Origin of the sequence: Streptomyces mayonensis, from assembly GCF_018982965.1 — a bacterium.
GTDB classification, from domain to species: domain Bacteria; phylum Actinomycetota; class Actinomycetes; order Streptomycetales; family Streptomycetaceae; genus Streptomyces; species Streptomyces mayonensis.
On record NZ_JACBYP010000050.1, the window covers coordinates 1 to 53,910 of the forward strand.

46 protein-coding genes and 1 rRNA gene are annotated in these 53,910 nt (G+C 73.2%); 11 read left to right on the forward strand and 36 right to left on the reverse strand.

Annotation, left to right across the window (positions count from 1 at the left end):
• Positions 1-151 precede the first annotated feature (151 nt).
• The 4 genes from HZS56_RS19815 to HZS56_RS19830 all read right to left on the reverse strand — a co-directional run bounded on the left by HZS56_RS19815 (position 152) and on the right by HZS56_RS19830 (position 4,848).
• On the reverse strand, positions 152-1,246 hold the full coding sequence (locus tag HZS56_RS19815) for an LLM class flavin-dependent oxidoreductase (RefSeq protein ID WP_216722060.1): 1,095 nt from the start codon (positions 1,244-1,246) through the stop codon (positions 152-154).
• Between the two features lie 94 nt (positions 1,247-1,340).
• Positions 1,341-2,138, reverse strand: a complete 798-nt coding sequence (locus tag HZS56_RS19820) for an amino acid ABC transporter ATP-binding protein (protein WP_301543051.1) — start codon at positions 2,136-2,138, stop codon at positions 1,341-1,343.
• Positions 2,135-3,994 (reverse strand): FAD/NAD(P)-binding protein, encoded by a 1,860-nt coding sequence (locus HZS56_RS19825; RefSeq protein WP_216722061.1) that lies wholly within the window; start codon positions 3,992-3,994, stop codon positions 2,135-2,137. The genes HZS56_RS19820 and HZS56_RS19825 overlap by 4 nt, the downstream gene beginning before the upstream one ends.
• Entirely contained in the window at positions 3,991-4,848 is an 858-nt protein-coding gene (locus HZS56_RS19830; protein WP_216722062.1) for an amino acid ABC transporter permease, read from the reverse strand. Before HZS56_RS19830 ends, HZS56_RS19825 begins: the two co-directional genes overlap by 4 nt.
• Before the next feature lie 466 nt (positions 4,849-5,314).
• On the opposite strand from HZS56_RS19830, the gene HZS56_RS19835 reads away from it, so the two are divergent.
• Entirely contained in the window at positions 5,315-6,262 is a 948-nt protein-coding gene (locus HZS56_RS19835) for an ABC transporter substrate-binding protein (protein ID WP_216722063.1), read from the forward strand.
• 7 nt (positions 6,263-6,269) lie between these two features.
• Here the strand turns inward: HZS56_RS19835 and HZS56_RS19840 are convergent, their stop codons facing one another.
• Complete coding sequence (locus HZS56_RS19840) at positions 6,270-7,463, reverse strand: DUF5685 family protein (RefSeq protein ID WP_216722064.1); 1,194 nt, start codon at positions 7,461-7,463, stop codon at positions 6,270-6,272.
• Positions 7,464-7,750: 287 nt separating this feature from the next.
• Between HZS56_RS19840 and HZS56_RS19845 the strand changes: the two genes are divergently transcribed.
• Positions 7,751-8,188: a cell division protein SepF gene (locus tag HZS56_RS19845; RefSeq protein WP_216722065.1), complete on the forward strand. Its 438-nt coding sequence runs from the start codon at positions 7,751-7,753 to the stop codon at positions 8,186-8,188.
• Positions 8,189-8,232: 44 nt separating this feature from the next.
• On the opposite strand, the gene HZS56_RS19850 is transcribed toward HZS56_RS19845, so the two are convergent.
• Together HZS56_RS19850 and HZS56_RS19855 are read right to left on the reverse strand one after the other, a co-directional pair.
• Positions 8,233-9,426, reverse strand: a complete 1,194-nt coding sequence (locus HZS56_RS19850; protein WP_216722066.1) for an acyl-CoA dehydrogenase family protein — start codon at positions 9,424-9,426, stop codon at positions 8,233-8,235.
• 204 nt (positions 9,427-9,630) lie between these two features.
• Positions 9,631-11,250, reverse strand: a complete 1,620-nt coding sequence (locus tag HZS56_RS19855) for an MFS transporter (RefSeq protein WP_216722067.1) — start codon at positions 11,248-11,250, stop codon at positions 9,631-9,633.
• Positions 11,251-11,534: 284 nt separating this feature from the next.
• Here HZS56_RS19855 and HZS56_RS19860 point away from each other — a divergent pair, with 284 nt between their 5' ends.
• Both HZS56_RS19860 and HZS56_RS19865 read left to right on the forward strand, forming a co-directional pair.
• Entirely contained in the window at positions 11,535-12,722 is a 1,188-nt protein-coding gene (locus tag HZS56_RS19860; RefSeq protein WP_216722068.1) for a mannosyltransferase family protein, read from the forward strand.
• Positions 12,723-12,994: 272 nt separating this feature from the next.
• Positions 12,995-14,014 carry a phosphatase PAP2 family protein gene (locus HZS56_RS19865; RefSeq protein WP_216722069.1) on the forward strand — a complete coding sequence of 340 codons (1,020 nt, stop codon included), beginning with the start codon at positions 12,995-12,997 and terminating at the stop codon, positions 14,012-14,014.
• A gap of 10 nt (positions 14,015-14,024) precedes the next feature.
• On the opposite strand, the gene HZS56_RS19870 is transcribed toward HZS56_RS19865, so the two are convergent.
• Positions 14,025-14,240: an I78 family peptidase inhibitor gene (locus HZS56_RS19870; protein WP_216722070.1), complete on the reverse strand. Its 216-nt coding sequence runs from the start codon at positions 14,238-14,240 to the stop codon at positions 14,025-14,027.
• A 283-nt stretch (positions 14,241-14,523) separates the two neighbouring features.
• A complete protein-coding gene (locus HZS56_RS19875) occupies positions 14,524-15,351 on the reverse strand; it encodes a hypothetical protein (protein ID WP_216722071.1) in 828 nt (275 codons plus the stop codon).
• Positions 15,352-15,687: 336 nt separating this feature from the next.
• Here HZS56_RS19875 and HZS56_RS19880 point away from each other — a divergent pair, with 336 nt between their 5' ends.
• On the forward strand, positions 15,688-16,521 hold the full coding sequence (locus HZS56_RS19880) for a DUF8842 C-terminal domain-containing protein (RefSeq protein ID WP_216722072.1): 834 nt from the start codon (positions 15,688-15,690) through the stop codon (positions 16,519-16,521).
• 76 nt (positions 16,522-16,597) lie between these two features.
• Positions 16,598-16,897, forward strand: coding sequence for a hypothetical protein (locus HZS56_RS19885; RefSeq protein WP_216722073.1), 300 nt, complete (start codon positions 16,598-16,600; stop codon positions 16,895-16,897).
• Positions 16,898-17,041: 144 nt separating this feature from the next.
• Here HZS56_RS19885 and der read toward each other — a convergent pair whose 3' ends face one another.
• The 16 genes from der to pyrG all read right to left on the reverse strand — a co-directional run bounded on the left by der (position 17,042) and on the right by pyrG (position 35,220).
• Positions 17,042-18,523, reverse strand: a complete 1,482-nt coding sequence (der, locus tag HZS56_RS19890) for a ribosome biogenesis GTPase Der (RefSeq protein ID WP_216722074.1) — start codon at positions 18,521-18,523, stop codon at positions 17,042-17,044.
• A gap of 76 nt (positions 18,524-18,599) precedes the next feature.
• A complete protein-coding gene (locus tag HZS56_RS19895; RefSeq protein WP_216722075.1) occupies positions 18,600-19,247 on the reverse strand; it encodes a lysophospholipid acyltransferase family protein in 648 nt (215 codons plus the stop codon).
• Positions 19,244-19,939: a (d)CMP kinase gene (cmk, locus tag HZS56_RS19900; protein ID WP_216722076.1), complete on the reverse strand. Its 696-nt coding sequence runs from the start codon at positions 19,937-19,939 to the stop codon at positions 19,244-19,246. The genes HZS56_RS19895 and cmk overlap by 4 nt, the downstream gene beginning before the upstream one ends.
• Before the next feature lie 288 nt (positions 19,940-20,227).
• Positions 20,228-21,313, reverse strand: coding sequence for a prephenate dehydrogenase (locus tag HZS56_RS19905; RefSeq protein ID WP_216722077.1), 1,086 nt, complete (start codon positions 21,311-21,313; stop codon positions 20,228-20,230).
• A complete protein-coding gene (aroH, locus tag HZS56_RS19910; protein ID WP_216722078.1) occupies positions 21,310-21,672 on the reverse strand; it encodes a chorismate mutase in 363 nt (120 codons plus the stop codon). The genes HZS56_RS19905 and aroH overlap by 4 nt, the downstream gene beginning before the upstream one ends.
• Before the next feature lie 133 nt (positions 21,673-21,805).
• Positions 21,806-22,825: an ADP-ribosylglycohydrolase family protein gene (locus tag HZS56_RS19915; protein ID WP_216722079.1), complete on the reverse strand. Its 1,020-nt coding sequence runs from the start codon at positions 22,823-22,825 to the stop codon at positions 21,806-21,808.
• Positions 22,822-23,580: an NUDIX hydrolase gene (locus tag HZS56_RS38745; protein ID WP_216722080.1), complete on the reverse strand. Its 759-nt coding sequence runs from the start codon at positions 23,578-23,580 to the stop codon at positions 22,822-22,824. Before HZS56_RS38745 ends, HZS56_RS19915 begins: the two co-directional genes overlap by 4 nt.
• A gap of 71 nt (positions 23,581-23,651) precedes the next feature.
• A complete protein-coding gene (locus HZS56_RS19925) occupies positions 23,652-24,809 on the reverse strand; it encodes a pseudouridine synthase (RefSeq protein ID WP_216722081.1) in 1,158 nt (385 codons plus the stop codon).
• Positions 24,809-25,474, reverse strand: a complete 666-nt coding sequence (gene scpB / locus HZS56_RS19930) for an SMC-Scp complex subunit ScpB (RefSeq protein WP_216722082.1) — start codon at positions 25,472-25,474, stop codon at positions 24,809-24,811. The genes HZS56_RS19925 and scpB overlap by 1 nt, the downstream gene beginning before the upstream one ends.
• Positions 25,471-26,757: a segregation and condensation protein A gene (locus HZS56_RS19935; RefSeq protein ID WP_216722083.1), complete on the reverse strand. Its 1,287-nt coding sequence runs from the start codon at positions 26,755-26,757 to the stop codon at positions 25,471-25,473. The genes scpB and HZS56_RS19935 overlap by 4 nt, the downstream gene beginning before the upstream one ends.
• 18 nt (positions 26,758-26,775) lie before the next feature.
• Positions 26,776-27,288, reverse strand: a complete 513-nt coding sequence (locus HZS56_RS19940; RefSeq protein WP_253914536.1) for a hypothetical protein — start codon at positions 27,286-27,288, stop codon at positions 26,776-26,778.
• Positions 27,289-27,329: 41 nt separating this feature from the next.
• Positions 27,330-28,460 carry a ParA family protein gene (locus HZS56_RS19945; protein ID WP_216722085.1) on the reverse strand — a complete coding sequence of 377 codons (1,131 nt, stop codon included), beginning with the start codon at positions 28,458-28,460 and terminating at the stop codon, positions 27,330-27,332.
• 413 nt (positions 28,461-28,873) lie between these two features.
• On the reverse strand, positions 28,874-29,998 hold the full coding sequence (gene ald / locus HZS56_RS19950; protein ID WP_216722086.1) for an alanine dehydrogenase: 1,125 nt from the start codon (positions 29,996-29,998) through the stop codon (positions 28,874-28,876).
• 134 nt (positions 29,999-30,132) lie between these two features.
• Positions 30,133-32,193 carry a tetratricopeptide repeat protein gene (locus tag HZS56_RS19955; protein ID WP_216722087.1) on the reverse strand — a complete coding sequence of 687 codons (2,061 nt, stop codon included), beginning with the start codon at positions 32,191-32,193 and terminating at the stop codon, positions 30,133-30,135.
• 634 nt (positions 32,194-32,827) lie between these two features.
• Positions 32,828-33,463: an NUDIX domain-containing protein gene (locus tag HZS56_RS19960; RefSeq protein ID WP_216722088.1), complete on the reverse strand. Its 636-nt coding sequence runs from the start codon at positions 33,461-33,463 to the stop codon at positions 32,828-32,830.
• Between the two features lie 89 nt (positions 33,464-33,552).
• Complete coding sequence (gene pyrG, locus HZS56_RS19965; RefSeq protein ID WP_216722089.1) at positions 33,553-35,220, reverse strand: CTP synthase; 1,668 nt, start codon at positions 35,218-35,220, stop codon at positions 33,553-33,555.
• Between the two features lie 647 nt (positions 35,221-35,867).
• Between pyrG and HZS56_RS19970 the strand changes: the two genes are divergently transcribed.
• A complete protein-coding gene (locus HZS56_RS19970; RefSeq protein ID WP_216722103.1) occupies positions 35,868-37,670 on the forward strand; it encodes a glycoside hydrolase family 15 protein in 1,803 nt (600 codons plus the stop codon).
• Between the two features lie 286 nt (positions 37,671-37,956).
• The gene (locus tag HZS56_RS19975; RefSeq protein ID WP_216722090.1) at positions 37,957-39,603 is read left to right on the forward strand and encodes a PucR family transcriptional regulator; all 1,647 of its coding nucleotides are present in this window, start codon (positions 37,957-37,959) and stop codon (positions 39,601-39,603) included.
• Between the two features lie 352 nt (positions 39,604-39,955).
• On the opposite strand, the gene HZS56_RS19980 is transcribed toward HZS56_RS19975, so the two are convergent.
• From HZS56_RS19980 to HZS56_RS20000, 5 genes are all read right to left on the reverse strand, one after another.
• Complete coding sequence (locus HZS56_RS19980; protein WP_216722091.1) at positions 39,956-41,104, reverse strand: glycosyltransferase family 4 protein; 1,149 nt, start codon at positions 41,102-41,104, stop codon at positions 39,956-39,958.
• A gap of 682 nt (positions 41,105-41,786) precedes the next feature.
• Positions 41,787-43,529, reverse strand: a complete 1,743-nt coding sequence (recN, locus tag HZS56_RS19985; RefSeq protein WP_216722092.1) for a DNA repair protein RecN — start codon at positions 43,527-43,529, stop codon at positions 41,787-41,789.
• 161 nt (positions 43,530-43,690) lie between these two features.
• Complete coding sequence (locus HZS56_RS19990; protein WP_216722093.1) at positions 43,691-44,596, reverse strand: NAD kinase; 906 nt, start codon at positions 44,594-44,596, stop codon at positions 43,691-43,693.
• Positions 44,593-45,408 (reverse strand): hemolysin, encoded by an 816-nt coding sequence (locus HZS56_RS19995; protein ID WP_216722094.1) that lies wholly within the window; start codon positions 45,406-45,408, stop codon positions 44,593-44,595. The genes HZS56_RS19990 and HZS56_RS19995 overlap by 4 nt, the downstream gene beginning before the upstream one ends.
• A 7-nt stretch (positions 45,409-45,415) precedes the next feature.
• Positions 45,416-45,775, reverse strand: coding sequence for a hypothetical protein (locus HZS56_RS20000; protein WP_216722095.1), 360 nt, complete (start codon positions 45,773-45,775; stop codon positions 45,416-45,418).
• Positions 45,776-45,815: 40 nt separating this feature from the next.
• Between HZS56_RS20000 and HZS56_RS20005 the strand changes: the two genes are divergently transcribed.
• Positions 45,816-46,163, forward strand: a complete 348-nt coding sequence (locus tag HZS56_RS20005) for a sterol-binding protein (protein WP_216722096.1) — start codon at positions 45,816-45,818, stop codon at positions 46,161-46,163.
• A 71-nt stretch (positions 46,164-46,234) separates the two neighbouring features.
• Here the strand turns inward: HZS56_RS20005 and HZS56_RS20010 are convergent, their stop codons facing one another.
• The 4 genes from HZS56_RS20010 to HZS56_RS20025 form a co-directional block, all read right to left on the reverse strand.
• Positions 46,235-47,071: an ABC transporter ATP-binding protein gene (locus HZS56_RS20010; protein WP_308408106.1), complete on the reverse strand. Its 837-nt coding sequence runs from the start codon at positions 47,069-47,071 to the stop codon at positions 46,235-46,237.
• A 115-nt stretch (positions 47,072-47,186) separates the two neighbouring features.
• A complete protein-coding gene (locus tag HZS56_RS20015) occupies positions 47,187-48,245 on the reverse strand; it encodes a FecCD family ABC transporter permease (protein ID WP_216722098.1) in 1,059 nt (352 codons plus the stop codon).
• A gap of 14 nt (positions 48,246-48,259) precedes the next feature.
• Positions 48,260-49,306: a FecCD family ABC transporter permease gene (locus tag HZS56_RS20020; RefSeq protein WP_216722099.1), complete on the reverse strand. Its 1,047-nt coding sequence runs from the start codon at positions 49,304-49,306 to the stop codon at positions 48,260-48,262.
• Positions 49,307-49,437: 131 nt separating this feature from the next.
• Positions 49,438-50,469: an HAD hydrolase-like protein gene (locus HZS56_RS20025; protein ID WP_216722100.1), complete on the reverse strand. Its 1,032-nt coding sequence runs from the start codon at positions 50,467-50,469 to the stop codon at positions 49,438-49,440.
• Between the two features lie 72 nt (positions 50,470-50,541).
• On the opposite strand from HZS56_RS20025, the gene HZS56_RS20030 reads away from it, so the two are divergent.
• Positions 50,542-51,834 carry a DUF1015 domain-containing protein gene (locus HZS56_RS20030; protein WP_216722101.1) on the forward strand — a complete coding sequence of 431 codons (1,293 nt, stop codon included), beginning with the start codon at positions 50,542-50,544 and terminating at the stop codon, positions 51,832-51,834.
• Between the two features lie 107 nt (positions 51,835-51,941).
• On the opposite strand, the gene HZS56_RS20035 is transcribed toward HZS56_RS20030, so the two are convergent.
• Entirely contained in the window at positions 51,942-52,670 is a 729-nt protein-coding gene (locus HZS56_RS20035; RefSeq protein ID WP_308408107.1) for a tetratricopeptide repeat protein, read from the reverse strand.
• Between the two features lie 108 nt (positions 52,671-52,778).
• Between HZS56_RS20035 and HZS56_RS20040 the strand changes: the two genes are divergently transcribed.
• Positions 52,779-53,711 carry a hypothetical protein gene (locus HZS56_RS20040; RefSeq protein WP_216722105.1) on the forward strand — a complete coding sequence of 311 codons (933 nt, stop codon included), beginning with the start codon at positions 52,779-52,781 and terminating at the stop codon, positions 53,709-53,711.
• Between the two features lie 122 nt (positions 53,712-53,833).
• Here HZS56_RS20040 and rrf read toward each other — a convergent pair.
• Positions 53,834-53,910 (reverse strand): 5S ribosomal RNA (gene rrf, locus HZS56_RS20045); the annotation flags it as partial.

Here is a 53,910-nt window from a genome sequence, read left to right on the forward strand (position 1 = left end):
GCCCGGACCCCCTCCGCCTTCACCCGTCCCGCCCGCGGCCCCTCCGTCTTCCTCCCTTCCGCCTTCGACCGTCCCGCCTGCGTCCGGTGCGGCTTCGTCCGCATCGGCTTCGGCTGCACCGGCTTCGGCTGCATCGGTTCTTCCGGTCCGGTCATGACGCTCCCTGCGCGACGGCGTACTGGTTGGCGGGCCGGGCCAGGTCCAGGTGGTCCCGGAGCGTGCTGCCCGGGTAGAAGGTGCGGAACAGTCCCCGGTGCTGGAGCAGGGACACGGTGCCGTTGACGAGGCGTTCCAGGTCACGGCGCGGCTCGACCGGGGCGAGGTGGAAGCCGTCGACGGTGCCCTCGCGGTGCCAGGCGGTGATCAGTTCGGCCAGGTCGACGGGGCCGCCCCGGTACAACGGGCCGCGCGGTGTGGGGCGGGGGCCGCCTCCGCCGTGGCCGGGAGCGGCCGCGTACTCGCCGTCGCCGAGGTCGACGTCCAGGGCGGCGAGGACTCGCAGGCCGTCCGGGTCGCGGCCGTGCGCCGCCGCGGACGCCCGCAGGCCGGCCCGCACCTCGGCGGCCTGGGCGGGGTGCGCGGTGCGGACGAGGGCCACGTCGGCGTACCGGGCGGCGACCGCACGCGCCGGCCGCGCGGTGGCGTCGACGAGGCGTACGGGATGGCCCTGCGGGGGGCGCGGCACGGTCGAGGGGCCCCTGACCGAGAACGCCGAGCCGGTGAAGTCGACGTGGTGCAGCTTGTCCCGGTCGACGAGGCGGCCGGTGGCCACGTCCCGGATCCGGGCGCCGTCCTCCCGGCTGTCCCACAGGCGCGCCGCCACGTCGGCGGCCTCGCCGGCCTCCCGCCACAGCACGTCGGCGGGCGCGGCGTGCCGCCGGCCGAACAGGCGGGCCTCGCCCTCGGTGGTGGACACCTCGATCCGCCAGCCGGCCCGGCCCCGGCTGACCCAGTCGAGGGTGGCCACGGCGGCCTGGACGTGGAAGGGCTCGGTGTGGGTGGTGGTGACGGTGGGGACCAGGCCGACGCGCCGGGTCACCGGCGCCACCCGGGACAGGACGGAGAGCGCGTCGGGGCCGGGACGGGCGAAGGCGTCGTCCAGGGTCACGAAGTCGAGCGCACCCCGTTCGGCGAGCCGCGCGGCCTCCAGGTACTCGCCGGCGTCGTACACCGACCGCCGGTCGAGGGCGGCGGCCAGGTGCAGCCGCCGGCGGCCGGTGGAGGGAGCGGGGGTCGCAGGGGTCATGTGAGGGTCGTCCTCTTTCACGGGTCCTTCTCGGTCCTTCTCGGTCCTTCTCGGTCCTTCTCGTCGGGCGCTTCGGGGCCGCCTCGGGGCCGGCTCAGAGCACCTTGGAGAGGAACGCCCGGGTGCGTTCGTGCCGCGGGCGGTCCAGTACGTCACCGGGCGGGCCCTGTTCGACGATGCGTCCGTCGTCCATGAAGACCACCGTGTCGGCGACCTCGCGGGCGAAACCGATCTCGTGCGTGACGACGATCATGGTGGTGCCCCGGCGGGCCAGGTCCTTGATGACGTCGAGGACCTCGCCGACCAGTTCCGGGTCGAGTGCGGACGTCGGCTCGTCGAACAGCAGCAGCCTCGGCTCCAGGGCGAGCGCCCGCGCGATGGCCACCCGCTGCTGCTGTCCGCCGGACAGGTGCCGCGGGTAGGCGGTCTCCTTGTCGGCGAGGCCCACCCGCTCCAGCAGCCGGCGGGCCGCCTCGACGGCCTCGCGGCGCGGGCGTCCGAGCGCGGAGACCGGCGCCTCGGTGATGTTCTCCAGGACGGTCAGGTGCGGGAAGAGGTGGAAGTTCTGGAAGACGAAACCGATCCGCGTGCGCTGCTTGAGCACCTCGCGCTCGGGCAGTTCGCGCAGCCGGTCGCCGGTGCGCCGGTAGCCGATGAGGACGCCGTCCACGCTGATCACGCCCCGGTCCACCTTCTCCAGGTGGTTGACGGTGCGCAGCAGCGTCGACTTCCCGGATCCGGAGGGCCCGAGGACCACGGTCACCTCGCCGGTGCGTACGGTGAGGTCGATGCCCTTGAGCACGTGGAGCGGACCGAAGCTCTTGTGCACGGACCGGATGTCGACCATGACACCCGTGCCGCCGGGGACTTTCGTGCCGTTCGGGACGCTCATCGGGAGGACTCCTCGAGCTGGGGAGGGTGCGGTGCCGCGGATCCGCCGGGCGCCCGCAGGAAGGTCAGTACGGCCCGTGCGGTGGCGTCGTTCTGCCGGAAGGCGACTCCGCCGGTACGGGGCCGCGTGAAGGCGCCCGAGCCGCGCGCGTCGGTGTGCGGGCCGAGCGCGAACCGGCGCGGGTGCGGCCGGCCGTCCCGGTCGAGGACCCGTCCGTCGGTCCGGTCCACGGCCAGCAGCCCGTCCGGCGTCGCCGCGGCGCCGTCGGCGTGCAGCGCGCGCAGCAGCGGGTCGCGGGACCGCTCGACGGTGGGGTGCGGCAGCCGCGCCTCGACCAGGGTCCGCGCCTCCACGACGGTGCCCGGCACTCCGGCGCCGCTCGCCCGGAACACCCCGTCCTCGGTCCTGACCGACATCCCGGCGCCGAGGAAGCGCACCACACCGGCCCTGGACAGAGCGAGCAGTTGCCGCAGCCGGGGCCCGGGCGGACCGGAGGCGAGGTAGCTGAAGAAGCCGTGCCACCAGCCGCCGATGTCGCCGAGGCGGACCAGTTGCCCGTAGACGGAGAGCAGGGCGAGGAAGACGGCCAGGTCGGGGCTGTGTGCCGGGTCGTGGCGGCGCCGCAGGTCGGCCTCGACGTACCGGCGCAGTCCTTCCTGGAGTTCCCCGGGTGAGCCGTACCGGATCCCGTCGAGGGGGCGGTCGAGCGCGGCGAGGTCCAGCCGGTCGGCCGGGTCGGGCACGGCGGCGGCGACCAGGACGGCCCGCTCGGCAGGTCCCGCGGTGGCGTACCGCGCCTCGAAGGCCGCCCAGTCGCCGGTGACCCGCTCGGGGTGGGCGGTGAAAAGGCGGTGGTAGTGGGCGAAGCCCAGTTCCTTCTCGACCAGCGGCCACACGTCCCGGCGGAAGTCGAAGCCGTCCGGCCGGGCCAGGAGCGCGTCGGTCTCGGCGGGCCCGAAGAACCTCGGCAGCGGCGGCCGGTCGCCCGTCCAGTCGTAGCCGATCTTCGCGTGGTACGGCACTCCGCGCCGCGAACCGGCGTACAGCACCGGCTCCCGTCCGGAGGGCACGTACGTGTCGCCGTCGTAGCGGCCGCCCCTGCCCTCGGTCAGCAGCACCATCAGGTCGACGAAGGCCAGGCCGAGGCCGCGCACGAGGACCGGCTCCCCCGGCCGCAGCCCGGACAGGTCGCTGTCGGCGGTGAAGTCCGGCTGGAGGTGGAGCAGGTTGTGCTCGCGGGCGTACGCGGACAACTCCCGCTGCTCGTCGTCGGGTTCGGCGTCGAGGTGGCCGAGGGTGAGGACGACCAGGTCGGCGAGGAGAGGTCGTTCACGGCCCCGGAGCCAGACCCGCTGGCGTTCACCGGGCGAGCCGTCGACGCGCACCGCGTGGCGTGCGTGGTGGTGGACGGCGACGTCCGGGGGCAGCTGCGCGACGGCGCGCTCGTACACCCAGCGCAGGTAGCCGCCCTGGGTCCGGCGGTCGGCGAAGGTGCTGCCGTCCAGGCCCGCCCACTCGTGCAGGGTGGGCCCCGGCCGTACCGGGCCGGCCATCTCGACCGTGTCGTCGGTGAACATGGTGACGTCCTCGGCGTGCGAGTTCATCCACAGCAGCGGCGACTGCTCCGCGCGCCAGATGCGCCCGGCACCCGGCGGGTGCGGGTCCACGAGGTGGATGTCGAGACCGCAGCCCGCGTACAGCTCGGCGGCGTTGGCGGCTATGCGCTCCAGCAGTCCGGTACCGCGCGGCCCGGCGCCGACGACGACCAGCGCGGGGCGGGTGCCGGACGCCTCAGGGCTGCCGGACACGGGACGGGCTCCGGGCACGGGACGGGCTCCGGGCACGGGACGGCTCATCGCGTGCGCTCCGTGCCGCGGGCGTAGTGCTTCTCGACGTAGTACTGGCCGACGCCGAGCAGCGAGGTGACGACGGTGTACCAGACGGTGGCCACCATCAGCAGCGGGATGACCTGGTAGGTGCGGTGGTAGACGAGCTGCACCGAGTAGAGCAGGTCCTGCACGGCGATGACGCTGACGATGGAGGTGCCCTTGAGGGTGCCGATCAGCATGTTCCCGGCCGGCGGCACGATGGAGCGCATGGCCTGCGGGAGCACGATCCGCCGCCAGCGGCGCCACCGGCTCAGCCCGAGCGCCTGCGCGGCCTCGATCTGGCCGCGGTCCACGGCGAGGATGCCGCCGCGCACCACCTCGGCGGCGTACGCGGCCTCGTGCAGGGTGAGGCCGATGACCGCGACGGTGACCGGGCCGAGCAGGTCGACGGTCTTCACACCGAGGATCTGCGGGTAGAGGGCGCCGATGTTGAACCACAGCAGCAGTTGCACCAGGATCGGTATCGACCGGAACAGCCACACGTAGCCCCAGCTCACCGCGCGCAGCACGGGGTTGGCGGAGAGCCGGAACGCGGCGAGCAACGTGCCCAGCGCGAAGCCGAGGACCATGACGACGGCGGTCAGCCACAGGGTGAGCCACAGGCCACGCAGGACGGCGTCCGAAGTGAACCAGTCAGCGACGACGCCCCACTGGAACGCGTCGTTGCGCAGCACGGAGTTGACGGCGAGACCGAGGAGGACCAGGACGACGACGGCGGCCGTCCACTGGCCGAGACGGCGTTGCGGGACGATCCGCGGGAGGTCCGCACCGTCCGGTGTCTCCGGTACGGCGGCGGACTTGGTGAGGGTGTCGGAGGACATGCGAAGGCTCCGTGACATCGAGTCAGTCGGACACGGTGGGTGGTGCCTTCACACGGCCGAGCCCCTCAGCAAGGCCGTCCGCCGAGAGTACGGGGGCACTTCGCCCCGCTGTCAAGGCTGTCCACACTGTGAGCAGCCCGTCTCAGGTCGTTGACGCGGAACCGGATGCCTGTTCCACTTGGCCCATGCATCCGCAGCAGTGGCTGGTCACGCGCTCCCACATCGACTTCGGTCGAGTGTGGTCCTGTTCCTGTTGAGCCGACCCCGCTGCCTGCCCTGACCGCCTGACCCGCCGGGGACCTCCCGGGCTCTCGCCGTTCTCCGGCCACCCGTTTCCCAGGTCACCCGTACCTCCGGCCACCCGTGCCGTCGGCCGCCGGTTTCTCCCACGCTGTCCCGCACCGCCTTCACACGCGCCCTCCCCTCGCGCCGTTCCCCGCCTCCGGCCTCAGGAGACCCACTGACCATGCGTACGCCCACGCGTGCCCGAAAAGGGCTCTTCGCCCCCTCCGTCCTCCTCGTCTCGGCGGCCCTCCTGCTCTCCGCCTGCGGCTCCGGCGATCCCGCCGCGGACGCCGCGGGGGCGGCGGGCGGTCCCGACGCGATCCCGACCGCGGACGTCGTCTCCGGCATCGGCGAGAACGCGGACGCCGTGAAGCTGCTGCCGCCCGGCACCAGCGAACTCACCCTCGCGGTCAGTGTCAGCGGCAACCCGCCGGGCAACGCCTACCTGCCCGACGGCAAGACGCTGACCGGCCAGGACGTCGACTTCGCGCATGCCGTCGGCAACGCCCTCGGCATCTCGCTCAGGACCGAGCAGGCCTCCTTCGAGGCGATCCTGCCCGCCCTGGACAGCGGCAAGTTCGACATCGGCGCCAGCAACTTCGGGGTGACCGAGGAGCGGCGCAGGACCATCGACTTCGTCACCTACATCAACGACGGCCAGGGCTTCGCCGCCCGCGAGGACAGCGAGTTGTCCGAGGTCACCGACTTGAAGCAGCTGTGCGGCCGGAAGGTGGCGACCGGTGCGGGCACCACCTTCGAGGCGACCCTGGAGGAGAGCCGGCACCTGTGCACGGACGCGGGTGACGATGCCTACACCGTGCAGACCTACAGCGAGCCGGGCGCGCTGTGGTCCTCGCTCCAGCAGGGCCGCAGCGACATCGTGATGTCCACGATCAACGGCCTGCGCTACGCGGTGGCCCACCAGCAGGGGCTGAAGTTCCTGAACGAGTTCCACCGCCTGGACGTCGGTTTCGCCCTCAAGAAGGGGTCGAAACTGGCGCCCGCCCTGCAGACCGCGGTGAACGGACTGATCGCCGACGGGACGTACGCCCGGATCCTGAAGAAGTGGGACACGACGGAGTCGGCGATCGAGAAGTCCGAGATCTCACCCCCGGAGCTGACGGGGTGACGGGCGCTCAGCAGCTGCACCCGCAGTCGCAGCCGTCGCAGCAGCAGCTGTCGCCGCAGTTGCTGCAGCAGTCGCAGCACTCGCAGCAGTCCCCGCAGCTCCCGCAGTCGCAGTTGGAGCACAGGCCTTCCTTGCGCTGACCGCTCCACGGGTCGTGGTAGGTGCCGCAGCACATCTGGCAGGTGCAGGCCAGCCCGACCCACACGGCGCACCCCGCGAGCAGCCCGCGCCGGTTGCGACGGGGCGGCTCCGGGGGCGTCGGCCCGCCGGGGCCACCGGGCGCACCCGGGGTACCGGGCGCACCGGGAGGGGCGTACGGATGGTTGCCGTGGGCGCACGCCACGGTGCCGAACGCGCGGTTGACCGATTCGCGCAGCTCGTGCACGAGCAGCCGGTGCACCAGCCGCCCGTCGCCGAACTCCGCCTCGCGCAGCGCGAGCCGCACCCCGTGCACGGCGTCGTCCGCGAGTCTCCGGGCCTCGGTGAGCGGTGTCCCGGTGGCGGTGAGCGGGTTCCAGGCACCGGAGGCGGCGTCGGACTCCCGGTCCTCCACGGCGTCCAGGAGGTGCGCGAGCCGGCCGAAGAGGCGCCCGGCCTCGGCCAGCGGCCCGGCGTTCTCCGGGCGTCCGGCCAGATGCGCGGTGTGCGCGAAGGCGGCGGCGGTCGCGGTCTCGGTCGGCTCGGTGACGGTGAGCAGCGGTGTGCCGGGCCCCGCGAGCGCCTCGATGCCGCCCTGCCGGTCCACGGCGTCGACCAGTACGGCGGTGTCGAAGCCGACGGCACCTCCGCCACGCGCTCCGGCCGCGTCCCAGCCGGTGGCGATCCGGCGGGCGGCGAGCGCCACCGGCCTGCGGGCCAGCAGCCCGTCCCGGTCGGCGACGTGGTCGCGCACCTTGGCCGAGGCCAGCACCAGCGAGACGGCCGCCGCGAGCCGGGCGCCCTCGCCGTGGGCGACGGACGCGGTGCGCATCCCCCGCAGCGGGCAGGGCCCGGCGGTGCGCCGGCCGGCCCCCGCGCCGCCCGCCGCGGCCTGAGCCTCCGTCAAGACCGATATGAGCAGCCCGTCATAGTTCGTCACGATGCGCGCGAACTGTCCGTGATCCTTGCGGAGCGCGAGGCACAACCCGCACAAATGCGCCATCCACTGGCTCGTGAGGCTCTCCCCGAGCCGGTGCCTGCACGGCCTGACTATTCCGAACACCTTGTTCCCCCGTGGTGGATGCGACCCTGAGCTGCGGCATCGTACCGACCGCGGCGTTCACCCGTACGCACCCGCCCTCACCCGTACGCCGAGAAGAATCATATTTCACTCACAGTCAGCATCCGTTTGGGAAACGACCCTTGGGACACAAGGACTCTCGACGTATTGGCTGTGCACCAGTACCGTCACAAACCCCCCGCGCGGCGTCTATCCACTTGGCGCGACGTCCGCATCATGGATGACCATAGATGCGGAAGCACGAATGACCGCTGTGAGAGGAGGCGTCCATGGGATCGGTACGCAAGGCGAGTGCGTGGCTCGGCCTCGTCGACGACAACGATGACGAGCGTTACTACGACGACGACTACTCCGAGGGCAACGAGCCCGGCGACGCCTGGGTCACCGACCCGCGCGTCAAGGTGGCCTCGGACGTGGCCGAGGAGAGGGGCCGGCGCATCGCGACCGTCACCCCGGACAGCTTCCGGGACGCGCGGTCCATCGGCGAGCTGTTCCGGGAGGGGGTCCCGGTCATCGTGAACCTGACGGCCATGGAGGGGGCCGACGCCAAGCGCGTGGTCGACTTCGCCGCCGGGCTGATCTTCGGTCTGCGCGGTTCGATCGAGCGGGTCTCCACCCGGGTGTTCCTGCTGAGCCCGGCCGACACCCAGGTCATCAGCGGCGAGCCCGCCGCCCACCGTTCCGACGGCTTCTTCAACCAGAGCTGAGGCGGGGCCGCACACCACGGCCCCGCCCCACCCCCGCCGGGCTCCTACCGGAAGGCGTCGAGTCCGGTGAGCGCCTTGCCGAGCACCAGCTGGTGCATCTCGACGGTGCCCTCGTAGGTGAGCACCGATTCCAGGTTCGTCGCGTGCCGCATCACGGGGTACTCCAGGGAGATCCCGTTGGCGCCGAGAACCGTGCGGGCCGTACGGCAGATGTCGATGGCCTCGCGCACGTTGTTGAGCTTGCCGAAGCTGACCTGCTCGGGACGGAGCCGGCCGGCGTCCATGCGCCGCCCGAGGTGATGGGCGAGCAGCATCCCCTTGTGCAGTTCGACCGCCATGTCGGCGAGCTTGGCCTGGGTCAGCTGGAAGCCGCCGATGGCCCGCCCGAACTGCTCCCGCGACTTCGCGTACTCCAGGGCCGCCTCGAAGGAGCTGCGGGCCGCGCCCATCGAGCCCCAGACGATCCCGTACCGCGCGTGCGAGAGACAGCTCAGCGGCCCCCGCAGCCCCGTCACCTCCGGCAGTACGGCATCGGCGGGCAGCCGTACGCCGTCCATGACCAGCTCGCTGGTGACGCTGGCCCGCAGGGACCACTTGTGCCTGATCTCGGGGGCGGAGAAACCGGCGCTGTCGGTCGGGACGACGAAGCCCCGGACGCCCTCCTCGGTCTGCGCCCAGACGACCGCGACGCCGGCCACCGAGCCGTTGGTGATCCACATCTTGCGCCCGTTGAGCACCCAGTCGCCGCCCGCGTCCCGCTCGGCGCGGGTGCGCATGCCCGCGGGGTCTGAGCCGTGGTCGGGTTCGGTGAGGCCGAAGCAGCCGATGACCTCACCGGAGGCCATGCGCGGCAGCCACTGCTGCTTCTGCTCCTCGCTGCCGAAGCGGTGGACGGCGTACATGGCGAGGGAGCCCTGCACGGAGACGAGGGAGCGGATGCCGGAGTCGGCCGCCTCCAGCTCCAGACAGGCGAGGCCGTACTGCACGGCGCTCGCGCCGGCGCAGCCGTAGCCGGTCAGCGACATGCCGAGCGCGCCGATCGAGCCGAGTTCGCGCGCCAGCTCCCGGACGCCGGGCAGCTCGCCCTTCTCGTACCAGTCCGCCACGTGCGGCAGTACGCGGTCGGCGGCCCAGTCCCGCACGGTGTCCCGGATCGCCAGGTCCTCCGGTCCGAGGAGGTCGTCGAGACCGAGGGGATCGGCGGGATCGAACGCGGGCAACTTGGGGGACGCGGCCATGGGACACCCTCCGGGCTCCGGGACGAAGAAAACTAGCACTGCTAGTCACGGCTCTCGTGCCGACGTTACGATGCGCCGCTCCGCACGTCCACCATGAGCGTCCCACGTCCACCGTGTCCGTCGCCCCACATCACCGTGTCCGTCGCCCGCCCTGTGAACACGGTCACGCGGTCACCCTGTGAACACGGTCGCCCGGTCACGCGGTCACGCGGTCACGCGCGACTCCACCGCGTCCCGGGGCGCGTCCCGTGGCGCCGGTACCGCCACCGCCTCCTCGCCCTCGCACTGCATCGCCCGCGGCAACCGCAACGCCATCACCGCCCCCAGCAGCAACAGCGCCGCACTCACCACCAGCGTCACGTGCAGCCCGTGCACGAACGCGTCCCCCGCGGCCCGCCGCAGGGCGACCCCCGCGGGTCCCCCGAGCTGCCCGGCGATCTCGTAGGCCTCCCCCAGCGAATGCCCCGCCGCCGAGGACGCCGACGCCGGCACCCCGGGCACGCCGCCGGTCAGCCCGGGGGCGTACGCCGCGTTCATCACGCTGCCCAGCAGGGCGATCCCGATGCCCGCGCCCAGCTGGTACGAGGTCTCGCCGATCGCCGCCGCTCCCCCGGACTGCTCCTGCGGGGCCTCGCTCAGCATCGACTCGTACGCCCCGAACAGCGTCGTCTCCAGCCCGAAACCGAGCAGGACGAACCCGGACAGCAGCAGCGCGGAGTTGTCCTCCCGGCCCATCGCCGTCAGCAGTCCCACCGCGAACGCGGTCAGGCAGAACCCGGCGCACACCATCAGACGCGGCCCGAACCGCCGCAGCATCCGCGCCCCCGCCAGCCCCGCCGCCATCGCCGCGAACGTCAGCGGCAGCAGCCGCAGCCCCGTCTGCAGCGGGGACAGGCCGAGCACCAGCTGCAGGTACTGCGCCGCGATCAGCTCCAGACCCACCAGCGCCAGCATCGCCAGCACGATGCACCCCACCGACGTGCTGAACGCCGGGCGCCCGAACATGCGCAGGTCCACCAGCGGGTACGTACGACGCCGCTGCCGCCGTACGAAGCCGGCCAGCAGGGCCGCGCCCAGCAGCAGCGGGAGCAGCGTGAACGGGCTCGCGACCGGCTCGCCGCCGCCCAGCCGCTTCACGCCCAGGACGACGCCGAACAGTCCGGCCGCGGCCATCAGCGCGCCGACCACGTCCCAGGGCCCGCGGCCGTCGCCCTTCGACTCGGGCAGCAGCAGCCGCCCCACCGGCAGGCTGACCAGCATCAGCGGGATGTTGACGAGGAAGACCGAACCCCACCAGAAGTGTTCGAGGAGGAAACCGCCGAGCAGCGGCCCGACCGCCGCGCCGACCGCGGCCACGGCGCTCCAGATGCCGATGGCCAGCGCCCGCTCCCGCCGGTCGGGGAAGACCTGGCGCAGGATCGACAGGGTGGCCGGCATGATCATCGCGCCGCCGACGCCGAGCAGCGCACGGGCCGCGATCAGCACCTGGGGGCCGGTGGCGAGCGCGGCGAGCGCGGAGGCGACGCCGAAGAGGGCGTAACCGAGCAGCAGGACCCGCCTGCGGCCGACCCGGTCGCCCAGCGTGCCGAAGAGGATCAGCAGCGAGGCGCAGACGAGCGGGTAGACGTCGACGATCCAGAGCAGTTCGATCGCGCCGGGCCTGAGGTCCTCGGTGACCGCGGGGACCGCCACGTGCAGCACGGTGGCGTCGACGGCGACGAGCAGCAGGCTGACGCAGAGGACGACCAGGACGACCCAGCGGTTGGCACCGGCCCCGGCCGCCCGACGGCGCAGCGCTGCGGCGGCCGTGGTCGTCCCGGACATGTACGTACCTCCAAGATGTTCCCCCGCGTCCGGCAGGCTGCGCGGGGCGGGGACTCCCCTGCGGCTCGGCCGGAAGAGGAGCGGGGTCTCCGGGCCGTGCGACGGAACGCGAGTGACTCGTCAGGTTACGCGAGACCCGGCGCGGCACACGTGGCGGGTCTCACACATCACACGTCACCCCACGCGTCACCCGTGTGGCGTGCGCCACTGGAACCGCAGCGGTACGGGGGCCGCGGGCGCCCCGGCCGCCGTACCGCTGCGGGGCCCGGCAGATAATCGAGCCCGTGACCGATCTCGAGACGCGCACGGCGGGCCGCCCGGGTGCCCTGCACCGGGCGGCCCCGGCGCTCCTCGGCTACGCGGCCGTACGCGCCCTGGGCCTGCTCGCCCTGGCCATGTGGAGCGCCGCACGCGACAAGAGCGCGTACACGCTGCTGACGGCCCGCTGGGACTCCCTCTGGTACACCAGGGTCGCCGAGCTGGGTTACGGCTACGAGGTGCGGCTGCCGAACGGCGACGTGCACTCCAACCTGGCGTTCTTCCCGCTGCTGCCCTGGCTGGAGCGGCTGGGCGCGGCGGTGGGGCCGCTGTCGTACGCCGACGCCGGGTTCACGGTCTCGCTGCTCGCCTCGCTCGCCGCGGCCTGGGGGATCTTCGCCGTGGCGGAGCACGTGTACGACCGCCGTGTCGGCGTGTGCGCGGTACTGCTGTGGGCGGTGCTGCCGGTCGGGGTCGTGCAGTCGATGGCGTACAGCGAGTCGCTGTTCACGGCACTGGCCGCGTGGTCGCTGTACGCGGTGCTGACCGGGCGCTGGGTGACCGCCGGAATCCTGGCCGCGCTGGCCGGGCTGACCCGCCCGGTGGGACTGGCGGTGACGGCGGCGGTGTGGGCGGCGGGGGTCGTGGCCTTCCGGCGGGACAGGAGCGGCGCCGGCGCGGACGGCGCCCACGGCCGGCCGCACGCACCCGCCGAGGGCGCGCGGCGCGTACTCGGCGTGGTGCTCGCCCCGCTGGGCGCCGCCGGGTACGTGCTGTGGGTCGGTCACCGCACCGGCGGCGGCCCGCTCGGCTACCTCGACGTACAGGCCGGCTGGCGCAACGGCTTCGACGGGGGCGTGGCCTTCGCCCGTTTCGTCGCGGAGAAGCTCACCTCGTTTCCGGCCGCCCTGGCCGGCGTCGGGCTGATCGCCGGGGTCGCCCTCCTGGTCCGGCTGTACGTGGTGGGCGTACGGCAGCGCCAGCCGCTCGCGCTGCTGGTGTACACGGGGATCGTCGTCGTCCTCGCCCTGTGCGCGTCGAGCTACTTCGGCTCCAAGCCGCGGCTGCTGCTGCCGGCCTTCCCGCTGCTGCTGCCGCTCGCCGGGGCCCTGGCGCGGGCGCGGACCTCCAGGTCGGCGGCGGTGGTGTGCGGGGTCGCGGTGGCGTCGGCGGTCTACGGGGCGTTCTGGCTGAACGGCTCCGGCCCGCCCTGACCGACCGGCACCGCACCGGTGCGATGCCGGTGTCCGCCGGTGCGGCGCCGGTGTCCGCGGGGATAATTCCGCACCAGCATTCGGTGAACGAATTCATAAGCCCGATAAAACCGCCGACCGGGCCGATCAAAGTAATTGAAGTCCGCACCGCTCGGGGATTTCGCATTAGCGGGAGATAAAGCCGCCTCCTGAGAGCAATCCCACATCACATCGTCATCACAAAGCCGTTGATTCGGCCGGGATCACTCCTCACTCGCTGTAACGTCGATTGGGTGCGTACCGAACGGAAGGCCACCCGTCTGGACCGGGTGTTCGCGAGACTGGACCGGGAGCCGGAACGACCGGAGCTCCTGGACGTGCCGGAGATGTCCCGGCACAGGTTCGCGCTGTTCGCCGCGACCCTCGCGTTCTACGTCGCGATCGTGTGGGCCGTGCTGATCACCTCGTGGCTGGTCCGGCTGGACTGGCAGGTCATGTTCTTCCGGCCCTACCAGCAGTGGCCGGAGATCCACGCGTTCGTCGACTACTACGTGGTCCTCGGCCAGCGCGGGCCGACCGCCGTGATGGTCGCGGCCTGGCTCGGCTGGCGCTCCTGGCGGCAGCACACCCTGCGCCCGCTGCTCGCGCTCGGCGTCTCGCTGCTCCTGCTGAACGTCACCGTCGGTGCCGCCAAGTACGGCATGGGCCGCCTCGGACCGCACTACGCGACCACCATCGGCGCCAACGAGATGTGGCTCGGCGGCGATATATTTCCGAGCGGTCACACCGCGAACGCCGTCGTGACCTGGGGCATCCTCGCCTATCTGGCCTCGACCCACCGAACCCGGCGCTGGCTGTCCGCGGTCTCCGCGGTCACCTCGCTCGGGGTGGGCATGTCCACCGTCTACCTCGGTACGCACTGGCTCAGCGACGTGCTCCTCGGCTGGGCGGCCGGGCTGCTGATCCTGCTGGCGCTGCCCTGGTTCGAGCCGCTGATCACCCGCGCCGAGGCGTGGATCCTCGGCGTCCGCGACCGCTGGTACGCCCGCCGCGGCCGCGCGGCGGAGACCAGGCGGCCGGCCGGTACGCCCGCCGCCCCCGCGCCGCCCGCCTCCGGCCGTCCGCAGGCTCCGGCCCGGGAGCCGGTCGCCGCGCCCCGTACCGCCCGGGCCCCGGTGCACCTGGCCCAGGGCCCGCACACGGCCCGCTCGGACCGTACGCCGCTGACTCCGGCGGGCAGCCGCAGGCCGCCGCACGCCGACCGCCACGCGCGCAGCTCCGCCCCGGCCGCACGCCCCGTGTCGGGCGGCTGAGATCCGGGCGTCAGCCCTTCCAGGCCCGGGTCACCCGGCCGTCCTCCACCTCGAAGTTGAGGCGGCCCACGCGGTACTCCATGGTGATGACCGTGCCCGGTGCCAGTGACCGCACGGTGGACCAGCCCCGTTCCCTCGCCAGCCGTTCGGCCGTCTCCGAGCCGAGGCCCACGTAGGCGTCGGGACTGTCCTGGGGTTCGGCCGGGGGTGTCGGAATCGGTGCCATGCCGCCACGCTATGCCCTGCCCCCTGAGCGGGGAAGCCCAGAACGGCCGAGGGCCACTCCCGTGCACCTACGGTCACATTTCTGTCACAGGATCATGGTGCGCGTTTTGCTGCAACTCCGTCACACGGACGGACGGTTTTGTGAGCGCTCCGCGGGCGCGGTCCGTTAATTCCCGGGCGTCACGACAACCCTCGAATAAACGGTCGGAAAAACGTTCCGAAGCGTCTGCCGGACACCCCCGCATTCCAGAGCCGTACCCCGCGGACAGCCGTGTCCGCGGCCGTCACGGCTCCAGAGGGGCGACGGTCAGCGCCAGGTCGTTGTCCCCCGTGTAGCGGGGACCGACCGCCACGGGACCGTACGGGGTCTCCAGACGCACGCGCGGATACGGGAGAACGGGCTGCTTGTCGGCGACGTCGTCGAGCAGCCGCGCCAGCCGCACGAGCGGGCCGGACTCGCCCGCCGGCCGCAGCCACACGTCCCACACGCCCGGCGTCAGGGTGTCGTACGGCACGGTGAAGGCGAACTCGGTCCGCCCGGCCACCACGTCCGGCCTCCGCACGCCGCCCGCGAAGGCGCCCGGCCGGGCCCGCAGCTCGGCGTACGCGCCGGGGGCGAACGGGATGCCGTACACCCGCCCGCGCACGGCCAGGCCGCCGCCTTCGGGACGCAGCTCCGCCACCTCGGCGTGCGGGGCCCGCAGCCAGCTGCGGACGGTGAGGTTGCCCTGCCGGGTGGCGTACGGGATGCGGACGGCGACGTGTCCCTGCGGCCCGCCGGGGGTGCGGTCGGCCAGAGGGCTCAGGTCGGTGACGCCCGGCACCAGGCGGCGCGGTTCGCCGTCGGCCAGCAGCGCGTAGGCGTCCCAGCGGCCCTCGGGCAGGGCCACGCTGCTGGGCAGCGCGGCACGCAGCCGGCCCTCGGCCGCCGGGGCCAGCGGCAGGCTGACCGTGTCGTCGGCGGCGGCGACGGCATGGTCGGCGCGGCGGCGCAGGACGAGCAGCGCCGCCCCGGTGGTACCGCGCGCGGCGACGTCGAAGGTCAGACCGCCCGCGGAGTCGCCGATGCAGTCGGCGCGCAGCGGAGCGGCCGGCGGGGCCGACGGCGTCATGCGGTGCTGTTCCTCCCTGGGTCTCGTGTCGTCCGGTTAGACCCAGAACCCTGCCTTCTGGTTGTTCGTGTCCCATTGCGATGTGGTCACGAGCACATGAGCTGCTCACATTTCCCGCCCGTCCGGCCACCCGCTTCGGTCTGCGATTTCCTGATTTGTCGACCAGACGGCAAGGCGACTCGCGCCCGGGGAGGCGGCGTCGGCACCCTTCCGTCGCCCGTGGGGCGTTACTCCCGCCGCAGATCACCCGTTGTCCATGCATGAGCCGGGGACCCGCCCGGACCACGGACCGGGAGCCGCCCGGTCCGGCCACGCACCGCACCGAGGGAGCCACCCGTGCCGCGCATGCTCGACGTCGGCGACGACGTACGCGCCGAGATCGGCGACGAAGAAGCCGACCGCCTGCTCGCCGGGGACTCCGCCCCGGGCAGCTACGACTGCACGTCCTGCCGCACCCCGGGCGACTGCGAGCAGGAGCGCACCAGCACCGTTCTCTTCATCGGCGACGAGACCGCGGTCCTCGCCTTCGCCCACGCCGGCTGCCTGCCCTCGCAGGTCGTCAAGGTCACCGAGGAGCAGCTCCAGGGGGCCGTCCGGTCCATCAGCGCCGACCAGGCCGCCCCGGGTACCGAGTCCGCGGCCTCTGCGGCCTCCGCGGCCCCTGCCGCCCCCGCCGCCCCGCAGAAGGCCGTGCCCGAGCAGGCCGTGCTCGGGGTGACCAGTGGGCTGATCCTGATCTCCGGGGAGCTGCACCCGGCCCTGGTGGTGGAGCCGACCGCTCCCATCGCGCGGCCCGGCACGACCGGCGCAGGCGACGACTTCCTGCCGCTGCTCATCGAGCAGGGGTTCATGCCGGTCACCGAGCTGTCCGCCGCACCCTCCGTCCTGCACGGCTGGTCCGTACTGCTCGCGATGGGGCAGCTGCACGCGGTGCTGCAGCCCGGGACCGACGGCGGCCGCCCGGTGGCCTGGTGGCAGGCGCACCAGCCGCTGCAGGTGACCGAGGGCTGGCGCACCGCGGCCAACAAGCACCAGCAGGTGCTGATGTTCGCCGCCCCCGTCGGGTCGATCGGCCGCCAGCCGCGCGAGGACCTGCTGCGGGACGCGCTGGACAAGGCTGCGGCGAACGGGCAGCTGGTCGCGGCGGCGCTGCCGCTGGCCGGCACCTGATCGGTTTCACACGGGTGCCGGGCGGCCGCGGCCGCCTGGGCCGCATCCCTTCCCGCGCGGGTTCGTTTGGACATACGTGTACGCATACGACGCCTTCCACCGCCACGGTGGCCCCTCGGCCACGCCGATCTACGACGCGCTCGCCGCCGAGTACGTCAGGTCCTTCCGATCGCTTCCGGGCGATCGCAGCGGTGAGGAGGAGCTGGGATTCACGGCCTTCAGGAGCATGCCGCGCGGCAGGGGCCCGCACGGCGGCTCCTACAGCGGCTCGTACAGCGCCTACAGCGCGGGGGCCCAGAGTGCCCGCGTCGGCCAGCAGTCGGTGTGGCAGCGCGTCCCGGCCGCGCTGCCGCCGGCACCGCGCTCGGGCACCTGAGGTCCGCTCCGACGAGCGACGAGAGCGGGCGTCCCCGGCCGGGGACGCCCGCTCTCGTACGTCTGCGCGCGAGGTACGCCCGCGCGGCCGCTGCTTCTCCTAGTTCTCCTACTTCTTCTGGTTCTTCTGGTTCTTCTGGTTCTTCTACTTCTTCTTGGCGCCGCGCTTCTCGCGCACCCGCACGGAGATATGGATCGGCGTCCCGTCGAAGTCGAACTCCTCGCGCAGCCGGCGCTCGATGAAGCGCCGGTAGCCCGCCTCGATGAAGCCGGAGGCGAAGAGCACGAACCGCGGGGGCTTGGTGCCCGCCTGGGTGCCGAAGAGGATGCGCGGCTGCTTGCCGCCCCGCACGGGGTGCGGGTGGGCGGCGACCAGTTCGCCGAGGAAGGCGTTCAGCCGGCCCGTCGGGACGCGGGTCTCCCAGCCGGCCAGCGCGGTCTCGATCGCGGGGACCAGTTTCTCCATGTGCCGGCCGGTCTGCGCCGAGACGTTGACCCGCGGCGCCCACGCCACCTGGCCAAGCTCGGTCTCGATCTCCCGCTCCAGGTAGTAGCGGCGCTCCTCGTCGAGGGTGTCCCACTTGTTGTAGGCGACGACGATCGCGCGGCCCGCCTCGACGGCCATGGTGACGATCCGCTGGTCCTGCACCGAGATCGACTCGGAGGCGTCGATGAGGATGACGGCGACCTCCGCCTTCTCGACGGCGGCGGCGGTGCGCAGCGAGGCGTAGTAGTCGGCGCCCTGCTGGAGGTGGACGCGCTTGCGGATGCCCGCCGTGTCGACGAACTTCCAGGTCACCCCGCCCAGCTCGATCAGCTCGTCGACGGGGTCGCGGGTGGTGCCGGCGAGTTCGTTGACGACGACGCGCTCCTCGCCCGCCACCTTGTTGAGCAGCGAGGACTTGCCGACGTTCGGGCGGCCGATCAGGGCGATGCGGCGCGGGCCGCCGAGGCCGGACCCGCCGAAGGACTCGCGGGGTGCGTCCGGGAGCGCCTCGAGGACCTGGTCCAGCATGTCGCCGGTACCCCGGCCGTGCAGCGCGGAGACGGGGTGCGGCTCCCCCAGGCCCAGCGACCACAGGTAGGCGGCGTCGGCCTCGCCGCTCGGGCCGTCCACCTTGTTGGCGCACAGCACGACGGGCTTGCCGGCCTTGCGCAGCAGCCGTACGACCGCCTCGTCGGTGTCGGTGGCGCCGACCTTGGCGTCGACGACGAAGACGACGGCGTCGGCCGCCTCGATGGCGTACTCGGCCTGTGCGGCCACGGACGCGTCGATGCCGAGCACGTCCTGCTCCCAGCCGCCGGTGTCGACGACCTTGAAGCGGCGGCCGGCCCATTCGGCCTCGTAGGTGACGCGGTCGCGGGTGACGCCGGGCTTGTCCTCGACGACGGCCTCGCGGCGCCCGATGATGCGGTTCACCAGGGTCGACTTGCCGACGTTGGGGCGGCCGACGACGGCGAGGACCGGCAGCGGGCCGTGCCCGGCCTCCTCGATGGCGCCCTCGACGTCCGCCGGGTCAAAGCCCTCTTCGGCGGCCAGCTCCATGAACTGCGCGTACTCGGCGTCGCCGAGCGCCCCGTGGTCGTGCTCCCCGCCCGAGTCCTCGGAGTGGATGTGGTCGTTCATGAAGTCCGTACCTCGTTCATCGTGGTGATCGGTGGCGCACCCCTGTGTTCCGGGTGATCCACTACTCGAGTGTCGCTCAGCGCCCGGTGAGGCGCCTGGCGTTCTCCAGGTGCGCGGTGAGCTGTTTCTGGATGCGTTCGGTCGCCTCGTCCAGCGCCTTGCGGGTCCGTCGTCCGCTGCCGTCTCCCGCGTCGAAGGGGTCGCCGAAGACGACGTCGACCCGGGAACGCAGGGGAGGCAGCCCCTTTATCAACCGTCCGGGACGGTCGGTGCTTCCCAGCACGGCGACCGGCACGATCGGGGCGCCGCCGCGCACCGCGAAGTAGGCGAGCCCGGCGCGCAGCGAGGCGAAGTCGCCCTCGCCCCGGGTGCCCTCCGGGAAGATGCCCAGCACGCCGCCGCCGTCCAGGACGCCCAGGGCCTGAGCGATCGCCGTGCGGTCGGTGGAGTGCCGGTCGACCTTCAGCTGGCCGATGCCGGTCAGGAAGCGCCCGAGCGGGCCGACGAACGCCTCCTTCTTGATCAGGAAGTGTGTCGGCCTGGGCGCCACGCCCATGACCATCGGGCCGTCGATGTTGTGCGAGTGGTTGACGGCGTAGATCACCGGGCCGGTGGCGGGCACCCGCCAGGCGCCCAGTACGCGCGGCTTCCACAGCCCGTACATCAGGCCGACGCCGATGCGCCGTCCGACCTCGGCGCCCCGCGCCGACGCGACCTCGGTCACTTCCCGGCCCGCTTCTCCTCGACGAGGGTGACGACGCACTCGATGACCTGCGGGAGCGTCAGGGCGGTGGTGTCGACCTCGACCGCGTCACCGGCCTTGGCCAGCGGGGAGGCCTTGCGGCTGGAGTCGGCAGCGTCCCGCTTGATCAGGGCCTCGCGGGTGGCGTTGACGTCGGCGCCCTTCAGCTCGCCGCTGCGGCGGGCGGCGCGGGCCTCCGCCGACGCCGTGAGGAAGATCTTGAGGTCGGCGTCGGGCAGCACGGTGGTGCCGATGTCACGGCCCTCGACGACGATGCCGAGCGGCGCGGCGGCGGCGATGGTGCGCTGCAGCTCGGTGATCCGGGCCCGGATCTCGGGCACGGCGCTGACCGCGCTGACCTTGGAGGTGACCTCCTGGGTGCGGATCGGGCCGGCCACGTCCACGCCGTCGACCGTGATGGCCGGGCCCGCCGGGTCGGTGCCGGAGACGATGTCGGGCTTGCCTGCCGCGGCGGCGACGGCCTGCGGGTCGTCGGTGTCGATGCCGTTGCTGACCATCCACCAGGTGATCGCCCGGTACTGGGCGCCGGTGTCCAGGTAGCTCAGCCCGAGCTGCGCGGCGACGGCCTTCGACGTGCTCGACTTGCCCGTGCCGGAGGGGCCGTCGATGGCGACAATCACGGCCGGTACGGTCGGGGCGGCGCCGTTTTCCACGAGGGGACACCTTCCTGGTGCGGTGCGGTGGGTGGGGTGCGGGACGCGAGCGCGTCCCGCACAGGGCCTGTCCGGTGATTCCCGCCGTCCGCCCGGAGGGCGGGCCCGGCGGGATCTGGTGCGTGCGATCGCAGGGCGCCGGAGCGCCCCCGTGGCAGAGCCACGCGGGCGTTTCGGCAACGCCGCGAGCGTGCGGGCCGGGCGTCGCCGGGCAGGCGGGAATCACCGGACAGTCCCTAGGTTACCGGGCCCCACAGACCCCTCCGACAGGCGTCCGGAGGCCCGGGATCACTGCCGGATCGCCCAGCCCCGCTCCTTGAGGGCCGCCGTGAGCGCGGCGGCGGTCCGCGGTTCCACCATCAGCTGCACCAGACCCGCCTGCTGCCCGGTCGCGTGCTCGATGCGTACGTCCTCGATGTTGGCCCCCGCCCGTTCGGCGTCCGCGAAGATGCGGGCCAGCTGGCCGGGCTGGTCGTCGATGAGCACGGCCACGGTCTCGTAGGTCCGCGGGGCGGAGCCGTGCTTGCCGGGGACCCGGACCTGTCCGGCGTTGCCGCGCCGCAGCACCTCGGCGATGCCGGTGCCGCCCTCGCGGCGCTTGTCCTCGTCGGCGGACTGCAGGGCGCGCAGGGCCCGTACCGTCTCCTCCAGGTCGGCGGCGAGGTCGGTGAGCAGGTCGGCGACGGGCCCGGGGTTGGCGGAGAGGATGTCGATCCACATCCGCGGGTCGGAGGCGGCGATCCGGGTCACGTCGCGGATGCCCTGCCCGGACAGCCGTACGGCACTCTCCTCGGCGTGCTCCAGGCGCGCGGCGACCATGCTGGAGACCAGGTGGGGCATGTGGGAGACGAGGGCCACGGCGCGGTCGTGGGCGTCCGCGTCCATCACCACGGGCACCGCGCGGCAGTGCGAGACCAGCTCCAGGGCGAGGTTCAGCACCTCGGTGTCGGTGTCCCGGGTCGGGGTCAGCACCCACGGGCGGCCCTCGAAGAGGTCGGCTGTGGCGGCCAGCGGGCCGGACTTCTCGCGGCCCGACATGGGGTGGGTGCCGATGTACGCCGACAGGTCGAGCCCGCGCGCCTCCAGTGCACGCCGGGGGCCGCCCTTGACGCTGGCCACGTCGAGGTACCCGCGGGCGAGCCCGCGGCCCATGGCGTCGGCGAGCACGTCGGCGACCAGGGCCGGCGGGGCGGCGACGACCGCGAGGTCGACCGGTGTCTCGGGGGCCCGGTCGGTGCCGGCGCCGAGGGCGGCGGCGGTGCGGGCCTGTTCGGGGTCGTGGTCGGCCAGGTGGACGGCGACCCCACGGGCGGTGAGGGCGAGGGCGGCGGAGGTGCCGATGAGGCCGGTGCCGATGACGAGTGCGGTTCTCACTGGGCGATGTCCTTGCGCAGGGCCGCGGCGGCACCGAGGTAGACGTGGGCGATCTCGGCACGGGGCCGGTCGGACTCGATGTGGGCGAGGACCCGCACGACGCGCGGCATGGCGCCCTCGACGTCCAGCTCCTGGGCGCAGATCAGCGGTACGTCGGTGATGCCGAGCCCGCGGGCGGCGGCGGCCGGGAAGTCGCTGTGCAGGTCGGGAGTGGCCGTGAACCACAGGCTGATCAGGTCCTCGGGCGTCAGCCCGTTGCGTTCCAGGAGGGCGGTCAGCAAGGCCGCGACCTGCTGGTCCATGTGCCCGGCTTCGTCCCGGTCCAGTTGGACGGCGCCCCGGACCGCTCGTACCGCCACGGCGATGCTCCTTGCTGACGTGCCTGTCGCTTCTTGGTGCGTCCAGCGTAGTCAGCCCGGCGCGCGGCGGTCCGGGGCGCCCGCCTCCTGAGACACCGGGCGTCCCGGGACCGCCGCACCGCCCCGCGGCTGCTCAGGCGTCCCAGAGCGCTCCGAGCGCCAGCAGGTCGCCCCGGTACTCGATGCGGTCCGCCCAGTCGGCCGGCCAGGCGTCGGCGCCCAGGTGGGCTCCGGCGAAGGCGCCCGCGAGGCACGCGATGGAGTCGGAGTCGCCGCTGGTGCAGGCGCCGCGGCGCAGGGCGGTCAGCGGCTCGTCGACGAAGAGCAGGAAGCAGAGCAGCCCGGCCGCCATGGCCTCCTCGGCGATCCAGCCCTCGCCCACGGCCAGGCAGGGGTCGGTCTCGGGCGAGGCGGTGCGCACGGCCTCCTGGAGCCGGTCGAGTATCGCCAGGCACTCGTCCCAGCCGCGCGCGGCGAAGTGCCCGGGCGCCGGGTCCTGGGCGCGGGTCCACAGGTCGCCGAGCCAGCGCTCGTGGTAGCGGGTGCGGTTGTCGTAGGCGTACGAGCGCAGCAGTCCGACGAGGCCGGTGGGTTCGGCACCCTCGGCGAGCAGCCGTACGGCGTGGGCGGTGAGGTCGGAGGCGGCGAGGGCGGTGGGGTGCCCGTGGGTGAGCGCGGACTGCAACTGGGCTGCGCCCGCCCGCTGTTCGTCGCTGAGCCCCGGCACGAGCCCGAGGGGCGCGACGCGCATGTTGGCGCCGCAGCCCTTGGAGTGGATCTGGCTGGCGTCCTGCCAGGGGCGGTCCGGCCGCTCCAGGAGGTCGCAGGCCCTCAGGCAGGTGTTTCCCGGGGCACGGTTGTTCTCGGGTGAGCGGTTCCAGGCGATGAACTCCTGCCGTACGGGTTCGGTCATCCCCTCGGGCGCCAGGACTCCCCGGTCCATGGCCGTGCGCAGCCCCTTGCCGAGCGCCAGCGTCATCTGCGTGTCGTCGGTGACGAAGGCGGGGTCGGGCAGTGCCATCCCCCGCCACGGCCCGCACTTGGCGAGGATCGACGGGACATCGTTGAACTCCGTGGGAAACCCCAGCGCGTCGCCGAGGGCCAGACCGGTGAGCGCTCCGGTGGCGGCGCGCTTGGGAGCGGTGGTGGTCATGCGGGGCGTCCTTCCCGAGGGGTGCGGAGCAGGGGCGGGTGCAGGGTGGTGGCGGGGCCCGCGCGGTACAGGGCGGCGGGCTTGCCGCGGCCTCCGGTCAGGCGGGCGGCGCCCTGGACGGGCTCGACGAAGCCGGTGGTGGCGAGGACCTTGCGGCGGAAGTTGGGCCGGTCCAGGGCTGTGCCCCACACCGTCTCGTAGACCTGCTGCAGCTCGCCGAGGGTGAACTCGGCCGGGCAGAAGGCGGTGGCCAGGCAGGTGTACTCCAGCTTGGCGCCGACGCGGTCCCGGGCGTCGGCCAGGATCCGGTCGTGGTCGAAGGCGAGGCCCTGGGCCGCGTCGTACGGCACCCAGCGGGCGTCGGCCGCGTCACCGCCGCCGTGCGGTTCGAGCGCAGCGGGGTGGGTGTCCCCCCGGACGGAGTTTTGGGGAGGGTCCGGGAGCAGCGCGGCGAAGGCCACGGACACGACCCGCATGCGGGGGTCGCGGCCGGGCTCGCTGTAGGTGCGCAGCTGCTCCAGGTGCAGTCCGGTCACGTCCGCGAGGCCGGTCTCCTCGGCCAGTTCCCGGCGGGCGGCCGTCTCCGCCGACTCCTCGGGGAGCAGGAAGCCGCCGGGCAGTGCCCAGCGGCCGGCGTACGGCTCCTGGCCCCGCTCGACGAGCAGCACGTGCAGTGCGCCCGCGCGCAGGGTGAGGACGGCGAGGTCGACGGTGACGGCGAAGGGTTCGAAAGCGTGCTTGTCGTAGCCGCGCACGAACACCCACCCCCTTTAATAGTCTCTACGACTATAAAGAGGGTGGGTGCGCGAAACAACCGTGGGAGCCCTTAGAGGTCGACCTCCTGCATCAGCATCCCGACCTCCGTGTTGGACAGCCGGCGCAGCCAGCCCGACTTCTGGTCGCCGAGCGTGATCGGGCCGAAGGCGGTGCGCACCAGCTTGTCGACGGGGAAGCCCGCCTCCGCCAGCATGCGGCGCACGATGTGCTTGCGGCCCTCGTGCAGGGTGACCTCGACCAGGTAGTTCTTGCCGGTCTGCTCGACGACCCGGAAGTGGTCCGCGCGCGCGTACCCGTCCTCCAGCTGGATGCCGTCCTTCAGGCGCTTGCCGAGGTCGCGCGGGATCGGGCCGACGATGTGCGCGAGGTAGGTCTTCTTCACGCCGTACCGCGGGTGGGTCAGGCGGTGGGCCAGCTCGCCGTGGTTGGTGAGCAGGATGACGCCCTCGGTCTCGGTGTCGAGCCGGCCCACGTGGAAGAGGCGGGTCTCCCGGTTGGTGACGTAGTCGCCGAGGCACTGGCGGCCCTCCGGGTCCTCCATGGTGGAGACGACACCGGCGGGCTTGTTGAGGGAGAAGAACTGGTACGACTGCGTGGCGACGGTCAGGCCGTCGACCTTGACCTCGTCCTTCTCCGGGTCGACGCGGCGGCCCTGCTCGAGGACGATCTCGCCGTTGATCTCGACCCTGGCCTGCTCGATCAGCTCCTCGCAGGCGCGCCGGGAGCCGTAGCCCGCGCGCGCGAGGACCTTCTGCAGCCGCTCGCCCTCCTGCTCGGCGCCCGGGAAGGTCCTGGGCAGCTTCACGTCCTTCTTGCCGGCGTACCGCTCGCGGTTGCGCTCCTCGGCCCGGGTCTCGTACTCGCGGGACGTGGCCGGGGCGCTGCGGCCGCGCTGCTGGGGCCGCTTCGGGCCGCCCTTGGCGCCACCGCGGGCCGCGCCGCCGCGCCCGGACTTGGGTCCGTCGGCGGAGGCGCCGGGACCGACGTCGTAACGGCGCTCCTCGGGGCGCGGCTTCTTCGGACGGCCGCCCTGCCGGTCGTCGCGGTTGTTGCCGGCGCCGCGGTGGTTGCCCCGACCGCCGGCGCTCCCGCCGCGGCCACCGGCGCCTCCGCCGCGGCCGCCGCCGCTCCCGCCGCGGCCGCCGCTGTAGCCACCACGGCTCCCGCCGTTGTTTCCGCTGCTGTTGTTGCCGCTGCTGCTTCGCATCAAAGTTCCGTCTTGTCGTCTGCTTCCCCGGGGTCCGGGGCGTCCGGATCGAACGACGGCACCGCTTCCAGCGTGTCGGCCTCGATCGCCGCCGCCTCCGGCAGGAAGGGCGCGAGCTCCGGGAGCTCGTCCAGACCGCGCAGGCCCATCCGCTCCAGGAAGTAGTTCGTCGTCACGTACAGGATCGCACCTGTTTCGGGTTCCGCGCCCGCCTCCTCCACCAGGCCCCGCTGCAGGAGGGTGCGCATCACACCGTCGCAGTTCACGCCGCGCACCGCGGAGACACGGCTGCGGCTGACCGGCTGGCGGTAGGCGACGACGGCGAGGGTCTCCAGGGCGGCCTGGGTCAGGCGGGCGTGCTGGCCGTCCAGGACGAAGCCCTCGACGGCCGCGGCGTACTCGGGGCGGGAGTAGAAGCGCCAGCCGCCCGCGATCAGGCGCAGCTCGAAGCCGCGGCCCTGGACGGTGTACTCGTCGGCCAGCTCACGCAGGGCGTCCGCGATCCGCCGGCGGGGCCGCTGCAGTATCTTCGCCAGCTGCTCCTCGGTCGCCGGCTCGTCGACGACCATGAGGACGGCTTCCAGGGCGGGCTTGAGGTCGAGGCCCGCGACGCCGCCGGCGGCGTCCGCGGCCTCCGGGGTGGCCTCCGTGGTCTGCTCACTCACGCCTTCTGCTCCTCCTTCGGCGCCTCGGGCGGCCGGTCGAACTCGTCGGTCACCGTCGGCTCGGTGTCCCCGTTCCCGCCGCTCCAGCGCACCAGCAGGTCGCCGAGCGCGCTCTCCTGGTCCAGCTCGACGGCCTTCTCCCGGTACAGCTCCAGCAGGGCGAGGAAGCGCGCCACGACGGTCAGCGTGTCCTCGGTGTCCTCGACCAGCAGGCGGAAGCTGGCCTCGCCCAGCTCCTTCAGGCGGGCGACGACGATCCCGGCCTGCTCCTGCACGCTGACCAGGGGCGCGTGGATGTGCTCGACGTACACCTGCGGCCTGGGCTTGGGCTGCATCGCCTTCACGGCCAGCTTCGCGAAGCCCTCGGGGCCGATGCTGATGACGACCTCGGGCAGCAGCTCGGCGTGGTGGGACTCCAGGCCGACGGTGCGGGGGTAGCGGCGGGCCTCGGCCTCCAGCCGGTCGTTGAAGATCTCCGCGATCTGCTTGAAGGCGCGGTACTGGAGCAGCCGGGCGAAGAGCAGGTCGCGTGCCTCGAGGAGCGCGAGGTCGGCCTCGTCCTCGACCTCGGCGGCGGGCAGCAGCCGGGCGGCCTTCAGGTCGAGCAGGGTCGCCGCGACGACCAGGAACTCGGTGGTCTGGTCGAGGTCCCAGTCCGGCCCCATCGCCCTGATGTGTGCCATGAACTCGTCGGTCACCCTGGACAGCGCGACCTCGGTGACGTCCATCTTGTGCTTGGAGATCAGCTGGAGGAGCAGGTCGAACGGCCCCTCGAAGTTCGCGAGCCGCACCTTGAAGACACCGTCGCCCGCGGCGTCCGGGGCCCCCTCCGCCGCGTGCTCGGCAGTCCCCGCGCCTCCCTGTCGCGGCCCGTCGGAGTCGGACACGGAAGGAGCAGAAGGGGCGGGAGACACGGGAGGACCAGGGGAGGCGGGAGGAGCAGGAGGCCCAAGAGGCGGAACCGGAGGGGCCGGAGGGGCCGGAGGGGCCGGAGGGGCCGGAGGGGCGGAAGCTCTGGTGCCGGGCTGCGTCTCGCCCGGCACCGACGCAATCTCCGCAGCCGATGGCGACGCTGAGGACGCTGAGGCGATTGGCGCCTCTGGGACCTCTGGCGCTTCTGGGACTGCTGGTACTTCTGGCGCCGCTGGTACTTCTGGGGCTTCTGAAGTCTCCGCGTCCGGCGGAGCCGTCCGCTCGGCCGGTTCGCCCGGGCCCCTGCCCAGCGCGCGTCGGCGGCCGGTGCGGGGGCCGGGTCCGGGGCTCGGGGCGTCGTTCGAGGTCATGGCCCCCGCAGGCTACCGCTACCGCCCGCGCAGCCGTCGTACGAGGATGCTGGCGTCTCCGCGGCTCTCCAGGTCGGCGAGGACCACGGCGACCGCTTCGCGGACGATGCGGCCGCGGTCGACGGCCAGGCCGTGCTCGCCCCGCAGCACCAGACGGGCGTGCTCCAGGTCCATCAGCTCCTCGGCGGAGACGTACACGGTGATCTTCTCGTCGTGGCGCTCGCGTCCGCTGGGGCGGCGTGCGGCGGCCCTGCCGCGCTTGCGGGGCCGGTCGGCGGCGGAGCCGTCCTGCGCGGCCGTGCCGGGCCCGGGGACCCGCGGGGAGCGCTCGGCGCCCCGGCTGCGCGGCTCCCCCGCCGTCCCCGGCTCCGCGTCCGCCGCGGCGTGTTCCGCGCCCTCGCCGTCACCGCCCCGGGCGGGCACCGACTGCGGCGCGTCCTCGGCGGCGGCCTGGTCGCTCTCCCCCGCCGGGCCCGGCACCCGGGCCTCCCCGTTGGCCGTGCGCCGCGGGGTGGACGCCTGCAGCGCCATGCCCCCTGTCGTACGGAAGAGTTCGTCGGCCCCCGGCAGACTCACTCGGCGTGACACCGGGCGAGCACCTCCCTGGCGAGCTGGCGGTAGGCGGCGGCACCGACGGAGTTGGAGGCGTACGTGGTGATCGGCTCACCGGCGACCGTGGTCTCCGGGAAGCGGACCGTGCGCCCGATGACCGTGTGGTAGACGTGGTCGTCGAACGCCTCGACGACCCGCGCGAGCACCTCTCGGCTGTGCACGGTGCGCGAGTCGTACATCGTGGCGAGGATGCCGTCGAGCTCCAGGTCGGGGTTGAGCCGCTCCTGGACCTTCTCGATCGTCTCGGTCAGCAGGGCCACGCCGCGCAGCGCGAAGAACTCGCACTCCAGCGGCACGATCACCTTGTGCGCGGCGGTGAGCGCGTTCACCGTGAGCAGGCCGAGCGAGGGCTGGCAGTCGATCACGATGTAGTCGTAGTCGTCCATCAGCGGCTTCAGCGCCCGCTGCAGCGTGGACTCGCGCGCGACCTCGCTCACCAGCTGCACCTCGGCCGCCGACAGGTCGATGTTGCTGGGCAGCAGGTCCATGTTGGGGACCGCGGTCTTCAGCAGCACCTCGTCGGCCGCCATGCCCCGCTCCATGAGCAGGTTGTAGACGGTGAGGTCGAGCTCCATCGGGTTGACGCCGAGACCGACCGACAGCGCGCCCTGCGGGTCGAAGTCGACGAGCAGCACCCGGCGCCCGTACTCGGCGAGCGCGGCACCCAGGTTGATGGTCGACGTGGTCTTGCCCACGCCGCCCTTCTGGTTGCACATCGCGATGATCTTCGCGGGGCCGTGCTCGGTCAGCGGGCCGGGGATCGGGAAGTACGGCAGCGGGCGTCCGGTCGGGCCGATGCGCTCGCGGCGCTGACGGGCCGCGTCGGGCGCGAGCGTGGCGGCGTACTCGGGATCCGGTTCGTACTCCGCGTCCGGGTCGTAGAAGTGCCCCTCGGGCAGTTCGTCGTAGTCGGCGAAGTGGTTGCGGGGCGCGCCACTTCCGTCGCCGGCCATGGCGTTCACGTGTTGGCCATCCATACTCATGTGTACTGACTGAGTTGCCTGCGGACTCGGGTGGGCGGCTGCGTGGGTGCGTACAGCGACGGAGCCGACAGCCTCGAGACGCCCGGGGCTGTGGGCCCGTGCAGGCATTCCTGGTTGACCACCCCCGGGAGTAAATGTCGACTCATTCACAAGTCGTCTTACCTCCTTGGTGACCAGGGAACTTCTAGACAGGTCAGCGTGGCACCATGCCGACGTTCGGCGACTCTATGGCGTGTCGGCCGTCCGCAGCAACACAATCCGCCGGACCCGGCCCGATGTGTCGGCAATGGAACATCCCCCTGTCAAGGGCGTACGGCCGTCGCACAGCAGGTTTCACCGGTGCACGAATCGGTTGAAGACGTTACGTTCGAGGCGAGTTGACCGAGCATCGCAAAGTGACCATACACACACCCGGCCGGACCTTGTCGGGCAAGGTCCGGCCGGGTGTGTGCGGTTGACGGCGACTGTTGACGTATCGCCTTTTCCGGGCGGTGACTTAACCGACTGGCCGACCGCGCGGCTCAGGCCAGCAGCGAGGCGAGTTCGACGTGCTCCAGGCCGTGCGCCTCGGCGACCTCCTTGTAAACGACCTTGCCGTCATGGGTGTTGAGTCCCCGGGCCAGCGCGGGGTCGCGGCGCAGCGCGTCGGCCCAGCCGTGGTCGGCCAGTTCGACGATGTACGGCAGCGTGGCGTTGGTCAGCGCGTAGGTGGAGGTGTTGGGCACCGCGCCCGGCATGTTGGCGACGCAGTAGAAGACCGAGTCGTGGACCGGGAAGGTCGGCTCGGCGTGCGTGGTGGGGTGGGAGTCCTCGAAGCAGCCGCCCTGGTCGATGGCGATGTCGACAAGGACACTCCCGGGCTTCATCCGGGACACCAGTTCGTTGCCGACCAGCTTGGGGGCCTTGGCGCCCGGGACCAGCACGGCACCGATCACGAGGTCGGCCTCCAGGCAGGCCTTCTCCAGCTCGAAGGCGTTGGAGACGACGGTCTGGACCCTGGTGCCGAAGACCTTGTCGGCCTCCTTGAGCTTGTTGATGTCCTTGTCGAGCAGGGTCACGTGGAAGCCCAGGCCGACGGCGATCTGGGTGGCGTTCCAGCCGGAGACCCCGCCGCCGATGACGACGGCCCGGCCGGCCAGGACGCCGGGGACCCCGCCGGGCAGCACGCCGCGGCCGCCGTTGGCCGCCATCAGGTGGTAGGCGCCGACCTGGGGGGCCAGCCGGCCGGCGACCTCGGACATCGGGGCCAGCAGCGGCAGCGCGCGGCCGGGCAGTTCGACCGTCTCGTAGGCGATCGCGGTGGTGCCGGACTCGACGAGCGCGTCCGTGCACTCCTTGGACGCGGCCAGGTGGAGGTAGGTGAAGAGGGTCTGGTCCTTGCGCAGGCGGTGGTACTCCTGCGCGATCGGTTCCTTGACCTTCAGGAGCAGGTCGGCGGCGGCCCAGACCTCGTCGGCGGTGTCGAGTATCCGCGCGCCGGCCGCGACGTACTCGGCGTCGGGGATCGACGATCCGGCGCCCGCGTCGCGCTCGACGACGACCTGGTGACCGTGGCGCACCAGTTCGTGCACGCCGGCGGGTGTGATGGCCACCCGGAACTCGTTGTTCTTGACCTCGCGGGGGATGCCGACCTTCACGTGGATCACGGTCCTTGGCTCAGAGGATGGGGCTATTGCAAGGCATACCCGCTCAAGCGCGGGCACACCGGGAGAGACCGCAGGACAATGTGCGGCAGAGCCAGTTTAATGAAGGTGTACTCTCTGTCTAGCCTTTCAAAGCATCAATCTTCAGTCGATGCGCTACGGATTTCGCAGGCGCCCTCGGGGTCCGAGGGGTCCTCCCTCAGCATGCGCTCGGCCGTGCTGCGCTGCAGGCCGGCCGCGACGGGGTCGCCGAGCCGGTCGAGGGTGTCGGCGAGCCGCAGGTGGAGGGCCGCCTGGAGCCGGTCGTCCTCGGCCCGGCGGGCCCATTCGACGGCCTCCTGGCAGGTCCGCAGCGACTCCTCGGGCCGCCCGGCGTACTCCTGGACCCGGGCCAGCTCGGACAGCGCCCGCGCGTGTGCGGCGACGTCCCCGCCCTTGCGGTGCCCGGCCACCGCCGCGCGCCAGGCGCGCACCGCCTCGCCGTAGCGGCCGGCGTAGGTGTGGGCGGTGGCGATGCGGCCGTACACCCGGGCGGCGTCGGCCCGCTCGTCCCGGGCCAGCCGCTGGGCGAGGGCCCGGCCGAACCAGTCGGCGGCCCGGTCGTAGTCCCCCAGCTCGAGATGGGCGCCGCCCACCGATTCCATCGCGCGGCCCGTGGCGTACGGGTCGTTCGCCTCGCGTCCCGCGTCCAGCGCGGCCCGGTAGCGCACCAGGGCCTCGGCCGTGCGGCCGGTGCGGGCGTCGAGGTCGGCGAGGTTCAGCAGGGCCGCGGCCCTCTCACGGGGCAGCTCGCGGCGTTCGGCCACGTCGAGCACGAGGCGGTGGATGCCGTACAGGTCGGGGGCGGCCGCGTGGGTGCCGAAGTGGGCCACCATGGCCCGCACCAGCTGGGACATCAGCCTGCGGGCGAGGGTGTCCAGCTCTCCGTCGGCGACCGCGAGCCTGGCCGCGGCGAGCAGGGCGGGGCGCCGGGCGCGCAGCCAGTCGGCGGCGGCCCCGGGGTGGGGAAAGCGCAGGTCGCGCGGTGTGGCGAGGAGCTTCTCGCGAGCCTGCGGGCTGTCGGTCTCGGTGACCGCACGGCAGGACTGGAGCAGCCGGACCGTCCGCTCCAGCATGCGCGCGCGGGCCAGCTGCAACTCGGCGGGCCGGTCCTGCTTGCGCGCGAGCCGGCTCAGCCGGGCGTGCAGGCAGCCGGGTACCTCGTACTCGGGGTACTCCGGGTGAGCGGGGTGCGCGGGCTGCGGGGAGCCGGCCGCGCGCAGCAGGCCGAGGCCGACGAAGTCGTCCAGGGTGGTGCGGGCACCGCTCAGCGAGCAGCCGGCGAGCGCGGAAGCGGTGTGCGGGTCGACGAGGCCCGCGGGGGCCAGGGAGAGCAGGCGCAGCATCCGCGCGGCGGGGCTCGGCAGGGAGGCGTACACGAGGCTGAAGACGCGGCCGAGCGGGGTGCCCTCGTCTCCCTCCGCGTGCATGTGCCGGGCGAGGTCGGCGACGGCCGCCTGCGGACGGGCCGCGAGCCAGCCGCCGGCCAGGGTCAGCGCGGCGGGCTGGGCCTGGCAGACCTCGACGAGCTGTTCGGCGGCCCGGGGGTCGACGGTGATGCGGACCGAGCCGGTGTACCGGGACAGCAGTTCCACGGCCGACTTGGTGTCCAGGCCCCCGAGGGTGCAGGGGCGGACGTCCGCGATGCCGGTCAGCGGGCCCTCGGCGACGGTGACGGCCAGGCAGTCCGGGGTGTCCGGCAGCAGGGCGTCGACCTGCTCGGCGGCGGCGGCGTCGAGCAGCAGCAGGACCCTGCGGTCGGCCAGGGCGGCGCGCAGGGCCTCGGTGAGGTCGTCCTCGTCGGCGCCGGGCGGCGCGGGCCGGTCCAGTGCGGTGAGCAGCTCGCGGGCGATGCGGTCCACGGGCACGCGCGTGCCGTCCGGCTCGCTCAGCCTGGCCCGCAGCACACCGTCGGGGTAGTCGCCGGCGACCCGGGCGGCCAGTTCCTCGGCGAGCGCGGTGCGGCCGGAGCCGGGCCGGCCCGCGACGAGCAGCACGCGCGCGCGGGGTGCCTTGCGGCCGGAGAGAGTGTCCAGGCCGGCGCGCTCGATGTCGGCGCGCAGCTCCTTCAACTCCCGGGTACGGCCCAGGAACCGCCACTCCTCGGCAGGCTCTTCCGACAGCCGCACGCCGTCCGTGTCCACCGCCTGATCCGTCACGGGCCACACTCCCGATCCCACCGCACGCCGACGCCCGCCGGGACCCCGGTTCGGGCGTTTCCCGAGCCTAGTTCACGCTCTGCGACGTTCCCGGCGGAGCGCGGCGGGCGGATCCCCTGATCGGATCAACCGATGGTCACACCGGATGGGGCGGGCGTGACGGAGAAGACGGACGGGATGCCGGATCCGTCCGTCAGCGACCCGTCGGGATCCGCGGCCCGGCGGGACCGGCGTGCCCCAGCGACCGACTCGCCAGGGCCCCCGCCGACAGGATCCACCGACCCACCAGGCCCCAGCCGCCCCGGTGGAACCCGGCGCCCGCCAGAGTCCACCGACCCGGCAGGACCGGCCGCCCGACAGGGTCCACCGACCCGGCAGGCCCTGGCCGCCCCGGTGGAACCCGGCGCCCGCCAGGGTCCACCGACCCGGCAGGACCGGCCGGCCCACCACGACCAGCCGCCCCGCCGGGACCAGCCGCCCCGCCGGGACCCGGCGCCCCGACGGGACCCGGCGCCCCGGGCGGGACCCCGTGGTCCGGCGGGACCCCGTGGTCCGGCAGTGCCGGCCGCCCGGCGGCGGGATCACCGGCCGGGCTGTGACCGCCCCCGGAGCGGAGCTCGCCGGGTGGAGCGGCTCACTCCTGGAACGGGCGGGCCGGCCACGGTGCCCCGGCCGGGCGCAGGGACTCCACGCCGTCGCCCCGCTCCGCCGCGACCAGCGAGAGCACCCCCACGACCAGGCAGTTGTTGTGCAGCTCCCCCGCGAGCACTCCCCGGACCAGGTCCGCGACGGGCACCCGCTCCAACTCCATGTCGGCCTCTTCGTCCTCCACCTCAAAGCGCTCCTCCTCGGCCTCGGAGAGGTTCCGGGCGAGGAAGATCCGTACGGCCTCGTCGCAGCCGCCGGGGGTGGTGTAGACGTCGGTCAGCACCCGCCAGTCCTCCGCCTTGACGTGCGCCTCCTCGTACAGCTCGCGCTGGGCGGCGTGCAGCGGGTTCTCGCCGGGGACGTCGAGCAGGCCGGCCGGGATCTCCCACAGCTTCTCGCGCACGGGGTGCCGGTACTGCCGGATGACCAGGACCCGGCCCTCGTCGTCCAGGGCGAGGACGGCCACGGAGCCGGGGTGGACCTGGTAGTCGCGGGTCACCACGGAGCCGTCGGGCATGACCACGTCGTCCGTGCGGACCGAGGTCTTCCTGCCCTGGAACGGGGTCCGCGTGCCCCGGACCTCCCACTCCTCTGCGGTGTCCTTGATCGTGCTGCCCGTCATGCCTGACCTGCCCTTTCGAACGTACGAAAGCCGGGGCCCGCGCCGTTGAGTGCGCGTGCCCCGGCAACCGTACAACTGGTGTGCCCGTGCTACTTCGACGTCTTGCGTTCGACCGCGGCCTTGACCAGCCCGGCGAAGAGCGGGTGCGGGCGGGTCGGGCGCGAGCGCAGCTCCGGGTGCGCCTGCGTGGCGACCAGGTAGGGGTGGACGTCCCGCGGGTACTCGACGTACTCGACGAGCTTGCCGTCCGGGGAGGTGCCCGAGAAGACGAGGCCGGCCTTCTTCTCCAGCTCCGCGCGGTAGGTGTTGTTCACCTCGTAGCGGTGGCGGTGCCGCTCCTCGACGTACTCCTTGCCGTCGTAGACCTCGCGCACGATGGAGCCCTCGGCCAGCTTCGCCGGGTACATGCCGAGCCGCATGGTGCCGCCCATGTCGCCCTCGCCGGCCACGATGTCCAGCTGCTCGGCCATGGTGGAGATGACCGGGTGGGCGGTGGCCGGGTCGAACTCGGTGGAGTTGGCGTCCGAGATGCCGGCGAGGTTGCGCGCGGCCTCGACCACGATGCACTGCAGGCCCAGGCAGAGGCCGAGCAGCGGGATGCGGTTCTCCCGGGCGTACTCGATGGCGCCGACCTTGCCGAGCACGCCGCGGTCGCCGAAGCCGCCGGGGATGCAGATCGCGTCGACGTCGCCGAGCTGCGCCTGGGCGCCGGCCGGGGTCTTGCAGTCGTCGGACGTGACCCACTTGATCTTCACTCGGGCCTTGTTGGCGAAGCCGCCCGCGCGCAGCGCCTCGGTGACCGAGAGGTAGGCGTCCGGCAGGTCGATGTACTTGCCGACCAGGGCCATGACGATCTCGTGGTCGGGCTTGTGGACGCGGTCGAGCAGGTCGTCCCAGGTCGTCCAGTCCACGTCGCGGAAGGGCAGGTCCAGCTTGCGGACGACGTAGGCGTCCAGGCCCTCGGTGTGGACGACCTTCGGGATGTCGTAGATCGAGCGGGCGTCGGGGCAGGCGACCACGGCGGCCTCGTCGACGTCGCACATCAGGGAGATCTTGCGCTTGATCGCGGTCGGGACCTCGCGGTCGCAGCGGAGCACGATCGCGTCCGGCTGGATGCCGATGTTGCGCAGCGCGGCGACCGAGTGCTGGGTCGGCTTGGTCTTCAGCTCGCCCGAGGGGCCGATGTAGGGCAGGAGCGAGATGTGGACCACGAACACGTTGTCCCGGCCGACCTCGTGGCGGACCTGGCGGACGGTCTCCAGGAACGGCAGCGACTCGATGTCGCCGACGGTGCCGCCGACCTCGGTGATCACCACGTCGACCTCGTCCGTCGCCATGCGGCGGATGCGGTGCTTGATCTCGTTGGTGATGTGCGGGATGACCTGCACCGTGTCGCCCAGGTACTCGCCGCGCCGCTCCTTGGCGATGACGGCCGAGTAGACCTGCCCCGTGGTCACGTTGGCGGTGCCGTCCAGGTCGCGGTCGAGGAAACGCTCGTAGTGCCCGATGTCCAGGTCGGTCTCGGCCCCGTCGTTCGTGACGAAGACCTCACCGTGCTGGAAGGGGTTCATCGTGCCCGGATCGACGTTCAGGTACGGGTCCAGCTTCTGCATCACCACGCGAAGACCCCGGGCCTTGAGGAGCATGCCGAGGCTGGAGGCGGTCAGCCCCTTGCCCAGCGAGGAGGCGACACCCCCGGTGACGAAGATGTGCTTGGTCGTCGAAGCTGTGCCATTGCGGAAAGCGGTGGGCGGCATGGCCAAGAGGGGGCTCCCGTGGTCGCGGTCTGGGGTGCGGTGCGTTCGTCCTCCGCCCCGGTCGTCCCGGGTGTCGTCGGCGGCGCCGTCGCTGCGGTTCCGGGGTTTCTCTCCCACCGGTCCACGGGCTACCAGCGTATCAGCGCCTCGGGGCGGCGACTCCCGGCCACCCTCCGCGTACGTCCGGACACGCAGGTGGGAGCATCACAGTTTCCTCACCCGGTGGTCACCCGTTCGGCGGACCCGGGTTGCCGTGAGCGGCACACAGATCATCTACGTGCGTCGTATCCTGCTCGGACGTTCGCTGCCGAGCCCGCCCGGCGACGCGGCACCACCCCTCGCCCGTCAGCACCGGAACAACAAGAGCTCTTCCGTTCGTTGAGCAACAATTGCCGTTTGCGACCACAGCTTGCGACACAGCGGCTTGCGGCGCAGCAGCAATTGTCGTTCACGGCGCAGCGTTTGGCTCCACGGCCGATCGGCTGCTTTGCTTCATGGACTCGACGGCACATGGCACACATGTGACGCACGATCCGTATTTCCTCGACACACATCTTCTGCACACACACTTTCCTGACCCCACCCTTGACCGCACTAGCGACCGCCCCGACATGCGGGGTGACGTGGCCGTTCGACTGGAGTTGCACGTGGCCGGGCGCATCGAAGACTACGCACTCATCGGAGACATGCAGACCGCCGCGCTGGTCTGCCGGGACGGCACAGTCGACTGGCTGTGCCTGCCCCGCTTCGACTCGCATGCCATCTTCGCCGGCCTGCTCGGCACCGAGGAGCACGGCTTCTGGCGGCTCGGTCCCGCCCACGCCTCCGACGCCGAGCCGCCCGCCGCGGCCCGGCGGACCTACCGCGGGGACTCGCTGATCCTGGAGTCCGAGTGGGACACCGCGCGCGGCACCGTCCGGGTGACCGATTTCATGCCGCCGCGTGACGGCGCACCGCAGCTGATCCGGATCGTGGAGGGTGTCTCCGGCCGGGTGCCGATGCGCTCGGAGCTGCGCATGCGGTTCAGCTACGGCCGGGTGGTCCCGTGGGTGCACAAGCACGAGGGCCGCACGGTGGCCGTCGCCGGGCCCGACTCCGTCTGGTTCGACACGGAGGCCGAGACCTACGGCAAGGCGCTGACCACGTACGCGGACTTCACGGTCGCGCCGGGCGACCGGATCGCGTTCACCATCTCGTGGGAGCCCTCGCACAAGGAGCCGCCGGCCCTGCCGGAGCCGGAGCAGTCCCTGACGGCCACCGAGGACTTCTGGCGCGACTGGGTGGAGCACTGCACGTACCACGGCCCCTACCGCGAGGCCGTGGTCCGCTCCCTGATCACGCTGAAGGCCCTGACGTACGCGCCCACCGGCGGCATCGTCGCCGCGCCCACCACCTCCCTGCCGGAGGAGATCGGCGGGGTGCGCAACTGGGACTACCGCTACACCTGGCTGCGCGACGCGGCGATCACTCTGTCCTCGCTGCTGCGCACCGGCTACCGCGAGGAGGCCCGCGCCTGGCGCGAGTGGCTGCTGCGCGCGGTCGCCGGTGACCCCGAGAACCTGCAGATCATGTACGGCATCGCGGGCGAGCGCGAGCTGGGCGAGGCGGAGCTCGACTGGCTGCCGGGCTACGAGAACTCCACCCCGGTCCGGGTCGGCAACGGCGCGGCGCACCAGCTCCAGCTGGACGTCTACGGCGAGGTCACCGAAGCCCTGCATCTGGCCCACATGACGGGCCTGGCCCGCAACGACTACGCCTCGGTGCTCCAGCTGAAGCTGATCCGCTACCTGGAGGACCACTGGAACGAGCCGGACGAGGGCATCTGGGAGGTGCGCGGCCCGCGCCGCCACTTCGTGCACTCCAAGGTGATGGCCTGGGTCGCCGTCGACCGCACCATCAAGCTGATCGAGTCCGGCGACGCCGACGGCCCGCTGGAGCGCTGGAAGCAGCTGCGGGACGACATCCACCGGGACGTGTGCGAGAAGGGCTACGACAAGGAACGCAACACCTTCACGCAATCCTACGGCTCCCGCGAGCTGGACGCCTCGCTGCTGCTGATCCCGCAGATGGGCTTCCTGCCGCCGGACGACAAGCGGGTCATCGGCACCATCGAGGCCATCCAGCGCGAGCTGTCCACGTCGGACGGCTTCATCCTGCGCTACCCGACGGACGGCGACGACGAGGGCGTCGACGGCCTCCCGGGCGACGAGGGGGCCTTCCTGGCCTGCTCGTTCTGGATGGCGGACGACCTGGCGATGATCGGCCGGGTCGACGAGGCGCGCAAGCTCTTCGAGAAGCTGCTCTCCCTGCGCAACGACCTGGGCCTGCTGGCCGAGGAGTGGGACCCGCGCCTGAAGCGCCAGGTCGGCAACTTCCCCCAGGCCTTCAGCCACGTGCCCCTGATCGACACGGCCCTCAGGCTCACGGCGAGCGGGGCGTACGGGGGCTGAACCGCCACCGGACCGGCCGGGCGAAGGCCGTCGCCGCGGGGACCGGACCGTCTGCCCCGGCGGCGGCACGCCGTCCGCTCGGCGTGTCGCCGAGGGTGGACGGTCCGGTCGTGCCGCGCCGGTCCGGGCCGACGGCCCGTTCAGCCCGCCGGGTCGGCCGTGGGGGTCGTCGGGGCCGTGGGGGGCATCGGGGCGGGTCGTGTGGGGGGCCGACGGTGCCGTCAGGGCCCGTTCCCGCAGCCCGTGGGATGTCCCGGGCGCGGCCGCGCCGGGTAGCGTCCGGCTCATGGACAGCGGCAGGAACAGCGGATTCGACACCCGGGGCGCCGGAATCACCGTGCAGCGGGCACTGGAGCTGCCCGGGCTGCGCAGCGGCCTGCCGGAGATCCTCGCGGGCGCCGACCGCCTGCACCGCACCGTGCGCTGGGTGCACGCCGGCGAGGTGCCCAACATCGCCTCGCTCCTCAAGGGCGGCGAACTGCTGCTGACCACCGGGTACGGTCTCGGTGCCCGGCCCGCCGAGCAGCGGGCGTTCGTCCGCACCCTGGCCGAGCGCGGCATCGCGGCCCTCGTCGTGGAGCTGGGCCCGCGTTTCGCCCGGCTGCCCGCGGCCCTCGTCGACACCGCCCGCGGCGCCGGGCTGCCGCTGGTCCAGCTGCACCGCGAGGTGCCGTTCGTGACGGTCACCGAGGAGATCCACACCGAGATCGTCAACGGCCACTACGCGCTGCTCCAGCGGGCCGAGGAGGTGGACCGGCGGTGCACGCGGGCCCTGCTGGACGGCGGCGGGGTGCCGCAGGTACTCGGCATCCTGGCCGGGTTCGGCGACAACCCGGTCTTCCTGGAGACCACCGACGGCCGCCTGCTGTACGCCGCCGGATCCGGCCCCGAGGGCGCCGACCCGCTCCAGGTCTGGGAGGGGCTGCGCGGCCCGCACAAGGACGCGCCGCCTCCGGCGGGCTCGGTGCTGGTCGACGTCCCCGGCGGTGGCCCCGGCACCGGGTCGGTGCGCGCGCGGCTGGTCCTGCTGCCGGTGCGGTCGCCGCTGGCGCCGGTGCACCGGATGGCGGCGGAGCGGGCGGCCGGCACCCTCGCCGTGGTGCTGATGCAGGCACGGCAGGAGGAGGAGCTGGCCGCGCGCGGACGCGGCGACTTCCTCACCGACCTCGCCGAGGGCCGGGTCACCGCGGACGACGCCCCGGCGCAGGCCCGGGTCCTGGGCTTCAGACCGGGCACCGGCCCGCTGCTGCCGGTGGTGATGCGCCTCGGCGACGCCCTGTCCCCCTCGGGCGGCGGCTGGGCGGTGCTGGCCCGCGCGGTCGCCGAGGAGCTGGCGTCGGTGGGAGTGCCCGTCCTGCTGGGTGTACGGCCGGTGGAGGGCCGGGTGCCGCTGCTGCTCGGGCTGCGCGCGGAGGCGGAGCGGCCGGCGGTCGCCGACCGGGTGGCGGCGGCGCTGCGGGCGGGCGTGGAGCGGGCCGGGATGCGGCGGCCGGGCGCCCAGCCGCCGGTCGTGGTCGTCGGTGTGCCCGGCGGCTGGGCGGCGGCCTCGGCGGGCCTGCGGCACGCGGCGGAGACGGCGACCGCCGCACAGGGGCTGCCCGACCGGCCCTGGTACGAGGCCCGGCGCCTGGACATCGACCTGCTGCTGTGGCGGCTGCGCGACCATCCGGACCTCGCGGCCTTCGTGGACCGGGCGATCGGTCCGGTCCGGGACCACGACGACCGCTCGAAGCCGCCCCTGCTGCCCACCCTCCAGACCTACCTGGCGCACGCCGGGCGCAAGGCGGAGACCGCGCGGGAACTCCACCTCAACCGGCAGACGCTCTACAACCGGCTGGCGCGGATCGGCGAACTGCTGGGCACCGACCTCGACGACCCGCAGACCGTCCTGGCCCTGAGCCTGGCCCTGCGCGCCCGCCGGCACGTGCCCTAGGGGAGGCGTCGTCCGGATCCTGCCGGGCTCGCTGGGCCGGGAACGCACTCCCCCACTGCCTCGACGGCGCCTTGACGACGTGGGGTGGGTCCCGGCGGCGTCCGTCGTGGGTTGCCCACTCCCCCACGCCAGCTCCACTCACGCGGGAGGGACCCCCCGTCGCCCCCGCCCAGGTCGGCGACAAGGCACCGCCGCCCGAAGCCGGCCTGAACCGAAGGACGCCCCAGGCGTGGCGTCCGGATGCTGCCGGGCTCGCGGCGCCCGGCAGCATCCGGACGGTCGTCGTGTCGTCGTCGTGTCGTCGTCGGGGCTGCCGGAGCGACGGGAACCGCATGCCCGGAGCAACGGATGCCTAGAGCAACGGCGTGGGCTGCGTCAGCTCGTCGTAGACGCTGAGGACCTGGGCGACGGTCTCGTCCTCGGTCGGCCAGCCGGCCGCCTGCCGCACGCCGCTGTCCCGCAGCTCGTCCCGGCGCCCGGCGTCGCCGAGCAGCCGGACGACGGCGTCGGCCAGGGCCCCGGCGTTCCCGGGCGGGACCAGTTCGGCGGCGTCGCCGACGAGCTCCGGGACACCGCCCACGGCGGCGGCGACGAGCGGCACGCGCGCGTGCAGGGCCTCCTGCACGAGCACGGAACGCCCGGTCTCCCGGCGGCCGGGCAGCAGTGCGAGGTCGGCCGCGGCCAGCAGCTCGGGCACGTCGTCACGGCTGCCGACCAGCACCACCGGCAGTTCCTCGGCCTCGATCCGTCCCTGCAGCTCCCCGCGCAGCGGCCCCTCCCCGGCAACGACGACCAGCGGCGCGGGGTCGAGACGGCACCACGCGTGCGCGGCGTCGAGCAGCACGTCGTACGCCCGGTGCCGTTCCAGGGAACCGACGGCGACCAGCAACGGGCGGTCGACGGCGCCGAGTTCGGCCCGGACCTTCGGGTGCAGCCGGTCGGGGTCCTCGGGCCCTGCGGGCCCACCCGTACGGGGCGGGAGCGCCACGGGGCCGAGCCGGGCGTCCCGCGCCCCCGCGCGCCGCGCCGCGTCGACCAGCTCCGACGTGGCGCCCAGCACCACGGTGGCGGCCTTCATCACCCGTCGCTCCAGTACGCGCAGCAGGTGGGCGCGGGCCCCCTCGGCGTGCACCGGGTCGTGCCGGGTGACGACGAGCGGTGTGCGCACCCGCCGCCCGCCGAGCGCCAGTGCGGCCCGGAAGGAGGCGTGCAGTCCGTGCGCGTGCACCAGATCGGCGTCGGCGCACACCGCGCGGAGCGCGGCCACCGAGACGGGATCGCTGCTGCGGGGCACGTGCACGTGGTCGGCTCCGGCGCCCGTGAAGTCGTAGGTGCACTCCGCCTCGTCGGGGGCGCACACCGTCACTTTCACGCCCCGGGCGACGAGCCCCGCGGCCAGTGAACGCACGTGCGCGCTACTGCCTGCGTTGCCACCGCCCAGCACCTGAACGGTGCGCAGCGGCGACTGGCCGTGCGGTACGTGGCTGCTCAGGGGGGTCACCTGGCCGGGGCTCCTGGTTCGGCGGGGGCGGTCACGAAGAACGTACAGAAGGACGGTGCGGAGGGCGCGCGCCGCCCGGCCTCCCGGGCGTCACTCCGTCAAGGATGCCAGGCCGTACGGGTGTTCCGGCAACGACGGACACTGCGCGCGATCGGCCGACGGGGCAACAGAACCGCGCCACTTCACCCGTACGAGTGACTGTCGACTCCCCTGCCGCCCCGGCCCCGCACCACCGGCCGAGACCGGGGGCGCACGCCTCACCCCCCGCCACACACCGCGCGGGGAGCCACACGGCCAACCTCCCGACGGCTGAACCAACGGCCCACTGAACTGTCCGACACTGCTCGCAATGCCCGGACGGCTCGACTGCTCGACTGCTCGACTGCTCGACGACAGGCAACGGCTCTTTCAACGAACGGGTCTTTCCGCGAACGAGTCTTTCCGCGAACGGGTCTGTCAGCCGCCGGTCACAGGGCCCGCGCCGCGCAGCGTGAACGCACCTGTGACCGCCGGGGTCCGTTCCCGCCCGGCCCGCCGGGTCCCGCGTACCTCACCGGCGGGCCGGGCCGGCCGCCGGCGCACCGCCACTCGCCGGCGCACCGCCGTACCGCGCCCCGCCCCGTTCGCACTCCGCCCGTACGCCCCGCGCCGCGCCGCAGCCCCCGTGCTCACCGCCGGAGGCCTACGCGTCGGCGCGCGCCGTCTCCAGCAGCTCCTCCGCGTGTGCGCGGGCGGTCTCCGAGTCCTCCTGGCCGGCGAGCATCCGGGAGAGCTCCCGTACGCGCTCCTCGCCCTCCAGGACCTTCACGCCTGAGCTGGTCACCGAGCCGTCGTTGGTCTTCTCCACCAGCAACTGCCGGTCGGCGAACGCGGCCACCTGCGGCAGATGCGTCACGACCACGACCTGCGCGCTCTTCGCGAGCCGCGCGAGACGCCGCCCGATCTCCACCGCCGCCTTGCCGCCGACGCCCGCGTCGACCTCGTCGAAGAGGTACGTCGGCACCGGGTCCGTGCCCGCGAACACGACCTCCACGGCCAGCATCACGCGCGACAGCTCACCGCCGGACGCGCCCTTGGCGATCGGCCGCGGCGGCGCCCCGGGATGCGGGGCGAGCAGCAGCTCGACCTCGTCGGCGCCCGACGGACCGTACGCGACCGGCCGGCCGCCCACCTCCACGCCCTCCGCGTCCTCGGTCTGCCGGATCGCGAACGACACACGCGCGTGGGGCATCGCGAGCGACGCCAGCTCGGCGGTCACGGCGGCGGCGAACCGTTCGGCGGCCTCGGTGCGCGCGTCCGTCAACGCCTGGGCGAGACCGCCCAGTTCCGCCCGCAGCGCGTCCCGCTCGGCGGTCAGTTCGCCGATCCGCTCGTCGTCGCCGTCCAGTTCGGTCAGCCGTGCGGCACCCTGCTCGGCCCAGGTCAGCACGGCGCTCACGTCCTCGCCGTACTTCCGGGTCAGCGCGGTGAGCGCGGCCCGGCGCTCCTCGACCGCCGCCAGCCGCAGCGGGTCGGCGTCCAGGTCGTCGGCGTACCCGGCGAGTTCGCCGGCCACGTCGCGCAGCAGGATCCCGACCTCGGCGATCCGCTCGGCGAGCGCGGCGAGCGCCGGGTCGTGCGACCGTACGGCGTCCAGGGCGCGCTGCGCGCCCGCGACGAGCGTCGCGGCGTCCACGCCCTCGGGGTCCTCGGGGTTGCCCGCGAGCGCCGTGTGGGCGGCCGTGGCGGCCGACGCGAGCGCCTCGGCGTGGCCCAGCCGCTCCGCCTCCTCCGCCAGCTCCGCGTCCTCACCGGCGCGCGGCTCGACCGCGGCGACCTCGTCGAGGCCGTAGCGCAGCAGGTCGGCCTCCTGGGCGCGCTCACGCGCGCGCGTGGTGATCTCGTCCAGCTCGGTGGCGACCGCCCGCAGCCGCCGGTAGGCCTCGGAGTACTTCGCGAGCGGCCCGGCGACCGCGTCACCGGCGTACCGGTCCAGCGCCTGCCGCTGCCGGGACAGCTTCAGCAGTCCCTGCTGGTCGGTCTGCCCGTGCACGGCCACCAGCTCGTCGGCCAGCTCGGCGAGCATCCCCACCGGCACCGACCGCCCGCCGAGGTGCGCGCGCGAGCGCCCTTCGGCGGAGACGGTGCGGCTGATCAGCAGCGCCCCGTCGTCCAGCTCGGCCCCGGCCTCCTCGGCCCGGACGGCCGCCGCCGCGTCGCCGGGCACGCCGATGCGCCCCTCGACGACCGCGTTCTTGGCCCCGATCCGCACGAGCGCCGCGTCCGCGCGTCCGCCGAGCAGCAGCCCGAGGCTGGTGACCACCATGGTCTTGCCGGCGCCCGTCTCACCGGTGACAGCGGTGAATCCGGGCGACAGCTCGACCACGGCGTCGTCGATGACACCGAGTGACCGTATCCGCATCTCCTCAAGCACGAACACGACCATACGAGGTCGAGGGCGGAAAGCGCACACAGCCCGCCCTTGCTACGCCGTGCACTGCACGCCGCCCAGGGGCGCGGGGAACTGCGCGACCAGCCACCTCCGACCCGCGGCCGGCACACACCAGAACCACCCCTTCGAGACCGCTGGGTCCTGTCCGACGGCCCCTAGTGCGGCGCCCCCCGCCACCCGGACACCGGCAGCGCGAACTTCGCCACCAGCCGGTCCGTGAACGACGCATGGTGCAGCCGCGCCAGCCGCACCGGCACCGCCCCCCGCCGCACCTCCACCCGCGCGCCCGGCGGCAGGTCCACGGTCCGCCGCCCGTCGCACCACAGCACCCCCGGCGGGATGTGCGGCAGCACCTCCACCGCGAGCACCGAGTCCGGCGAGGTCACCAGCGGCTTCGCGAACAGCGCGTGCGCGCTGATCGGCACCATCAGCAGGGCCTCCACCTCGGGCCACACCACCGGCCCGCCGGCCGAGAAGGCGTACGCCGTCGAGCCGGTCGGCGTGGACAGCACGATGCCGTCGCAGCCGAACCCGGTCACCGGCCGCCCGTCGATCTCCAGGACGACCTCGAGGAGCTTCTCGGCGCCGGCCTTCTGCACGGCAGCCTCGTTCAGTGCCCAGTCGGTGTGCACGATGTCGCCGTTGCGGTGCACTACGACGTCGACGGTCATGCGCTCCTCGACCTCGTAGGCCCGGTTCACCACCCGGTCGACGACCTTGTCGAGGTCGTCGCGCTCGGCCTCCGCGAGGAAGCCGACCCGGCCCAGGTTGACGCCGAGCATGGGCACCCCGGAGGCCCGGGCGAACTCGGCGCCGCGCAGCAGCGTGCCGTCCCCGCCCAGCACGATGAGCAGCTCGCACCCGTCGAGGCACTGCGGGGTGGCCTCGCCGACCAGCTCGACCTCGCCCGGCAGCGGCAGGTCGCGCGCCTCGGCTTCCAGGACCCGTACGCCGATCCCGGCCTGCAGCAGCCCCTTGACCACCAGTTCCGCGCTGCGGATGGCGGCGGGACGCCCGGTGTGGGCGAGCAGGAAAACAGTTCGCGCTCGGTTCTGTGTCAACGCGGCCCCTCCGCCACTGCACGGTCAACGTCGGCCGGGTCCGGTGCGTCGGCCCCGGCCCGCAGCCACAGAAAGTACTCGACGTTCCCTGAGGGGCCCGGCAGCGGACTGGCGGTGACCCCCTTCACGCCGAGCCCCAGTTCCCAGGCCCGGCGGGCGACGCCCGTCACGGCCTCCGCCCGCAGCTGCGCGCTGCGGACCACTCCCCCGCTGCCCAGCCGTTCCTTGCCCACCTCGAACTGCGGCTTCACCATCATCACCAGGTCGGCGTCCGGCCGCGTGCACCGCACCAGGGCGGGCAGCACCAGCCCGAGCGGGATGAAGGACAGATCCCCCACGACAAGATCCACGGGCTCCCCATCGATCGCTTCCAACGTCAATTCGCGTACGTTCGTACGGTCCTTCACGGTGACGCGTTCATCCTGCTGGAGGGTCCAGGCGAGTTGTCCGTATCCGACGTCGGCGGCGACGACGTGCGCGGCGCCCGCGCGCAGCAGTACGTCGGTGAAGCCGCCGGTGGAGGCTCCGGCGTCCAGCGCCCGCCGCCCCTCGACGACGAGGCCGCGCGGCACGAAGGCGTCGAGGGCGCCGGCGAGCTTGTGGCCGCCGCGCGAGACGTAGTCGGGGTCGCCGTCGTCGGCGGTCACGACGATCGCCGCGGCGGTCTCCACCTGTGTGGCGGACTTGGTCGCGACGGTCTTGCCGACGGTGACCCGCCCGGCGGCGATCAACTGGCTCGCGTGCTCGCGCGAACGCGCCAGCTTGCGGCGCACCAGCTCCGCGTCGAGACGGCGGCGTGCGACTCCTGCCACGTTCGGTTCAGCTCCTGCGGTCGTACGGTGAGGGCGGCGACGGGGGCGCGGACGGTCCCGGTGGGGCCGGGGGTCCGTGGCGGGCGTCGAGCGCGGTGAGCGCGTCGCGCAGCCCCCGGTGTACATCCTCGTACACCTCGACGTGTCCGTCCGTGGCCAGGTGGTCGGCGTCGGCCAGCCGCGCCAGCCGGGCGTCGACCTCGGCGTTCCCGGTGGGGGTGCGCGGGACGTCCAGCGGGGCGGGGGCGGCGGGTTCGTACCCGGAGTCCTCGGGCGCCCCTGACCCCGGGTGTCCGGAATCCTGCTCGGAACCGGCCTGCCCGGAATCGGCCTGCCCGGACTCCGGCTCCGGTACTGCGTCGTTCATGCCCCGACGCTACCGCGTGGCTGGGGTACGGTCGGTCCCGATGGCGACGACTGAGGAGTGCCGTGCCGCACTCGACGAGCTCTCGGAGAACATGCGCGGCGCCGGAGGCGACGTCCGGGCGGCCACCGAGCTGGACCGCTCGGTCAGCTGCCACATCACCGACCTGGACGTCACCTTCGCCGGACGCATGGCGGACGGCGGGATCGACGTGCGCGACACCCTTGAGGGGCCGCCGCGCGAGAGGGCCCAGATCAGGCTGGCGATGACCGGCGACGACCTGGTGGCCCTGGTGGCGGGCGAGCTGGACTTCGCCAGGGCCTGGGGCTCGGGCCGGGTGCGGCTGGAGGCGGGCCTGCGCGACCTGTTCCGGCTCAGAAAGCTCCTCTGACCGCCTTCAGGAAGCTCCTCCGACCGCCTTCATACGACCGCCTTCGGGCGACTGCCTTCAGGCGACTGCCTTCAGGAGGCTCGGGCGGCCGACGTCTTCACGTGCTCGCGCGCACCCGGTACCCGTGCCCTGCGCGCGGCCGGCACCACCAGCGGCGTACCCGTCTCCGGGTCGTCGATGACCTGGCAGCGCAACCCGAAGACCCGCTCGACGAGGTCGGCGGTGACGATGTCCTTCGGCGCGCCCTCGGCGATGATCTCCCCGTCGCGCAGGGCGATGAGGTGGGTGGCGTAGCGGGCGGCGTGGTTGAGGTCGTGCAGGACGGCGACGAGGGTGCGGCCCTGCTCCTCGTGGAGCTCCGCGCACAGGTCGAGGACGTCGATCTGGTGCTGGATGTCCAGGTACGTGGTCGGTTCGTCGAGGAGCAGCAGCGGGGTCTGCTGGGCGAGCGCCATGGCGATCCACACCCGCTGGCGCTGGCCGCCGGAGAGTTCGTCGACGTAGCGGTCGGCGAGTTCGGAGATGCCGGTCTGGGCCATCGACTCCTGGACGACCCGTTCGTCCTCGGTCGACCACTGGCGCAGCAGACCCTGGTGCGGGTAGCGCCCGCGGCCGACGAGGTCGCCGACGGTGATGCCGTCGGGTGCGACGGACGACTGGGGCAGCAGGCCGAGGGTCCGCGCGACCTGCTTGGCGGGCATCGACTGGATGACGGACCCGTCGAGCAGCACCCGGCCCTCGCTCGGCTTGAGCATCCGCGACAGGGCACGCAGCAGCGTGGACTTGCCGCAGGCGTTCGGGCCGACGATCACGGTGAAGGAGCTGTCGGGTATCTCCACCGACAGCTGCTGCGCTATGACCCGCTGGTCGTAGGCGAGGGTGACGTTCTCGGCGGTGAGGCGGTTCACATTGCTCCTTTGGTTCTCGGTCCCGCTGCAGGGTCGCGCCCATCGCGTTCGCACCCGCCACGGGTGTCGCACCCACCGCGGGCGTCACGCCCTCCGCGGGGGCCGGCTCCGGCGCTCATATCCGGCCCGCCCTGCGCTCGGTGACCAGCAGCCACAGCAGGTAGACGCCGCCGAGTACGCCGGTGACGACGCCCACGGGCAGCTGGTCGGCGCCGAAGGCCCGCTGCGAGATCCAGTCGGCGCTGACCAGCAGGGCGGCGCCCATGCACAGGGACGGCAGGAGGTTGGGGCCGGGCGAGCGGGTGAGGCGCCGGGCGAGCTGCGGTGCGGTGAGCGCGACGAAGCTGACCGGTCCCGCGGCGGCGGTCGCGGCGGCGGTGAGCAGGACGGCGGCCACCATCAGCAGGGCCCGCACGCGCTCGACACGCACCCCGAGGGCGTACGAGACGTCGTCGCCCATCTCCATCATCCGCAGCGCCCGTCCGTTGGCGAGGACGAACGGCACGAGTACGGCGCAGAGCGCGAGCAGGGGCCAGACCTGGTCCCAGTCGCGGCCGTTGAGGGAGCCGGTCATCCAGACGACGGCGCGGGAGGCGTCGACGATGTCGGCCCGGGTGAGGAGGTAACCGTTGACGGCCGTGACGATCGCGGACACGCCGATGCCGACCAGGACCAGCCGGTAACCGTGCACGCCCCGCTTCCAGGCGAGCAGGTAGATGGCGAGACCGGTCACCAGGCCACCGACGAGCGCACCGAGGGTGACCTGCGCCGAACTGCCGGAGAACAGCACGATCATGGTGAGCGCACCGGCGGTCGCGCCCTGGCCGAGGCCGAGTACGTCCGGACTGCCGAGCGGATTGCGCGAGATGGCCTGGAACAGCGCACCGCCCACCCCGAGCGCGCCGCCGACCAGCAGTCCGACGAGGACCCGCGGCAGCCGCAGTTCGTTGACGATGAACTCCTGCCCCGGATCGCCCCGCCCGACCAGCGTCCTCAGCACGTCGGCGGCCGGGATGTCGAAGTCGCCGGTGCCGATCAGCAGGACGCTCGCGGCCAGCGCGAGGAGCAGCAGCAGCGCGACGACGGCCACGGCCCGGACGTCGAGCCGGAACGACAGCCCACCCGGACCGCGCACGGTCCGGCCGGCGGCCCCGGCGGCCCCAGCGGTCCTCATGGTCTTCCCGGTCTTCACAGCTGGGCCGTCCTCCGCCGTCGTACGAGAAAGATGAAGACCGGCCCGCCGAGAACGGCGGTCACGATGCCGACCTGCAGCTCCGAGGGCCGTGCGACGATCCGGCCGAGCACGTCCGCGCCGAGCAGCAGCACGGGCGAGAGGATCGCGGCGTACGGCAGGATCCACCGCATGTCGGGACCGGTGAAGGAGCGCACGATGTGCGGGACCATCAGTCCGACGAACACGATCGGCCCGCAGGCCGCGGTCGCCGCGCCGCAGAGCACGGTCGCGGCCAGCATGGACAGCGCCCGGGTGCGGTTCAGGTTGGCGCCGAGGGCCCTGGCGGTGTCGTCGCCCATCTCCATGGCGTTGAGCGGCCGCGAGAGCGCGAGGGCGAGGACCGTGCCGGCCACGAAGAAGGGCAGCACCTCGCGGATGGTCCCGTTCGTCGCCGAGGCGAGCGAACCGACCGTCCAGAAGCGCATCCGCCCCAGCGCCGCGTCGTCCATGATCATGACGGCCTGGAGGTAGCCGAAGAGGGCCGCGCTGATCGCCGTTCCGGCCAGCACCAGGCGCACCGGTGTGGCGCCCCGGCTGCCGCCCAGGAACCAGACCAGCGCGCCGACCGCGGCCGCGCCCGCGAAGGCGAACCACACGTATCCGGTCAGTGAGGTGACGCCGAAGAAGGTGATGGCGGTGACGACCGCGGCCGAGGCACCCGCGTTGATGCCGAGCAGGCCCGGGTCGGCCAGCGGATTGCGCGTGAGCGCCTGCAGCACCGCTCCCGCGAGCCCCAGCGCCGCCCCGGCCAGCAGGCCGAGGAGCGTCCGCGACAGCCGCTCGCCCACCACGACGTCGCCGTACGTGCCGGAGTCGTGGAACAGGCCGTGCCAGACCTGGGCGAGTGAGAGGTCCTTCGCGCCGACGGCGATGCTCGTCAGTGCGATGAACACCAGGACCGCCACGGAGACGGGCAGCCCGGCGGCGCGCAGGGCACGGCGCTTGGCGGGCGGCGCGGGAGCGGTCTCCGCGCGCGCTTCGGGGGGACTGTCGACCAACACGAGGTTAGGCTAGCCTACCCTGCCAAACGATCACGATCCCGACCACACCGTCCTGAACCCGCAGGACCGGTCTCCGGCGCACCCGCAGGCCCGGCTGCGGGCCCGGGAGGGCGTCTTCCCGGTACGGCGGCTCACAATCCCAGTCGCGCCAACGCCTTCTCCGCGTCCAGCCGGCACCCCTCCCCACCGCCCGCCGTCCAGGCCGCGGCGCACAGCGCCCGCAGCCCGTCCAGCGCCGCACCGTCGCCCTCCAGCTCCAGTCGCTCCGCGCCGGCCGTCGCCGTCCAGCCACCGCACCGGAAGCCCTCGCCCGCGTCGCCGCCGACCTCGGGCTGCCCGGTGAGCAGCCCGCGCAGATCGGCGTCGACGTACGTCGGCCGGTGCTGCGGCGGCGCGGCGAGCAGCTGGGTCCCGTCGGTCACGCCGGTCAGGACCAGCAGCGAGTCGACCTCGCCGTTGAACGCGCCCTCGATGTCCGTGTCCAGCCGGTCGCCGACCACCAGGGGCCGCTGCGCCCCGGTCCGCAGGATGGTCTCCCGGTGCATCGGGGGCAGCGGCTTTCCCGCGACCTGCGGCTCCGCACCGGTCGCGATGCGGACGACTTCCACCGCCGCGCCGTTGCCCGGGGCGATCCCCCGGGCGCCCGGGATCGTGAGGTCGGTGTTGGAGGCGTACCAGGGCACACCTCGCGCGATGGCGTAGCAGGCCTCGGCGAAACGTCCCCAGGGCAGCTCCGGGCCGCCGAAGCCCTGCACGACGGCGGCCGGGTCGTCCTCGGCCGACTCCACGGGCTCCAGACCGCGCTCGCGCAGCGCGACCCGCAGTCCCTCACCGCCGATCACCAGCACCCGCGCCCCCGAGGGCACCTGCTCGGCGATCAGCCGGGCCACCGCCTGCGCGGAGGTGATGACGTCGGCGGCGTCCGTCGGTATGCCCAGCTCGGTCAGGTGCGCGGCGACCGTGTCCGGAGTGCGGAGCGCGTTGTTGGTGACGTACGCCAGACGCATGCCGCCGTCGCGTGCCGTGGTGAGGGACTCCACGGCGTGCGCGATCGCGTTCCCCCCGGCGTACACCACTCCGTCCAGGTCGAGCAGCGCCGTGTCGTACGCCTCGCTCAGGGCCCGCCCACTGCCCGCGGGCCTCGTACCGACGCTCCGGCTCATTGCGCATCGCTCCTCATCAGACGCTTTTCCCCCGATCATCCCCCATGCCACTGACACACGTACGATGCCGGGATGAACTCTGCAGGTCACCCGGAAGCAACGGCGCGCCGGGGCCTGGAACTCACCCCGTTCCGAGGCCTCCGCTACGACCCCGACCGGGTCGGCAGCCTGGCCGCCGTGACCTCCCCGCCCTACGACGTCGTGGTCCGCCCCGACGGCCTGCTCCACCTCGAGTCCGCCGACCCGCACAACATCGTCCGCCTCATCCTGCCCCAGGCCGCCACCCCCGAGGCACGCAACGAGCAGGCCGCGCACACCCTGCGGCGCTGGCTGGCCGAAGGCGTCCTGACCACCGACCCCGAACCCGGCCTCTACGTCTACGAACAGCGCGACGGCGACGGCCTGCTGCAACGCGGCCTCATCGGCGCCCTGCGCGTGTCGGAACCCGCCGAACAGGTCGTCCTGCCGCACGAGGACGTCATGCCGCACGTGGTCGCCGACCGCGCGGCACTCATGCGCGCGACCTGGGCCAACCTCGAACCCCTGCTCCTGACTTACCGCGGCGACGACTCCACGGAGGCGACGACCGCCCTGGTGGAGCGCACCTGTGAACAGCCGCCACTGCTCTCGACGACCACGGAGGACGGTTTCCACCACCGTCTGTGGTCGGTCACGGACCCCGGTGCGCTGGCCCGCGTACGTGCCGAACTGGCCCGGCACCAGGCCCTCATCGCCGACGGCCACCACCGCTGGGCGACCTACCGCACGCTCCGCGCGGAGCACCCCTCACCCGGCCCCTGGGACCACGGCCTGGTGCTCCTGGTGGACACGGTCCGCTACCCGCTGCGGGTCCGCGCCATCCACCGCCTGCTGCACGACCTCCCGGTGAAGGACGCCGTGGCCGCCCTGGAGGGCCGTTTCCGTGTCCGCCGCCTGGACACGCCGCTGACCCAGTCCATGAACGCCCTGGCCGAGGCGGCCGGCGCGGGCAACGCCTTCCTCCTCGCCGGTGACGGCGCCTTCCACCTCGTCGACAGGCCCGACCCCGGCCTGCTGTCCCGCACGGTGCCCGCCGACCGCCCCGAGGCGTGGCGCACCCTGGACGCCACCGTCCTGCACGCCACACTCCTCGCCCACGTCTGGCACGTCCCCGACGACTCCGCGGCCCACATCTCCTACATCCACGACACCCGGGCCACCGTCTCCAAAGCGGAACGCGACGGCTCCACGGCGGTACTGATGCACCCGGTCCGCGAGGAGGTCGTCCGCGAACTCGCCCAACAGGGCGTCACGATGCCTCGCAAATCGACGTCCTTCGGCCCCAAGCCGGCCTCGGGCCTGGTGCTGCGCGCGCTCGACGTGTGACGACCTCGGGCGACGTGCGACGCGGCAGGCGCCGGTACGACGACGGGGGGCGGAACCGGGGTCGCCGGTCCCGCCCCCCGTCAGTCGTCGGTCGTCGGTCGTCGGTGTCAGGCCTTGTCGGCGTCCCCGGCGGAAGGACCGTCCGCGTCGCGCTCGGGCGCGGTGCCGGACTCGCCCTCGACCCGGCCTTCGCCCTCGCCCTCGTCGAGGGCGTCCATGAACTCCACCCCGTCCAGCTCGGCGAGCCGGTCCGAAGCGTCGGTGCTGCCGTCCCGGTCGGACTCCACCGCCTTGGCGAACCACTCACGCGCCTCCCGCTCCCGGCCGGCGGCCAGCAACGCGTCGGCGTAGGCGTACCTCAGCCGCGCGGTCCACGGCTGCACGGAGTTGGAGGCCAGTTCGGGGCTCTGCAGCGTCACGATGGCCGCGTCCAGCTGCCCCATGTCGCGCCGGGCACCCGCCGCCACGAGCCGCATCTCGACCTGCCCGGCCTTGTCCAGCTTGTGCACCTCGGGGGCGCCCGCCATGTCCAGCGCCTTCTCCGGCCGGCCGAGCCCGCGTTCGCAGTCGGCCATGACCGGCCACAGCTCCACCGACCCGGTCATCCGCCGCGCGGCCCGGAACTCCGCCAGCGCCTCGCCGTACTTCTGGTTGGCGTACGCGGCGAATCCGGCCGCCTCGCGCACGGCGGCCACACGGGACGCGAGGCGCAGGGCCACCCTGGAGTAGCCGTACGCGGCCTCCGGGTCCTCGTCGAGCAGCCGGGCCACCATCACCAGGTTCCGGGCGACGTCCTCCGCGAGCGTCTTGGGCAGGCTCTGCAGGTCCTGCCGCACGTCCTTGTCGATCTCGTCGCCGGTGACCTCCTCCGGGATCGGCAGACGCTTGATCGGCTCGCGGTCGCGGTCGCGGTCCCGGTCCTCACGGAAGCGCCCACCGCCGCCGTGCCGGTCGTCACGGCCACGGAATCCGCCGCCGGACCGGCCGCCTCCGCGGTCGTCGCGCCGTGGCCCACGCCCACCGCGGTCGTCCCGGCCACGGAAACCCCCGCCCCCGCGGCTGTCGTCACGACGGAAGCCTCCCCGGTCGCCCCGGTCGTCACGGCGGTACGAGGAACGGTCGTCACGGCGGTCTTCCCGACGGAAGGAGGGCCGGTCCTCACGACGCACGTCACGCCGGTCGTCACGCCGGTCGTCGCGCCGGTACGAGGGACGGTCCTCACGGCGGTCATCTCGGCGATCGTCGCGCCGGTACGAGGGACGGTCGTCCCGACGGTCGTCACGGCGGAACGGAGGACGGTCATCACGACGGTCGTCCCGACGGAAGGAGGGACGATCCCCCCGGCCACGGTCACCCCGGTCATCGCGCCCGCCCCGGTCGTCACGCCGGAACTCGCGATCACGTTCCCGATCGTCGCGACGCGGCCCACGGTCACGATCGTCCCGACGCCCGTATCCACCACCGCGGTTGTCGCTCCGGCCGGCGTCACCCCGGCGGCTGTCGTCGCGCCGGTCGTCACGCCTGAACGAAGGGCGGTCGTCACGCCGGAACGGGGCACGCTCATCACGCCGGTCATCCCTGCGGAAACCACCACGCTGACCGCCACGGTCATCCACCCGGCGGTCGTCACGCCGGTCGTCGCGCCGGTCATCGCGCCGGTACGAGGGCCGGTCCTCACGGCGATCGTCACGACGGAACCCACGATCACGGTCCCTGTCGTCGCGACGCGGCCCACGCTCACGATCGTCCCGGCGGAAGCCACCGCGCTGCCCCCCTCGGTCCCCGCGCTGACCTCCACGGTCGCTGCGACCACCACTGTCCCGTCGACGCTCGTCGCGCTCCGGTCGGTCGTCGGGGGAATTGGTGGACATCGGTGACTCCTGTCGTCGGTACCGCAAAGTCATTCTCGCGCAGCCGGGTACCCGGTGCGCCCTGGAAAAACGAAAGGACCCCTGGTCCCCAGCTGAACGCTGGGGACCAGGGGTCCTTCCCAAAGATTGTTCGGCGGCGTCCTACTCTCCCACAGGGTCCCCCCTGCAGTACCATCGGCGCTGTAAGGCTTAGCTTCCGGGTTCG

Excerpts from the sequence above, each read along its gene's own strand:
- HZS56_RS19915 (WP_216722079.1), bottom strand. The coding sequence starts at position 22,825 with ATGACCACCACCGCTCCCAAGCGCGCCGCCACCGGAGCGCTCACCGGT.
- HZS56_RS19825 (WP_216722061.1), bottom strand. The coding sequence starts at position 3,994 with ATGAGCCGTCCCGTGCCCGGAGCCCGTCCCGTGCCCGGAGCCCGTCCC.
- HZS56_RS20025 (WP_216722100.1), bottom strand. The coding sequence starts at position 50,469 with ATGAGCCGGAGCGTCGGTACGAGGCCCGCGGGCAGTGGGCGGGCCCTG.
- HZS56_RS19855 (WP_216722067.1), bottom strand. The coding sequence starts at position 11,250 with ATGTCCGGGACGACCACGGCCGCCGCAGCGCTGCGCCGTCGGGCGGCC.
- der (WP_216722074.1), bottom strand. The coding sequence starts at position 18,523 with ATGAACGACCACATCCACTCCGAGGACTCGGGCGGGGAGCACGACCAC.
- HZS56_RS19975 (WP_216722090.1), top strand. The coding sequence starts at position 37,957 with ATGGACAGCGGCAGGAACAGCGGATTCGACACCCGGGGCGCCGGAATC.
- HZS56_RS20005 (WP_216722096.1), top strand. The coding sequence starts at position 45,816 with ATGGCGACGACTGAGGAGTGCCGTGCCGCACTCGACGAGCTCTCGGAG.
- HZS56_RS19925 (WP_216722081.1), bottom strand. The coding sequence starts at position 24,809 with ATGCGAAGCAGCAGCGGCAACAACAGCAGCGGAAACAACGGCGGGAGC.
- HZS56_RS19815 (WP_216722060.1), bottom strand. The coding sequence starts at position 1,246 with ATGACCCCTGCGACCCCCGCTCCCTCCACCGGCCGCCGGCGGCTGCAC.
- pyrG (WP_216722089.1), bottom strand. The coding sequence starts at position 35,220 with ATGCCGCCCACCGCTTTCCGCAATGGCACAGCTTCGACGACCAAGCAC.
- HZS56_RS19875 (WP_216722071.1), bottom strand. The coding sequence starts at position 15,351 with ATGACGCCGTCGGCCCCGCCGGCCGCTCCGCTGCGCGCCGACTGCATC.
- HZS56_RS19960 (WP_216722088.1), bottom strand. The coding sequence starts at position 33,463 with ATGACGGGCAGCACGATCAAGGACACCGCAGAGGAGTGGGAGGTCCGG.
- recN (WP_216722092.1), bottom strand. The coding sequence starts at position 43,529 with ATGGTCGTGTTCGTGCTTGAGGAGATGCGGATACGGTCACTCGGTGTC.
- HZS56_RS19870 (WP_216722070.1), bottom strand. The coding sequence starts at position 14,240 with ATGGCACCGATTCCGACACCCCCGGCCGAACCCCAGGACAGTCCCGAC.
- HZS56_RS19820 (WP_301543051.1), bottom strand. The coding sequence starts at position 2,138 with ATGAGCGTCCCGAACGGCACGAAAGTCCCCGGCGGCACGGGTGTCATG.
- HZS56_RS19940 (WP_253914536.1), bottom strand. The coding sequence starts at position 27,288 with ATGGCGCTGCAGGCGTCCACCCCGCGGCGCACGGCCAACGGGGAGGCC.
- HZS56_RS20030 (WP_216722101.1), top strand. The coding sequence starts at position 50,542 with ATGAACTCTGCAGGTCACCCGGAAGCAACGGCGCGCCGGGGCCTGGAA.
- HZS56_RS19845 (WP_216722065.1), top strand. The coding sequence starts at position 7,751 with ATGGGATCGGTACGCAAGGCGAGTGCGTGGCTCGGCCTCGTCGACGAC.
- HZS56_RS19835 (WP_216722063.1), top strand. The coding sequence starts at position 5,315 with ATGCGTACGCCCACGCGTGCCCGAAAAGGGCTCTTCGCCCCCTCCGTC.
- HZS56_RS19935 (WP_216722083.1), bottom strand. The coding sequence starts at position 26,757 with ATGACCTCGAACGACGCCCCGAGCCCCGGACCCGGCCCCCGCACCGGC.
- HZS56_RS19945 (WP_216722085.1), bottom strand. The coding sequence starts at position 28,460 with ATGCCTGCACGGGCCCACAGCCCCGGGCGTCTCGAGGCTGTCGGCTCC.
- HZS56_RS20000 (WP_216722095.1), bottom strand. The coding sequence starts at position 45,775 with ATGAACGACGCAGTACCGGAGCCGGAGTCCGGGCAGGCCGATTCCGGG.
- HZS56_RS19850 (WP_216722066.1), bottom strand. The coding sequence starts at position 9,426 with ATGGCCGCGTCCCCCAAGTTGCCCGCGTTCGATCCCGCCGATCCCCTC.
- HZS56_RS20015 (WP_216722098.1), bottom strand. The coding sequence starts at position 48,245 with ATGAGGACCGCTGGGGCCGCCGGGGCCGCCGGCCGGACCGTGCGCGGT.
- HZS56_RS19830 (WP_216722062.1), bottom strand. The coding sequence starts at position 4,848 with ATGTCCTCCGACACCCTCACCAAGTCCGCCGCCGTACCGGAGACACCG.